This window comes from Corynebacterium sp., assembly GCF_030530965.1.
In the GTDB taxonomy this organism is placed as follows: Bacteria; Actinomycetota; Actinomycetes; order Mycobacteriales; family Mycobacteriaceae; genus Corynebacterium.
Genome location: NZ_JAUMTY010000003.1, coordinates 1 through 57,671, shown reverse-complemented (window position 1 = coordinate 57,671; position 57,671 = coordinate 1). Strand labels below are relative to the sequence as shown.

At 58.1% G+C, this 57,671-nt stretch carries 47 protein-coding genes (1 of these 47 running past the window's edge); 36 read left to right on the top strand and 11 right to left on the bottom strand.

The genetic code is table 11. The features are described from left to right. The 7 genes from Q3981_RS01430 to nucS form a co-directional block, all read left to right on the top strand. Positions 1 to 115 carry the 3' portion of a F0F1 ATP synthase subunit delta gene (locus Q3981_RS01430; RefSeq protein ID WP_303123144.1) on the top strand. It extends 701 nt beyond the left edge of the window, so 115 of the gene's 816 nt are visible here — the last part of the coding sequence; the start codon falls outside the window, past its left edge; the stop codon is at positions 113 to 115. Positions 116 to 211: 96 nt separating this feature from the next. Beyond that, positions 212 to 1,855 (top strand): F0F1 ATP synthase subunit alpha, encoded by a 1,644-nt coding sequence (gene atpA / locus Q3981_RS01425; protein ID WP_221923810.1) that lies wholly within the window; start codon positions 212 to 214, stop codon positions 1,853 to 1,855. A 47-nt stretch (positions 1,856 to 1,902) separates the two neighbouring features. Then, a complete protein-coding gene (locus Q3981_RS01420) occupies positions 1,903 to 2,886 on the top strand; it encodes a F0F1 ATP synthase subunit gamma (protein ID WP_012731907.1) in 984 nt (327 codons plus the stop codon). 3 nt (positions 2,887 to 2,889) lie between these two features. Beyond that, complete coding sequence (atpD, locus tag Q3981_RS01415; RefSeq protein WP_012731906.1) at positions 2,890 to 4,326, top strand: F0F1 ATP synthase subunit beta; 1,437 nt, start codon at positions 2,890 to 2,892, stop codon at positions 4,324 to 4,326. A 12-nt stretch (positions 4,327 to 4,338) separates the two neighbouring features. Beyond that, positions 4,339 to 4,716, top strand: coding sequence for a F0F1 ATP synthase subunit epsilon (locus Q3981_RS01410; RefSeq protein WP_012731905.1), 378 nt, complete (start codon positions 4,339 to 4,341; stop codon positions 4,714 to 4,716). 140 nt (positions 4,717 to 4,856) lie between these two features. Next, complete coding sequence (locus tag Q3981_RS10430) at positions 4,857 to 5,330, top strand: DUF2550 family protein (RefSeq protein WP_368410017.1); 474 nt, start codon at positions 4,857 to 4,859, stop codon at positions 5,328 to 5,330. A gap of 112 nt (positions 5,331 to 5,442) precedes the next feature. Beyond that, on the top strand, positions 5,443 to 6,204 hold the full coding sequence (gene nucS, locus Q3981_RS01405; protein WP_303123140.1) for an endonuclease NucS: 762 nt from the start codon (positions 5,443 to 5,445) through the stop codon (positions 6,202 to 6,204). Positions 6,205 to 6,327: 123 nt separating this feature from the next. Here nucS and mce read toward each other — a convergent pair whose 3' ends face one another. Then, positions 6,328 to 6,786, bottom strand: coding sequence for a methylmalonyl-CoA epimerase (gene mce / locus Q3981_RS01400; RefSeq protein WP_204087185.1), 459 nt, complete (start codon positions 6,784 to 6,786; stop codon positions 6,328 to 6,330). Between the two features lie 105 nt (positions 6,787 to 6,891). Between mce and Q3981_RS01395 the strand changes: the two genes are divergently transcribed. Both Q3981_RS01395 and Q3981_RS01390 read left to right on the top strand, forming a co-directional pair. After that, positions 6,892 to 7,206 (top strand): thiamine-binding protein, encoded by a 315-nt coding sequence (locus tag Q3981_RS01395; RefSeq protein WP_303123138.1) that lies wholly within the window; start codon positions 6,892 to 6,894, stop codon positions 7,204 to 7,206. Positions 7,207 to 7,319: 113 nt separating this feature from the next. Next, positions 7,320 to 8,327: a tetratricopeptide repeat protein gene (locus tag Q3981_RS01390; protein ID WP_303123136.1), complete on the top strand. Its 1,008-nt coding sequence runs from the start codon at positions 7,320 to 7,322 to the stop codon at positions 8,325 to 8,327. A 51-nt stretch (positions 8,328 to 8,378) separates the two neighbouring features. On the opposite strand, the gene glgB is transcribed toward Q3981_RS01390, so the two are convergent. Continuing rightward, entirely contained in the window at positions 8,379 to 10,553 is a 2,175-nt protein-coding gene (gene glgB / locus Q3981_RS01385) for a 1,4-alpha-glucan branching protein GlgB (RefSeq protein WP_303123134.1), read from the bottom strand. A gap of 54 nt (positions 10,554 to 10,607) precedes the next feature. Continuing rightward, a complete protein-coding gene (locus Q3981_RS01380) occupies positions 10,608 to 12,656 on the bottom strand; it encodes an alpha-1,4-glucan--maltose-1-phosphate maltosyltransferase (protein ID WP_303123132.1) in 2,049 nt (682 codons plus the stop codon). A gap of 277 nt (positions 12,657 to 12,933) precedes the next feature. Here Q3981_RS01380 and Q3981_RS01375 point away from each other — a divergent pair, with 277 nt between their 5' ends. From Q3981_RS01375 to Q3981_RS01340, 8 genes are all read left to right on the top strand, one after another. After that, positions 12,934 to 13,746, top strand: coding sequence for an ABC transporter ATP-binding protein (locus tag Q3981_RS01375; protein ID WP_303123218.1), 813 nt, complete (start codon positions 12,934 to 12,936; stop codon positions 13,744 to 13,746). A gap of 126 nt (positions 13,747 to 13,872) precedes the next feature. Continuing rightward, positions 13,873 to 14,697 carry an NUDIX hydrolase gene (locus tag Q3981_RS01370; protein ID WP_012731896.1) on the top strand — a complete coding sequence of 275 codons (825 nt, stop codon included), beginning with the start codon at positions 13,873 to 13,875 and terminating at the stop codon, positions 14,695 to 14,697. A gap of 2 nt (positions 14,698 to 14,699) precedes the next feature. Then, positions 14,700 to 16,283: a hypothetical protein gene (locus Q3981_RS01365; RefSeq protein ID WP_303123127.1), complete on the top strand. Its 1,584-nt coding sequence runs from the start codon at positions 14,700 to 14,702 to the stop codon at positions 16,281 to 16,283. Positions 16,284 to 16,544: 261 nt separating this feature from the next. After that, complete coding sequence (locus Q3981_RS01360) at positions 16,545 to 17,333, top strand: electron transfer flavoprotein subunit beta/FixA family protein (RefSeq protein ID WP_303123125.1); 789 nt, start codon at positions 16,545 to 16,547, stop codon at positions 17,331 to 17,333. A gap of 90 nt (positions 17,334 to 17,423) precedes the next feature. After that, entirely contained in the window at positions 17,424 to 18,374 is a 951-nt protein-coding gene (locus Q3981_RS01355) for an electron transfer flavoprotein subunit alpha/FixB family protein (protein WP_303123123.1), read from the top strand. Between the two features lie 90 nt (positions 18,375 to 18,464). After that, the gene (locus tag Q3981_RS01350; RefSeq protein ID WP_303123216.1) at positions 18,465 to 19,622 is read left to right on the top strand and encodes a cysteine desulfurase family protein; all 1,158 of its coding nucleotides are present in this window, start codon (positions 18,465 to 18,467) and stop codon (positions 19,620 to 19,622) included. Between the two features lie 106 nt (positions 19,623 to 19,728). Further along, positions 19,729 to 20,847 carry a tRNA 2-thiouridine(34) synthase MnmA gene (mnmA, locus tag Q3981_RS01345; protein ID WP_046202511.1) on the top strand — a complete coding sequence of 373 codons (1,119 nt, stop codon included), beginning with the start codon at positions 19,729 to 19,731 and terminating at the stop codon, positions 20,845 to 20,847. 10 nt (positions 20,848 to 20,857) lie between these two features. Beyond that, positions 20,858 to 22,051, top strand: a complete 1,194-nt coding sequence (locus Q3981_RS01340; protein ID WP_303123120.1) for a hypothetical protein — start codon at positions 20,858 to 20,860, stop codon at positions 22,049 to 22,051. 44 nt (positions 22,052 to 22,095) lie between these two features. Here Q3981_RS01340 and Q3981_RS01335 read toward each other — a convergent pair whose 3' ends face one another. Beyond that, a complete protein-coding gene (locus Q3981_RS01335) occupies positions 22,096 to 22,881 on the bottom strand; it encodes a TetR/AcrR family transcriptional regulator (protein ID WP_303123118.1) in 786 nt (261 codons plus the stop codon). A 90-nt stretch (positions 22,882 to 22,971) separates the two neighbouring features. Beyond that, on the bottom strand, positions 22,972 to 23,682 hold the full coding sequence (locus Q3981_RS01330) for a 3'-5' exonuclease (protein WP_303123116.1): 711 nt from the start codon (positions 23,680 to 23,682) through the stop codon (positions 22,972 to 22,974). Between the two features lie 158 nt (positions 23,683 to 23,840). Between Q3981_RS01330 and ligA the strand changes: the two genes are divergently transcribed. Together ligA and ilvA are read left to right on the top strand one after the other, a co-directional pair. Further along, positions 23,841 to 25,928, top strand: coding sequence for an NAD-dependent DNA ligase LigA (gene ligA / locus Q3981_RS01325; RefSeq protein ID WP_303123114.1), 2,088 nt, complete (start codon positions 23,841 to 23,843; stop codon positions 25,926 to 25,928). Positions 25,929 to 26,017: 89 nt separating this feature from the next. Continuing rightward, the gene (ilvA, locus tag Q3981_RS01320; RefSeq protein WP_303123112.1) at positions 26,018 to 27,574 is read left to right on the top strand and encodes a threonine ammonia-lyase, biosynthetic; all 1,557 of its coding nucleotides are present in this window, start codon (positions 26,018 to 26,020) and stop codon (positions 27,572 to 27,574) included. 4 nt (positions 27,575 to 27,578) lie between these two features. Here ilvA and Q3981_RS01315 read toward each other — a convergent pair whose 3' ends face one another. Further along, positions 27,579 to 28,241: an amino acid-binding ACT domain protein gene (locus Q3981_RS01315; protein WP_303123214.1), complete on the bottom strand. Its 663-nt coding sequence runs from the start codon at positions 28,239 to 28,241 to the stop codon at positions 27,579 to 27,581. A 240-nt stretch (positions 28,242 to 28,481) separates the two neighbouring features. On the opposite strand from Q3981_RS01315, the gene gatC reads away from it, so the two are divergent. From gatC to Q3981_RS01290, 5 genes are all read left to right on the top strand, one after another. Continuing rightward, positions 28,482 to 28,775, top strand: coding sequence for an Asp-tRNA(Asn)/Glu-tRNA(Gln) amidotransferase subunit GatC (gatC, locus tag Q3981_RS01310; RefSeq protein ID WP_046202506.1), 294 nt, complete (start codon positions 28,482 to 28,484; stop codon positions 28,773 to 28,775). A 3-nt stretch (positions 28,776 to 28,778) separates the two neighbouring features. Further along, positions 28,779 to 30,290, top strand: coding sequence for an Asp-tRNA(Asn)/Glu-tRNA(Gln) amidotransferase subunit GatA (gatA, locus tag Q3981_RS01305; RefSeq protein ID WP_303123107.1), 1,512 nt, complete (start codon positions 28,779 to 28,781; stop codon positions 30,288 to 30,290). A 10-nt stretch (positions 30,291 to 30,300) separates the two neighbouring features. Continuing rightward, positions 30,301 to 30,942: an NUDIX hydrolase gene (locus Q3981_RS01300; RefSeq protein ID WP_303123105.1), complete on the top strand. Its 642-nt coding sequence runs from the start codon at positions 30,301 to 30,303 to the stop codon at positions 30,940 to 30,942. 408 nt (positions 30,943 to 31,350) lie between these two features. Beyond that, a complete protein-coding gene (locus Q3981_RS01295; protein ID WP_303123212.1) occupies positions 31,351 to 32,733 on the top strand; it encodes an MFS transporter in 1,383 nt (460 codons plus the stop codon). Between the two features lie 51 nt (positions 32,734 to 32,784). Next, entirely contained in the window at positions 32,785 to 33,816 is a 1,032-nt protein-coding gene (locus tag Q3981_RS01290; RefSeq protein ID WP_204087167.1) for a 6-phosphofructokinase, read from the top strand. Between the two features lie 33 nt (positions 33,817 to 33,849). On the opposite strand, the gene Q3981_RS01285 is transcribed toward Q3981_RS01290, so the two are convergent. Further along, the gene (locus Q3981_RS01285) at positions 33,850 to 35,835 is read right to left on the bottom strand and encodes a gamma-glutamyltransferase family protein (protein WP_303123102.1); all 1,986 of its coding nucleotides are present in this window, start codon (positions 35,833 to 35,835) and stop codon (positions 33,850 to 33,852) included. 175 nt (positions 35,836 to 36,010) lie between these two features. On the opposite strand from Q3981_RS01285, the gene Q3981_RS01280 reads away from it, so the two are divergent. From Q3981_RS01280 to Q3981_RS01260, 5 genes are all read left to right on the top strand, one after another. Further along, positions 36,011 to 37,228 carry a hypothetical protein gene (locus tag Q3981_RS01280; RefSeq protein ID WP_303123100.1) on the top strand — a complete coding sequence of 406 codons (1,218 nt, stop codon included), beginning with the start codon at positions 36,011 to 36,013 and terminating at the stop codon, positions 37,226 to 37,228. Between the two features lie 60 nt (positions 37,229 to 37,288). After that, positions 37,289 to 38,848, top strand: coding sequence for an Asp-tRNA(Asn)/Glu-tRNA(Gln) amidotransferase subunit GatB (gene gatB, locus Q3981_RS01275; protein WP_303123098.1), 1,560 nt, complete (start codon positions 37,289 to 37,291; stop codon positions 38,846 to 38,848). Between the two features lie 84 nt (positions 38,849 to 38,932). Beyond that, entirely contained in the window at positions 38,933 to 40,273 is a 1,341-nt protein-coding gene (locus tag Q3981_RS01270; RefSeq protein ID WP_303123096.1) for a hypothetical protein, read from the top strand. A 56-nt stretch (positions 40,274 to 40,329) separates the two neighbouring features. Then, positions 40,330 to 41,727, top strand: coding sequence for a hypothetical protein (locus Q3981_RS01265; protein WP_303123094.1), 1,398 nt, complete (start codon positions 40,330 to 40,332; stop codon positions 41,725 to 41,727). 110 nt (positions 41,728 to 41,837) lie between these two features. After that, positions 41,838 to 43,478 (top strand): DoxX family protein, encoded by a 1,641-nt coding sequence (locus Q3981_RS01260; protein ID WP_303123092.1) that lies wholly within the window; start codon positions 41,838 to 41,840, stop codon positions 43,476 to 43,478. 94 nt (positions 43,479 to 43,572) lie between these two features. Here the strand turns inward: Q3981_RS01260 and ilvD are convergent, their stop codons facing one another. The 3 genes from ilvD to Q3981_RS01245 are packed head-to-tail and all read right to left on the bottom strand — an operon-like array spanning position 43,573 to position 48,286. Next, complete coding sequence (gene ilvD, locus Q3981_RS01255) at positions 43,573 to 45,423, bottom strand: dihydroxy-acid dehydratase (RefSeq protein WP_303123090.1); 1,851 nt, start codon at positions 45,421 to 45,423, stop codon at positions 43,573 to 43,575. A gap of 50 nt (positions 45,424 to 45,473) precedes the next feature. Continuing rightward, positions 45,474 to 46,262: a PH domain-containing protein gene (locus tag Q3981_RS01250; protein ID WP_303123088.1), complete on the bottom strand. Its 789-nt coding sequence runs from the start codon at positions 46,260 to 46,262 to the stop codon at positions 45,474 to 45,476. After that, positions 46,259 to 48,286, bottom strand: coding sequence for a mechanosensitive ion channel family protein (locus tag Q3981_RS01245; RefSeq protein ID WP_303123086.1), 2,028 nt, complete (start codon positions 48,284 to 48,286; stop codon positions 46,259 to 46,261). Before Q3981_RS01245 ends, Q3981_RS01250 begins: the two co-directional genes overlap by 4 nt. Before the next feature lie 483 nt (positions 48,287 to 48,769). Here Q3981_RS01245 and Q3981_RS01240 point away from each other — a divergent pair, with 483 nt between their 5' ends. The 7 genes from Q3981_RS01240 (at position 48,770) to Q3981_RS01210 (ending at position 57,328) form a co-directional block, all read left to right on the top strand. After that, positions 48,770 to 50,725 (top strand): acetolactate synthase large subunit, encoded by a 1,956-nt coding sequence (locus Q3981_RS01240; RefSeq protein WP_303123081.1) that lies wholly within the window; start codon positions 48,770 to 48,772, stop codon positions 50,723 to 50,725. Between the two features lie 4 nt (positions 50,726 to 50,729). Further along, complete coding sequence (gene ilvN, locus Q3981_RS01235) at positions 50,730 to 51,227, top strand: acetolactate synthase small subunit (protein ID WP_204581517.1); 498 nt, start codon at positions 50,730 to 50,732, stop codon at positions 51,225 to 51,227. 54 nt (positions 51,228 to 51,281) lie between these two features. Continuing rightward, complete coding sequence (ilvC, locus tag Q3981_RS01230) at positions 51,282 to 52,295, top strand: ketol-acid reductoisomerase (RefSeq protein ID WP_303123077.1); 1,014 nt, start codon at positions 51,282 to 51,284, stop codon at positions 52,293 to 52,295. A gap of 180 nt (positions 52,296 to 52,475) precedes the next feature. Further along, positions 52,476 to 54,074 carry a phosphoglycerate dehydrogenase gene (gene serA / locus Q3981_RS01225; RefSeq protein ID WP_303123075.1) on the top strand — a complete coding sequence of 533 codons (1,599 nt, stop codon included), beginning with the start codon at positions 52,476 to 52,478 and terminating at the stop codon, positions 54,072 to 54,074. Positions 54,075 to 54,333: 259 nt separating this feature from the next. Then, a complete protein-coding gene (locus tag Q3981_RS01220) occupies positions 54,334 to 55,443 on the top strand; it encodes a GTP-binding protein (RefSeq protein WP_303123210.1) in 1,110 nt (369 codons plus the stop codon). Between the two features lie 41 nt (positions 55,444 to 55,484). After that, positions 55,485 to 56,513, top strand: coding sequence for a 3-isopropylmalate dehydrogenase (locus Q3981_RS01215; RefSeq protein ID WP_303123073.1), 1,029 nt, complete (start codon positions 55,485 to 55,487; stop codon positions 56,511 to 56,513). Between the two features lie 20 nt (positions 56,514 to 56,533). Next, a complete protein-coding gene (locus tag Q3981_RS01210) occupies positions 56,534 to 57,328 on the top strand; it encodes a GNAT family N-acetyltransferase (protein WP_303123071.1) in 795 nt (264 codons plus the stop codon). Positions 57,329 to 57,346: 18 nt separating this feature from the next. Here the strand turns inward: Q3981_RS01210 and Q3981_RS01205 are convergent. Beyond that, positions 57,347 to 57,671 (bottom strand): MFS transporter (locus tag Q3981_RS01205; protein WP_303123069.1); only part of this gene is annotated, 325 nt, incomplete at its 5' end.

Genomic DNA, 57,671 nt, shown 5'->3' with positions numbered 1-57,671 from the left:
CCACGGAGAGGTCGATCCCAGCATCCTCGGTGGAATGGTCATCCGGGTCGGAGATGAGCGTATCGATGGCAGCACATCGGGCAAACTCGAGAAACTACGGCGAGCTTTTGCCTGACGCCCACGGCGGACGGAATGCCGGTCGTGACCACGACCAGAAATACGACGTAATAAACAAGTAATGCTGGAAGAGACTACCGAGAGCAGGAAGAACATGGCGGAGCTGACGATCTCCTCCGACGAGATCCGTAGCGCGATTGCGAACTACACCTCGAGCTACTCCGCGGAGGCCTCCCGTGAGGAGGTCGGCGTGGTCATTAGTGCGGCTGACGGTATCGCCCAGGTTTCGGGTATGCCATCAGTCATGGCTAATGAGTTGCTCGAGTTCCCAGGTGGCGTCATCGGCGTCGCCCAAAACCTTGACACCGATAAAGTCGGTGTCGTGGTCTTGGGAAGCTACGAGACCTTGCGGGAAGGCGACGAAGTAAAAAGGACCGGAGAGGTCCTATCCATTCCGGTTGGGGACAAATTCCTCGGCCGCGTTATTAACCCCCTGGGCCAGCCAATCGACGGCCTGGGATCCATCGAGGCAGAAGAAGATCGCGTCCTGGAACTGCAGGCGCCCTCAGTGTTGATGCGTCAACCAGTCGAGGAACCACTCCAGACCGGTATTAAAGCTATCGACGCGATGACCCCGATCGGGCGAGGCCAGCGACAGCTCATCATTGGCGACCGTAAAACCGGTAAGACGGCTGTTTGCCTCGATACCATCATTAACCAGAAAGCCAACTGGGAATCCGGGGACCCGGAAAAGCAGGTCCGCTGCATTTATGTCGCCATCGGTCAGAAGGGCTCCACAATCGCTGGTGTCCGTAAGACCTTAGAGGACAACGGCGCCCTGGACTACACCACCATTGTCGCTGCTCCCGCATCAGATTCGGCTGGTTTTAAGTGGCTCGCACCCTTCGCTGGTGCCGCACTGGGACAGCACTGGATGTACAAGGGCAAGCACGTGCTGGTCATCTACGATGACCTCACCAAGCAGGCTGAGGCCTACCGTGCGATCTCCTTGCTGCTGCGTCGTCCGCCGGGACGCGAAGCGTACCCAGGTGACGTTTTCTACCTCCACTCCCGCTTGTTGGAGCGTGCAGCTAAGCTCTCCGACGACTTGGGTGGCGGCTCTATGACGGCCCTGCCGATCATCGAGACCAAAGCGAACGACGTGTCCGCCTTCATTCCGACCAACGTCATTTCTATTACCGACGGTCAGGTCTTCTTGGAGTCAGACCTCTTCAACCAGGGTGTTCGCCCCGCTATTAACGTCGGTGTGTCGGTCTCCCGTGTCGGTGGTGCCGCCCAGACGAAGGGTATGAAGAAGGTTTCGGGTTCGCTGCGTATTGACCTCGCCGCATACCGCGACTTGGAAGCATTCGCTGCATTCGCCTCGGACCTCGACGATTCTTCCAAGGCACAGCTGGAGCGCGGATCTCGCCTTGTTGAGCTGCTGAAGCAGCCGGAGAACCACCCGCAAGCTGTGGAAGACCAGATGGTGTCGATCTACCTTGCTGGTAACGGCGACTTTGACTCCGTTCCCGTCGAAGATATTCGTCGGTTCGAATCTGAACTCCTCGAGCACCTCCATTCGAAGCATGCTGGTGTCTTCGAGCAAGTCGAGGGTGGATCCCCACTCAATGACGAATCCAAGGCAGAGCTTTCCTCCGCTGTGGATGAGTTCAAGCAGAACTTCCAGGCGTCCGACGGCAAACCTGTTATCAACGAGCCCGATGTAGACCCAATGGAGCAATCCGAGTTGGGTAAAGAACAAATCACTGTGTCGCGTAAGTCCTCGGGCAAGTAAGGGCGGTGCGCGCAATGGATAAGAACGAAGGGAGGCGATGAGTGTAAATGGCTACGTTACGTGAACTACGAGACCGGATTAAGTCCGTCAACTCGACTAAGAAGATCACGAAGGCCCAGGAGCTGATCGCCACTTCGAAGATCACGAAAGCGCAGGCCAGGGTAGCTGCCTCGCAACCGTACGCGGAGGAAATTACCAAGGTCGTCCATCGCTTGTCATCGGCAAGTTCACTGGACCACCCCATGCTCCGCGAACGCGAAGGCGGAAACCGTGCCGCTATCTTGGTGGTCTCCAGCGACCGAGGAATGTGTGGCGGGTACAACCACAACGTTTTCAAGAAAGTTGCTGAACTACGCGCTTTGTTGGAAAAACAGGGCTATGAGGTTGTCCTCTATGTCTTCGGCAACAAGGGGCTGACCTACTACCGCTTCCGCGGTGAGGCCCTTGAAGGCGCATGGACCGGATACTCCCAGGACCCCGAGTACGAAGGCACGCACCAGATGCGTCGGCACCTTATCGACGCATTCGTTGCTAGCTCATCGGGCAAAGCAGAGTGGCGCCCCGGGCTCACCGCGCCTGAGGGCGAGAGTGTGCAAGGCTTCGACCAGCTCCATGTCGTGTACACGAAGTTCGAGTCGATGCTGTCTCAGAAGGCCGTCGCACGGCAGATGCTTCCGATGGAAGCCGTCATCGACTATGAGGAAGTAGAGACTGGCGAAGACATGCTGTCTGACCCAGACGATTCCGAAATTAGTGCCAACTACGAATTTGAGCCCGACGCGACCACGTTGCTGTCGGAGCTCCTCCCGCACTACGTGTCACGTGCTTTGTATGCCTTGCTGCTGGAGTCAGCTGCGTCAGAATCCGCAGCACGCCGTACAGCTATGAGTTCGGCGACGGATAACGCAACTGAGCTTGCCACCACGTTGTCTCGTACAGCTAACCAAGCTCGTCAGGCACAAATTACCCAGGAAATTACAGAGATCGTCGGTGGCGCGGGAGCGCTCGACGACAGCGGAGAAAGTGACTAACCAATGACTACAGCTCTTAGTGAGCAGCAGACGGGCCTCAGCGGCCGTGTCGCACGCGTCATCGGCCCGGTTGTCGACGTGGAATTCCCTCGCGGAGAACTACCGGCGCTATTCAACGCGCTGACCGTCGACGTTGATCTAGAGGCCGTCGCCAAGACAATTACCCTCGAGGTTGCCCAGCACCTCGGTGACAACATCGTCCGTGCCGTATCGATGGCACCGACCGATGGTTTGATCCGCGGTGCCGAAGTGAAAGACACCGGCAAACCGATTTCTGTTCCCGTCGGGGACACCGTCAAGGGGCACGTTTTCAACGCCCTCGGTGACTGCCTTGACGAGCCAGGGCTCGGCCGTGACGGCGAGCAATGGTCCATCCACCGTAAGCCACCGGCTTTCGATCAACTCGAAGGTAAGACCGAAATCCTCGAGACCGGTATTAAGGTCATCGACCTTCTCACCCCGTATGTGAAGGGTGGAAAGATTGGTCTGTTCGGTGGTGCTGGTGTGGGCAAGACCGTGCTCATCCAGGAAATGATCACCCGTATTGCCCGCGAGTTCTCCGGTACGTCAGTATTCGCCGGCGTCGGTGAGCGTACCCGTGAAGGCACGGACCTCTTCCTCGAAATGGAAGAGATGGGCGTGCTCCAAGATACGGCCCTCGTGTTCGGCCAGATGGACGAGCCGCCGGGAGTTCGTATGCGTGTGGCTCTCTCGGGGCTGACGATGGCGGAGTACTTCCGTGACGTTCAGCACCAAGACGTGCTGCTCTTCATCGATAACATCTTCCGTTTCAGCCAGGCAGGTTCCGAGGTTTCCACGCTGCTGGGCCGTATGCCTTCTGCTGTGGGTTACCAGCCAACATTGGCTGACGAGATGGGTGAGCTCCAGGAGCGCATTACGTCGACCAAGGGCCGTTCGATTACCTCTCTGCAGGCTGTCTACGTCCCCGCCGACGACTACACCGACCCGGCTCCTGCGACCGTGTTCGCCCACTTGGATGCGACCACGGAGCTTGACCGTTCCATCGCGTCAAAGGGTATTTACCCCGCTGTGAACCCGCTGACCTCCACGTCTCGTATCCTCGAGCCTGGAATCGTCGGCGAGGAGCACTACCAAGTTGCGCAGCGAGTCATCAATATCCTTCAGAAGAACAAGGAACTGCAGGATATTATCGCCATTCTTGGTATGGACGAGCTGTCTGAAGAAGACAAGATCACCGTCCAGCGTGCACGTCGTATCGAGCGCTTCCTCGGCCAGAACTTCTTCGTTGCTGAAAAGTTCACCGGCCTGCCAGGCTCCTACGTCCCGCTGAAGGACACCATCGACGCCTTCCGCCGTATTTGCGATGGCGAATATGACGCATACCCCGAGCGCTGCTTCAACGGCCTCGGCGGTCTGGACGACGTCGAAGCCGAATACAAGAAGCTGCAAGAGAAGTAAGGTAGGGACACCATGGCTGAAATTGCCACTGAGTTAGTCTCCGTTGAGCGAGCGCTATGGTCCGGTGCTGCGACGTCTGTCACCGCACAGACCACAGAAGGTGAAATCGGCATACTTCCCGGACACGAACCCATCCTTGGGCAGCTTGTAGAAAACGGTGTGGTCATCATCCGTACCACCGACGGCGAAAAGAAAGTCGCTGCAGTACAGGGCGGGTTCCTGTCCGTCGGCAAGCACAAAGTATCTATTCTGGCGGACCACGCCACGTGGTCATCAGAAGTGGATGTTTCCAGCGCAGAGCAGAGCTACAAAGGCTCCGACACGGATTCACATGACCGTGCTCAAGCTCAATCCGAGCTGCGAGCAGTCCAGCGTGCGAAAGAAAAGTAGGTCGACTATATAGCTCTCACCTACGCCCCCGTAGTTTCTAAGGCCAATTCTTAGGAACACGGGGGTTTCGTCGTTTATACTCAGCTCAAGGAACGACGTGCATGACGAGCCGTCGCCGGACGTAATGGGAGAGGTGGCCCATGGTTCTCTTCACCGTGACAATGGCGTGTATGGCCATCCTCGTATGGGGAATGGGAGTCGCCATATGGCGATTTTCGTGGATCCGGCCCCGTGGCATACCAGTCTGTACCGCCGTTTATCGTGACGGACGACGACATCGCTGGCACCACGGGGTCATCATTTTGGGGGAAGACGCCGCAAAGCTTTACTTGCTACGGTCTCTTAAACCGGGGGCAGACTTATCGTGTGAAAGGCACAACATAGAAATTGTTGGCCGACGAGACGTCAAAACGGGGGTATTACGGCTATTAGCTGATCCGCGGATAGTCGAACTTCAAGCGGGGGATGTACGAGTGGATGTAGCCGGGGGACACGCTATGGATATGGCATTGGTGGCGTGGTTGGAGTCCGCCCCGAGCACCAGGATTCAGCGGCTCAGTAAACACCCTCGACGGGTTAAAGAACGGGGCCACAGGTTTCATCGCCACAGTTAACGACGGTGGCCATTGAGCGTGGCTTGATCGCCTACATCGCTAGACGCAGCGCCTTGCTCGACGCTGTGACGTAATAGGTTCTGAGATAACGCGATTTGGTACTCTCTCGCTCATGCGCCTTGTCATCGCTACGTGTTCCGTCGATTATGTTGGTCGTTTAACCGCCCACTTGCCCAAAGCGACTCGTCTACTCATGGTTAAAGCTGACGGATCAGTGTCAGTCCACGCCGATGACCGGGCCTATAAACCGCTCAATTGGATGACTCCGCCGTGTACGCTCACGGTCCACCCGATTGCCATCGACGACTCCGACGCCGGCCTTACCGACGGTAGCTCCGTCGGCAATTCTGAAGGACCGGAGACCGACGGCTCGGATCAAACCACGCATGAGGAAGAGCTTTGGGTCGTCGAGAATAAAAAGGGGGAACAGCTCCGCATTACGGTGCATGACAAGATTTCTGACACCACGTATGACCTGGGCGAGGATCCAGGTCTCACGAAGGATGGTGTGGAAGCGCATCTTCAGGAGCTGTTAGCGCAGCATCCGGAAGCGTTGGGGGAGGGGTTTACGCTCGTTCGGCGCGAATATCCGACGCCTATTGGGCCCGTTGATATTTTGACCAGGGACGCGAGCGGGAAGACCGTGGCCGTTGAGGTGAAACGCCGCGGTGGTATCGATGGCGTTGAGCAACTCACACGGTACGTCGAATTGCTGAACAGGGATGAAATCTTAGCCCCGGTAAAGGGACTTTTCGCGGCTCAGGAGATCAAACCGCAGGCGCGGACGCTCGCGGAGGATCGTGGGTTCACGTGCGTGACCGTCGACTACGACGAGCTGCGTGGTACCCCGTCGCAGGAGCTTCGTCTTTTTTAGCACGCCAAGGCGGTGCTGCCCGCTCATCCAGTGAAAACGGGGCCCCAACAAAGGTCCCGCCATCACCGTCGAACCCAACAAAAATGGGGCCCACCAACGTGGACCCCACAGCGACAGGAAAACTTACTTTCCGGGCTGAGTCAGTTCGAGAAGGACTCCGCCTGCATCCTTTGGGTGGACGAAGTTGATGCGAGCACCAGCGGTTCCGTTCTTCGGCTCGTCATAAAGAAGCCGTGTACCTTGCTTACGCAGGTGGTCACAGAGAGCATCGATATCGGTCGTGCGCAGACACATCTGCTGCAAACCCGGGCCCTTTTTGTCGAGGAACTTAGCGATCGTCGACTTCTCGTTCAGCGGAGCCAGAACCTGAATCATTCCCTGCAGCTCCGTGAGGGTCTTCGGGCCAACCATGGCCTCCTGAACACCCTGTTCTTCATTTGTTTCGACGTGGTGGCAGATCCACCCCATGTTCGTGCGGTACCACTCCAGCGTGGCATCCAAGTCAGCTGTGGCGATACCTACGTGATCCAGGCAGTTGACTAGTTCGTGCGGTACTTCGGTGCTGTACTCGTTGTTACTCATGCTTCTATGCTATGCCCCTCGCGGCCAATATTGCTTCTTCGCAGGCGTATTCAGGGGTGTGATTTTGTACGACATTGTCCGTCAGGCTGGACTAGCATCGGGGCCATGATTGTTGCGTTTTCTGTTGCTCCGACTACTTCTACTGACGACGATGGTGGTGTCGCGGATGCGGTTGCTGAGGCAATCCGAGTTGTTCGGGAGTCTGGTCTTCCAAACGAGACAAACGCCATGTTCACTCTGATCGAAGGTGAATGGGACGAGGTTTTCGACGTCGTGAAGCGGGCAACGGAAGCTGTCAGCTCGGTGAGTCCGCGAACGTCCTTAGTGGTGAAGGCCGATATTCGCCCGGGCTATGACCACCAGCTCACCGAGAAGGTGGACGCGGTGAACCGTCGTCTCGAGTCGTCATCTGAGAAGTGAACGGCGGACGGGCGGAGCGTCGAACCATGTAGTAGCGTCCGACGGGATCGCCAAGAATATAGTGACGACACAGAACAATTAGACATTCTTACTGAGAGGGGTACAAGACAGTAATGACATCTCCGGGAAAAGGCCCTGAGCGGTTTATAGCTGGTGCAGTTGATTTAGGCGAAGTTAAAGCACGGGCCGAAGCTCGGGCGGAGGCGGAAAAGCAACGTCAGCGCCAAGCGCGCGGGACCGCCAGTACGGCGGGTTCAAGCGCGGGGAATAATGCACCTGGCGGTGCCGGCGTTCCTCGTGACGGCTCTAGTAGTGGCACAGCCCAGATGGCCGTCGATGTTACCGAGGCCAATTTTGAAAATGACGTCCTCAAGCGGTCTATGCAGGTCCCGGTTATTGTCGCGATTAGTTCGACGCGGTCGCCAGATTCTCAAGACATCGTCCAGAATCTTGAGTCCATGGCACGGCAGGCGAATTACAAGTGGATCTTTGCCAATGTGAGTGCAGATACAGTTCCCCAGATTGCTCAGGCCTTTGGTGTTCGCGCTATTCCGACAGTCATAGCATTGGGAAATGGCCGCCCGATTTCGGTTCTCGAAGGGCAACAGCCGAAAGAACAATTACAAGAGTGGATCGACCAAATTCTGCAGGCAGTCGGTGACCAATTGCCCGGTATTCCCGACGCCGAGAAAGGGTCGACGACCACTGAGGACGAACAACCCCCATCGGATCCTCGGTTTGATGCTGCTGAAGAGGCTCTCAATAACGGCGACTTCGATGCTGCGCTTGCCGCCTACGACAAGATTATCGACGCCGAGCCGCACAACACTGAGGCCAAGGCTGCGCGCGCGAACGTGTCCCTCCTCAAACGAGTGTCAGAGACGCAGGCATCCGACGACCCGACGTCAGAACCGGAGAAGACCTTCGCCCAGGCCGACCAGTACATGATCTCGTCGAAGGAAGAGGACGCCTTTCGCGTGCTTCTAGACCTCTTGCGGGTATCGGCAGGAGATCAAAAGACTCAGGTTAAGGATCGTTTGATCGAACTGTTCACGCTGTGCGATCCCGCCGACCCGCGCGTAGCCACAGCCAGGCGGGAAATGGCGAGCGCCCTGTTCTAAAGCGCCGGCCAGGCTGGCCATCCCGCCAGCCGGGCTACACCGTCCCCGTCGCTACCCGTCGAAGCGGAAGAACAGGGCGCTCATGGCGGGCACGAAGATAGTCGCTGAGGCAGGGTAGCCGTCGTATTCACCACTATTCGCCGTGATCTGCCCCAAGTTGCCGCCACCGGCGCCTTCATAATCGGACGAGTCGGTGTTGAGAATCTCCGTCCACCGTCCAGCATTGGTGAGACCCAATTGGTACTGGGGATATGTGGTTCCCGAGAAATTGAATACGCACGCGACTCGCTGTCCATTCGATCCGTACCGCATGAAGCTCAGCACGCCGCGTTGGGCGTCGCTAGCGTTAATCCACGAAAAACCGCTGGGTTCGTTGTCTTGTGTGTAGAGCGCAGGGGTAGTCGAGTAAAGGCCATTAAGGTCCTTGACCAGGCGCGATATGGCGGCGTGGTATTCGCCTTCCCAGCCTTCTTGCTGCCCCCACGGCAGAGACTCGTCGTGGTTCCACTCGGTGGTTTGCCCAAAGTCTTGCCCTTGGAACAAGAGTTGCTTACCGGGGTGCGCCCACATGAACGCAAGATAGGTACGCAGCCCTGCTGCCTTATTCCACGTATCGCCCGGCATCCGCGACCATAGCGTCCCCTTCCCATAAACCACTTCATCATGGCTAATGGGGAGAATGAACTTTTCAGACCACGCGTAGACCAGCGAAAACGTGATATCCCCATGGTGCCAGGGGCGGTAAATGGGGTCGTTGGAGATGTATTCGAGGGTGTCGTGCATCCACCCCATGTTCCACTTAAACGTGAATCCCAGGCCGCCGTCGTACGTGGGGGCCGTCACCCCTGGCCACGAGGTAGATTCCTCCGCCACGGTCATTGTCCCTGGATAGGCCCTCTCGACGGTAGCGTTCATCTCCTGCAGGAATTGAACGGCATCAAGGTTCTCGCGCCCACCGTACTGGTTGGGGAGCCATTCGCCCTCTTTACGGCTGTAATCCAGGTACAAAATCGAAGCGACGGCGTCGACACGCAGTCCGTCGATGTGGAACTGATCCACCCAGTACAACGCGTTGGCTACGAGGAAGTTGCGTACTTCCGCTCGTCCGAAGTCGAAGACGTAGGTGCCCCAGTCCTTTTGTTCCCCTCGTCGCCAATCGGGGTGCTCGTAGCAGGCGCGGCCGTCGAAGCGGGCGAGTGCCCACTCGTCCTTGGGGAAGTGCCCGGGGACCCAGTCCATGATGACGCCGATACCCGCTTCGTGGAAGGCATCGACAAGGGCGCGGAACTCGTCGGGAGTGCCGAAACGCGAAGTGGGGGCGTAATACGAGGTGACTTGGTACCCCCACGACCCCGAGAACGGATATTCGGTGACCGGCATGAATTCCACATGCGTGTATCCCATATCCGAAACATAGGACACCAATTCATCCGCGAGCTCTGTGTAGGAAAGACCCTTATGCCAGGACTCCAGGTGCACTTCGTAAATAGAAATGGGTGAGTCCTGGAGATTCTTCCGCGTTTTCTCAGCCATCCACTCGTCATCGGACCATGCGTAATCACTATCGGCCACGATCGACGCCGTAGCCGGCGGCACCTCAGCCCGGCGCGCCATAGGATCGGCCTTATCGATTCGATTCCCATCAGGCGTGGTCACGCAGAATTTGTAGTACGCCCCGGCGGAGACGTTGGGGACGAAAACTTCCCAAATTCCCGACGACCCCAGCGAGCGCATGGGGAACTGGTTCTTATTCCACGCGCAGAACGATCCGGTCACGGTGACGCCTTGAGCATTCGGCGCCCACACAGCGAACGATGTGCCGTCGACGCTCCCCATCTCGGTGTCGTAATGGCGGACATGAGCACCCAGCACTTCCCACAGGCGCTCGTGTCGTCCCTCGCCGATGAGGTGGATATCCATTTCCCCGAGTGTGGGTAGCCACGTGTACCCGTTAGCAATCGTTACGGTCTCACCATCGGGATAGGTGATGTGCAGCCGGTGGTCAGTCACTCCACCGTGGATGGACGCGGAAAAGAAGCCATCACCGTCGTTAACCGCGTCGACAGTCTCGGACGGGGTCTCCACGGTGACTGATTCCGCGCCGGGCCGAAACGCCGTGATCGTCGTCGTTCCGTCGTCGTGTGGGTGAGCCCCAAGAACGGAGTGCGGGTTGTAATGGGTACCTGCAAGTATTCGTGCGCGGTCATTCGGGTCGATAGTTGGCATGGTCTCTCCTCAGGAGGTGGGCGGCGTGTACGGGTACCGTCGTTTTTGCAGGTCTTAGCAGGTGTAGCGATACTCGTGGTGAGGAGCAAAGCCGCTGCGGTCGCGATAGTCAGTGGGGATTTCGGGCAATTTAACGATGTGACACACGTTGAAGGTCGGATCGAGGCGAACATAATTGTCCTCACCCCACGTCCACGTTTGGTCAGTAATAAGGTCGTGAACCTCAACAGTCGAGGGCAGCCCAAGCGACTCTAGGTCAAGGTGAATTGTGGTCTCTTGGACGTTCTCAGAATCTAGATTGACGACGATGGCCAGCGCATTTCCAGTGAGCGGATCAACCTTGGTGTACGCCATGATCTTGTCGTTATCTGACGGCACGAGCCTGAGTGTCCGGAGCTGTTGAAGAGCGGGCTGCTCCCGGCGGATCGTGTTGAGCACCGTCACGAACGGTTCCAGTGATTCACCGCGGAGGCGAGCTCCCTCAAAATCACGCGGCCTGAGCTGGTACTTTTCGCTATCGAGGTATTCTTCGCTGCCCTCTTTGACTGCGACGTGTTCGTAGATCTCGAAACCGGAGTACATGCCCCACGATGGGCTCAGAGTGGTGGCGAGAGCCGCACGGATCGCGAACATCGCCTTTCCGCCGTGCTGAAGGCTTGCATGGAGAATGTCGGGTGTATTTACGAATAGATTTGGCCGGCAGGCATCGGCCGCATCCCGAATTTCCTCAGCAAACGCTTCCAGTTCTTTTTTCGACGTCTGCCATGTGAAATAGGTGTACGACTGCGAAAAACCAGCTTTTGCCAGGCCATAGAGGATGGGCCGACGGGTAAACGCTTCCGCGAGGAACACGATGTCGGGGTAGGTCTGGTGGATCGTGGAAATCAGCCGCGCCCAAAACGCGGTGGGCTTGGTGTGGGGGTTATCCACACGGAAGATGTGGACTCCGCGTTTGATCCAGAACACCAGGACGCGGTGAATTTCGGCGAATAATCCTTCGGGATCGTTATCGAAATTCAAGGGGTAGATGTCTTGGTACTTCTTCGGCGGGTTTTCCGCGTAGGCAATGGTGCCGTCGGGAAGAACGGTAAACCATTCGGGGTGAGGCGCAGCCCACGGGTGGTCAGGGGCGCACTGCAACGCAAAATCGAGCGCTACCTCGAGGTTGAGTTCACGAGCCCGGGCAACAAACGCGTCAAAATCGTCGAGAGTGCCAAGGTCGGGGTGGACCGCGTCATGGCCACCCTCAGATGATCCGATTGCCCAGGGGGAGCCGACGTCATCCGGCGTGGGGTCAAGGGTGTTATTTTTCCCCTTGCGGTTGATATGCCCGATGGGGTGGATCGGCGGGAGATACACGACGTCAAAGTTCATTCTCGCGATCCGGTCGAGAGACTCGGCGGCGGTCGCGAACGTTCCGTGCACCGGTTCGCCATTTTCCACGCCTCCGGTGGAGCGCGGGAAGAACTCGTACCAGGATCCGACGAGCGCGCGCCGACGTTCCACGTACACCTCGTAGGTGCGGCCGCGCGTCAACAGTTCGCGGAGAGGTGTCCGTCGGAAAATGCTTGTTGTCTCTGCCGAGAGTGCCGGGGCAATGCGCGCACGAATATCGCGATCGGACCGCAACGACGCGGCCACAGACAACAGGTGGGGCCGGTCGGTGACGGAGGCAACGTTGTTGGCGGTGTTCTCCATAATCCGCGCGCCAATTTCCAGGTCATTCGCGACCTCCTCGGCGCTTTGACCAGCTTCAACCTTGGCCTCGATGGCGTGCCGCCACGTGCGGTAGGGGTCCGACCACGCATCGATACGGAAAGTCCACGTCCCCGGGCAGTCGGGCACGAATATGGCGTTGACCAGGTCGGGATCGCCATGCGCCGGCACCATGGGGATGCGCTGAACGGCGGAGGGCCCAGACGCGGAGGTAGGCCCCTTCACGATGGCTGTGGCAGAGACCGCGTCGTGCCCCTCGCGCCACACAACGGCGCTGAGGGGGATGACCTCTCCGACCACTGCCTTGGCGGGTACTTCGCCACTGGATACGCGGGGGCGGACGTCGTCAATGCCGAGTCGTCCAACGGTTCCGAGCCGTCCGGTCACAGGTATCTCCTTTTTGTCGTGCTCCGCACTCGTTCTCTCCAACAGAGTAGAGGACAACCCAGATATCGCGCAGCACAGAACCCCTTTTTGGGCTGATCATTTCCGGCGGCAGTCCGTCGAAAGTGACGACGCTTTGTGCAAAGTGACGGAACGTGTCGTGGGTTAGCCCTAAGATGGTGATGTGACTCGACACGACACTTCTTCCCACACGCACGGTTCCGATGATTCTCAGCCTCACGCGACGGTTCGCTCTCGTGAGGAGCTTGATGCACTTCCGATTGACCCCGACGCTCTTATTTCCCTTGACGACGTGAGCGTCGTTCGGAATGGTTCGATGCTGTTGCAGCCCATGAACTGGGTGGTGAAGCCCGGGCAGCGTTGGGTCATTATCGGCCCGAATGGTGCTGGTAAGACGACGCTGATGAAGGTTGCGGGTGCGGAAACGTATCCGACGACGGGCCGCAGCGTGATCATGGGCGAGGTCTTAGGCAAGACCGATGTGCGGGATGTGCGCACGATGATCGGTATGTCGTCGTCCGCATTGGCCCAGCGTATTCCCGGTCGAGAGCGTGTTCTCGACTTAGTGATCTCCGCTGGATACAACATTCTCGGTCGGTGGCGTGAGCAGTACGACGACGTCGATAAGGAACAAGCAACGCTCATCCTCGAGGATCTCGGCGCGATGCATCTAGCCGACCGAACATGGTCGACCCTTTCGGAGGGAGAGCGCAAACGGGTTTTAATCGCGCGCTCGTTAATGACTGATCCGGAACTACTTCTTCTCGACGAGCCCGGCGCTGGTCTTGACCTCGGCGGGCGTGAGGACCTTGTTGAGCGACTGTCCACACTGGCGAATAACCCTGATGCCCCCGTGATCGTTATGGTTACTCACCACGTGGAAGAAATCCCTCAGGGATTCACCCACGCAATGCTCCTTGACGAGGGCAAACAGGTTGTCGCCGGACCTATCGACGAGGTCCTCACCGGAGAGAATTTAACGAAGACGTTCCATCAGCCGATTACGTTAGATACCGTCGATGGCCGTTTCTTTGCTCACCGAGTGAAATCCTCGCGGCGTCATCGTCGATAATTCCGGTAGTGTTTGAGCTAATCTACGATGCTCACTGAGAACGATGCTCGCAGAAGATGCTCACGGACGAACCTGTGAGATAGCAGTGTGGTGTACAAGTTGTCTGCTTGGCAGAAAGGGAGGGTCATGTTTCTGACACCGACAGGTGAGAGACGTGCCTCTACCGTTCTGTTGCTGCGGGACACGGTGTGGGGGATGGAGGTTTACGTTCAAGAACGCGCCTCCACCATGGTCCACTACCCGGAAATGACCGTTTTCCCTGGAGGCGGCGTTGACCAGCGCGATCTTCCCGGGGATGTTGACGGTGATGGTGTGGATTCACCGGAGCTTCGGTGGGTTGGCCACGATACATCCTGGTGGGCACGTCATTTGAAAGTTCCGCGAGACGATGCCCGTGCGTTGGTCTGTGCCGCTGTGCGAGAAACATTTGAAGAATCGGGAACCCTCCTGGCCGGCCTGCACGACGGCAATGTTGTCGGCGATACCGACCCCTACATTCCTTTCCGCTCGCGCCTAGAAAGCCACGAGTTGGCGTTCTCTAATTTCCTGGACGACACCGGTCTGTATCTCCGCGCTGACCTGCTCCGCCCCTGGGCAAACTGGGTGAGCCCTCCCGGAGACACGGCACGCTATGACACCCACTTCTTTGTGGCCGCGCAGCCGGAAGGACAGAATACGCACGATGATGCGATAGAGGCCGCGTCGAGTGGGTGGTTTAGGCCGTCAACATTGCTCGATGGCTGGCGTTACCGCAAAATCCGTCTCCTCCCGCCGACGTGGGTGCAGCTGCGCATGCTGGATACATTCCGAACGGTTGATGAAGTGCTGGGGTACGCCTCGGATCTGACCGTTGAACCTGTGACCGGCGCGGTTCGGGATCGTCCCTTTATGGATGAATATTTCACTGTGGAACGCTCCTTTGACACGTACTACGCCCGCGGGTGGGCCTAACGGTGTTATCGCGAGACGACGTTGCGTGGATAACCAGCCATCCGGACGCGTGCGCCGAGGCTGAACCGCTGGAGTTTTCGAAGGCCACCGAGTTTGCCGACGGGGCTCTGTTGCGTTCGAAATATGGGCAATATGGTCGCGCGTTGGCTGAGTTAATGGTTGCTCGACGGTCGGCGCGGGGTCCTCGACCGGTGGACGCCAAAGTATCTGAGGATGTTGTTGACGAGTGGCTTGTCGACGCGGAGTCGGTTCAGCAGGCAACCGCCCTGGTGATTGCCCAGTACAGGGCGAGGCGGCTGGCATTGGCGCCATCGTTGCAGGCAGGCGGGCTGGTGCATGATGTCACATGTTCCATTGGTAGTGAGCTTGCTGCTCTTGCTGGTGAGGGGTTGACTGCGATCGGGTCTGATATCGATCCCGGCAGGGTAGCGATGGCCCGGCACAATATGTCGGTTCTTGAGAAGGCGGTGTGTGAGACAGCGGCGCGAGAGGATGCAGGCTCGGGAATAAGTGGCGAAGCCCAGGCGCGGTTCATTCGCCCGCTAATTGTCCGCGCTGATGCTTTGTGCCCAGTGTCGTTTCCGGCGGTTGTTATTGCCGATCCCGCACGACGTGCTCAAGGCCGACGAATTTCTCAGCCTCAGGATTTAATCCCGCCGCTACCCGGGTTGATCGATATATGGCGTGGTCTGCGGCCTGGGGAGCAAGCGGGGCCTCACGCCGATCGTTCGCCGGAACTCGTCGTGAAGTGCGCACCTGGGATCGATTACTCCAGTTGGGATGGGGAAGTAGAGATTATCTCCGTCGCCGGTGCGGTGAAAGAGGCATGTTTGTGGACGCCCGAAATTGCGGCGTCAACGTCGGGTATTCGTGCGCTACTTACGGGCAATGGCAAGACGGACGATCAAAACAGCACCGATCACGACAGCCCGGATCAGCAGCGACGGATTACGCGCCGGGCAACCCTGATTCGTGCAGATGGATCCGTCGATATGTTTACTGATACGGATCCAGAAGTCCCGCAAACGGCAGATTCTTCGGCGCCGTCATCGGATGTAGACGACGACACCGGAAGCCGAAAGAAGAGCCTGGCCGACCGGTACATCGTCGATCCGGATGGAGCGATTGTTCGGGCGGGATTGGTGCGCCAAGCCGCGTACCGGTGGGGGATGCGTCAGATCGATCCCCATATTGCCTTCTTAACTGGCGATACACCGCCAGCAGGTGTTTTAGCGTGTGAGGTGCTGGATGCTGTGCCACTGTCCAAACTGACGTCGACGATGGCGAAGCGTGCTCCTGAGCAGATCGAAATTCTCGTCCGTGGTGTGGCAGCGAACCCCGATCATGTTCGGGCAAAAATCATGTCTGCCGCGCGGAAACATTCGGGGAAGAAGGCGCGTAATCAGCGCAACAACCGCAACAAAGAAGCCTCTGCTTACGGGGTGGCTCGAGGAAAGGCGAACGCGGACTCACCGTCGGATGGGTCGTCGGACGGCAGTTACACGATCGTGATCACGCAGGTGGGGGATAGACAGGGAAAGAATTCGTCGGTTGCGTTCATTTGTGGTCCGCGAGAAGTCCATTAATAAAGTCCATTGACAACAACGCCAGTAATCCCGGTGAGACCGCGGGAAGCAGATCGGATCGCGGGAATGATGTCGGCGCTGTGGCCCACACAAACGGGGGCATTGGTCACGGGTCTAGAGAGTTTGAACACACTTTTGTGTGCTAGGCCACAAAAGTGCGTTAAAGTGGTCTTCAAAACGAGCGAGATATTGATGTGAGGTACGCCGGCGACGGCTGCAGCCTCCGGTTTTTCGCCCCGACACCATGAGAAAGGTGAATGAATGTCGAACATTGTCGTGTTAGTTAAGCAAGTACCGGACACCTACTCCGAGCGGCAGCTCACCGAGGACGATTACACCGTTGACCGCGAGAGCACCGATCAGGTTCTCGACGAGATCAATGAAAACGCCGTGGAAGCAGCCCTTCAGCTCAAGGAAGCAGGAGGGGATTACACAGTCACCGCGTTGACCGTCGGCCCCGAAAGTGCCAAGGAAGCACTGCGGAAGGCACTGTCGCTCGGCTGCGACGAAGCTATCCACGTGTGTGATGATGCCCTCGCTGGCTCCGATGTCCTGGGAACTGCATGGACACTGTCGCAGGCCCTCAACTTGGTTGACGACATCGAACTCATTATCTGCGGCAACGAGTCCACCGACGGCAATATGGGAACTGTGCCCGGGTTGATCTCGGAATACCGCCAGATCCCCGCGGTGACTGGTCTGCGTTCATTCTCCGTCGAAAATGGCACGGTCACCGGCGAAAGCGCTCGTGAAGAGGGCGTCTACAGCCTGGAGGCTCCGACACCGGCCATTATCTCCGTAACTGAGAAGGCCAATGAGCCCCGTTTCGCTGCTTTCAAGGGAATCATGGCAGCCAAGAAGAAGAAGATTCAGCAGGTCGGTCTCGAAGATATTGGAGTCGACGCTGCCAACGTCGGATTGGAGAATGCTGCGACGTCCGTGACCGGATACGCACCCAAGCCGGAAAAGTCCGCTGGTGAAATCATTACCGACGAAGGCGATGGCGGAACGAAGTTCGTGGAATTCTTGGCCAACGAAAAGCTCATCTAAACGTGGCATCGAGACCATAACTCACCATCGTTGTTTGTCTACTAACAGGAATATCCGGTCAGTAATGGCCGGTAACGAAAGGACTTTCCCATGACTGATGTACTAGTTCTCGTTGAACATGCTGATGGAGCCTTGTCCAACAACACCAATGAACTGATTACCGCTGGTCGCGTGTTTGGTTCCGTGGGCGCGGTTGTTGTTGGTGCTGAGGGCACAGCAGAAGCCTTGAAGGACGACTTAGCCGCTGCGGGTGCGGAAACCATTTACGCAGCAGAAAACGATTACGCTGCTAACTACTTGGTCACGCCTTCTGTCGACGCCTTGTCCGCCCTGGCAGCTGGCCTCGAAGTGCCCGTCATCATTTCCTCCTCCGCGACGGGCAAAGAGATCGGTGGGCGCGTCGGTGCTCGCGTAGCATCCGGTGTTCTCTGCGACGTGACCGAGATTAATGCCGACCACACCGCAGCCAGCTCTATCTTCGGTGGCGATTACACCGTCGAGCTCTCCGTTGGAGGATCCTCTCCGATCTTCCTCCTCCGTCCCGGTTCGGTGGATCCCGAGCCCCAGGCGGCCGCAGGAAATATTGAGCCCGTCGAGATGCCTGAGCCCGGCCCGGTTGCCGTGAAGGTCACGTCCTTCTCCCCGGCAGAGGCTGGCGACCGCCCCGAGCTCACCGAAGCGAAGATCGTGGTCTCTGGTGGTCGCGGCGTCGGATCCGCCGACGGGTTCGCCGACGTTATCGAGCCCCTGGCCGATGCTCTCGGCGCTGCAGTGGGCGCCTCCCGTGCCGCCGTCGACTCTGACTACTACCCAGGCAAGTTCCAGGTGGGACAAACGGGTAAGACAGTGTCGCCAGACCTCTACGTTGCGCTCGGAATTTCGGGCGCTATCCAGCACAAGGCAGGTATGCAGACATCCAAGACCATTGTTGCGGTCAACAAGGATGAGGAAGCAGCCATTTTTGAGATCGCCGACTTCGGTATCGTCGGTGACCTGTTCGATGTAGCTCCCCAGGCTACCGAGGCTATTAAAAGCCGCTAGATGAATCAGCACCGCTCGGCGCGTGAGCACTAGATGAAGGCTTGAACGAGCTGTATTACCCTTCGAAGGGTGACTACAGCTCGTTTTTTTATGGATCATGCCGCAACAAGTCCTCTCCGACAGGTTGCCAAAGACGCCATCATGGACTCGTGGGATCTGTTGAACCCCGGGGGCCAGTACGCGTCAGGGCGTGATGCACGCAAAGCTGTGGAAGAAGCCCGCGAAACCATCGCGCGTTTGCTCGGTGCCGAGCCGATCGAGGTCATTTTCACGGCATCCGGAACAGAGGCCGATAACCTTGCTGTGCAGGGGCTTTATGCCGAACGTGCCCATGAAAGTTCATCGCCCCACCGTGTCATCGTCGGATCGGTGGAACACCCCGCCGTGTTAGAACCGGCCAAAGCGCTGGGCACAGATCCTTCATCCCCGGGGCCAGAAGCTGATGTTATCGAGGTGCCCGTCGATTCCAGCGGCCATTACCGCACCGATTTTCTTGCCGACGTTCTTGCCGACGGCCCAGCTGCGCTCATGGCTCTCCAGTGGGCGAATAATGAAACCGGCGCGCTGCAACCGGTTGATGAGATTGCATCGCTGGCCGCAGAGCACAACGTCCCGTGGCATGCTGATGCCGTGCAGGGCGTTGGCCACGTTCCCGTGGATTTCCATTCGTCGGGGGCGACGACGATTGCGGCGTCGGCACACAAGTTTGGTGGCCCGCGATCAACCGGCCTGTTGTTGTGCGGGCGCGCGACGAATCTGCATAAGATTCTGCGTGGTGGCGGGCAGGAAAGGTCCATTCGCCCAGGAACACTGAATGTTGCCGGTGCGGTGGGGACCGCTGCCGCCTTGACCGAGGCCTGTCAGGAGATGGATGCCGAACGCGCTCGGCTTTCCGGCCTTCGGGACCGCTTACTGTCCTTTATTAGCCGAGAGATTCCGGATTCGTTAATTCATACCGCGGAGCCAGCACTGCCGGGACACGTTCACGTGAGTTTTCCGGGCGCGGAAGGCGATAGCCTCATTATGTTGTTGGATCAAGCGGGTTTCGACGCGTCGACGGGATCGGCATGTGCGGCTGGCGTGAATCGGGTGAGCCACGTGGTCATGGCGATTGGAGTGGAACCCGTCGCCGCCCGCGGAACGCTGCGGTTTACCTTGGGTCGGGCGACGTCGGAGAATGACGTCGCCACTCTGGAAGCGGTCCTCCCGAAGATCGTCGAACAGGCGCGTGCTGCCGGGATGGCATAAATCGGCGGAGGCCGTAAGCCGCGGGATGGCATAAGCAGGGTTGTCCTGGTGAGCACAACTACCTAAAGTGTGTGGCTTAGTTTCGTATTCAACAGATGGGATTGTCATGCGTGTAATGGCAGCAATGAGCGGCGGTGTTGATTCATCCGTTGCCGCTGCGCGATTGGTCGCCGAGGGGCATGAGGTCATCGGCGTTCATTTAGCACTAGCCTCGACGCCGACGACGTTGCGCGTCGGTTCGCGCGGGTGCTGTTCGCTGGAAGACTCCGGCGATGCTCGCCGCGTCGCCGACGCGTTGGGAATCCCTTTCTACGTCTGGGACTTCTCCGATCGATTCCGTGAGGACGTCGTCGATCCTTTTATTAATTCGTACGAGATGGGGGAGACCCCCAACCCTTGCCTGCGGTGTAATGAGAAGATCAAATTCCAGGCGCTGCTCGACCGTGGTATCGCGCTGGGGTTTGATGCCGTGGCGACGGGCCATTATGCGCGGTTGAAGGATGGCGAACTCCGCCGGGCCATCGACGATAAGAAAGACCAGTCGTATGTCCTGGGTGTTTTGAACGATGAGCAGCTGGCCCATTGTTTATTCCCTCTGGGAGACACCCGCAAGCCTGATATCCGCAAAGAGGCGGAGGCTGCTGGACTCGTGACGGCCTCGAAGCCCGATAGCCATGACATTTGCTTCATCCCGGATGGGAATACGAAGGCCTTCTTGGGCAACCACATCGGCGTCCGGTCGGGTGACTTGAAAGACCAGGATGGCAACGTGATCGGCCATCACGATGGCATCTACGGTTTCACCATTGGGCAGCGTAAGGGCCTCGGTCTACCTGGTCCAGCGCCCGACGGTAAACCCAGGTATGTCACCGATATTGATGCTGACACCGGAACTGTCACCGTCGGCACGCGCGACGATCTTCGCGTCGGGCGGTTGTATGCCGACCGTCTCATCCGCCTCGATGAGCATGAAGGATCGACGCAGGAGTGCCAGGTCCAGGTTCGTGCCCATGGCGGTGTTGTCGACGCCACGGTAACTATTGACGACGGCGTGGCAACGATTGATCTCCATTCACCTCTGACTGGTGTTGCGCGCGGTCAAGCCGCGGTGATTTACCGTCCCGACCCTGATGGCGACATTGTGTTGGGTTCGGGGACGATTTGTGACACGGTGTCGGTCTCTAAGCTGCAACCAACCACCGCGGGCGCGTCCTCGAACAGCTAATATGCTGGCCATGAACCAGAAATCGGCCGGCGCGACGTGGGCGTCGGGGTGGGGAGCCCTGGAGACTCATGATCCGCGCGAAGCGGCTCGCATTATTGCGGGGGAGGCTGCGTTGCCGTTCATCCCGCAGTTGATTAACCGTGGTGTGGGGTCGTCCTTGTCGGGATCGACGTTGTCATTGCTCTCGTCCTCCTATATTCAGGGACCACGATCGTGGCAAATGTCGGGCCCGACGGTGGCATCACGCCGCCGCAACGATGAGATCCATCGCGATATCGATGTGTACGAGGAAGCGTGGGAAGGTGGTTCTGCGCTCTCTAGCCAGGAGATGAAGGTCCAGGTCATGGGCCCGTGGTCACTGGCGGTCGCGACGGAATTATCGGACGGTCACCGTATTGTGTCGGATAGATCGGCGGTTCGCGGTTTTCACGACGAGTGGAGTGGCGGCGTCGCCGAGTACCTTTCGGAGATTCACCGCCGGTTTGGCAAGCGTATTGTCCTGCATATTGAGGAGCCCTACGTGGGCACGCTCGTCCGGGGACGTATCGCCGGAACCACCGATTGGGACATTATTCCTCCCGTCCACAACGATGTTCTGAGTACTGAGTGGGACAGGACTATCGAGGGCGTGTTCGACGAGCTAGGAGGGGTTACTACCGACGACGCCTCTCAGGGTGTTGTTGCTGATGTTGTGATGTCTTGCGGGGCATCGCTACCGGATGATCTCGAGATGCCAGCGTGGGCAATGCCGCTGATCGGGTTGGATGAACTGGAACGCGCTGCGGCGGACGGGTCGTCGACGCACCACATGCTCGACCGAGTGGGTGAGCTTATCGACGCTGATGGTCGGACATTGGTGATCGGCGTGGCGGGCGACAACAGTGCTGCCGATGATGCTGCTGGTGTCGGTCCCGGGGCTACTGCCGACGGTGCTGGTGCTCGTGCCGGTGTTGACACTGGTGACCACGATCGCGACCAGGTCATCGTGACAACCGCGTACGCTAGTGAGGATCCCGCCCGTGATCGTGCGGTGCGCATTGCCCGCGTGTGGAAGGCGATGGGGATTACCCCGACTCTCATGGGGGAGCGGGTGAGCATTGTCGAAGGGCATGGCCGACGTGGGCGGGAGCAGTCCACTGCGGAATCGCTGCGTTTAGCTGACGATGTGAGGGATATGCTCCGCCGCGATAGCGGAGATCTATAGTCGCGGCAGGATCAACCCTGCTAGCAGCCCCGCCGACCCCGCATTTACTTGGATTGAGTTGGGCGCTGCACAGAACTCTGTGCGGCAGTGATCACAGCCTGAATAGCGGTGACGTACCAATCTTCCACTTCGGTGTTATCCAGCGGTTCAACAGCACGAGTGTTCTCGGTTTCCACCGCGGTGTGGTGCTGCATCACGGGGACAGAATCGTGCCCGGACTCGGCATTATCCTCACCAGAGGAACCTGAGGTGACTTCGCGACCGTGAGGCCCCTTGGCCCCACCATGGCCATTCATGGAACCGCCCATCGCGGTGACACCAGCATTAATAAGCGACTGGATACTCGAGATCAGCTCCGGCTTCAATTCCGCCGGAATGTCGGGCAGTTTATCCACCTCACGCGCCAGAGCCTGGGTCAATTTGGCGTGCAGACGTCCAATTCGTGCTCGTGCGTCGTCGTCAAGATGAACCCGGGAAAGAGCGGATCGCCACGAGTGCCGGGACTCGCGGGCTTCGCGGAAGCTGGCGCGGGCATAGGCCTCGATAGCGTCGAGCGGCCCTGGCGCATCGTCCATTTGGTCGGTGATGACCTGGGCGCGTCGGGGGAAATCCCGAACGACGACGGCCTCGATCATGTCGTCGACATTGTTGTGATACCGGTAGAGGCTTGACCTGCCCATACCGAGGCGCTTGGCGACAGTCCCGACAGTGAGCGGGGCTGCGTTCTGGTCGGTTTGGGATTCTTCGAGGATTTCTTCGACGGCATCGAGAATTTTCTCGGACGTTTGACGCCGGTGTTCAATCACTGACTTCGCTGAAATCCTTGGCATGAGGCTATCCTAACCTTTAATTGTGGTGAGTGAAAGTAGCGGGGAAGAAAAACCCCATCATTGTGTAGCAGCCCTACTGTTGCATGTGGGTCACGTGCGTGAACCATCCCGCATGGGCCACGCGGTGGAGAAATCCGTCATCTCCCGACCTTGTGATGCGAAATAGTCACGCAGATGTATTTGGTAGTCGAAATAAGAAACGGCCTGAAACTCCATCAACTCATCGGACGTTTTCTTGACCAAATCAGGCCACATCCGCGCCATTTTCCACGCCACCCGAGCCGCCGCGAGGGCATCTGCGCTGGCATTGTGGGCATTATCCAACTGAATTCCATAACGCTTCACCAAGGTCCCCAACTTACGCGGACCCGTCCGTTGTGGCTCCAACGCCCGGTCCATCACGAGGGGATCGAACACTAATCCACTGCAGACAAATGACGGCTCCAGGTGCCGCAAAATCGTGAGGTCATAGGCCGCATTGAAGACGATGAGCGTCTGCCCGCGCTCCCATCCGTCGTAAATCGCACGAATCGTCTTGTGCAAGACATCGTCATGAGGTTCACCATGTTCCCTCGCGTACTCCGTCGAAATCCCATGAATTTTCGACGCCGACTCGGGAATCTCAATGCCAGGGTCGGCGAGTAGCTCGGTGGAATTGGCCGATCCACCATGGATGGACACAAGTGCCGACGTCACAATTCTCGCCTGTAGAGGGTTGGTGCCCGTGGTCTCCAGATCGAAGCTGAGCATAGAGGCGGGATCAAAGTGACTCGGCGCGGACGATGGAAGCGGCATAGGCATAGATTAGACGACGGGTCGGACACGGGGATAGGTGTTCGGTCCGCGCCGGCATTGCCCGTGGTAGGACCTGTGGTAGCACCTGCGACGTTGTCCACGGCGTGCGCTGGCGGTGGCAGCTGTGATGTGGGCCGGCGGTGAAATCCCTCTATGCTGGGCGTGTGAATAATTCCGGGAATTCCACTGACGTGAGCACCGATCTTCAAGCGTATTGGAACCAACTTGCTGCTGATGTTCGGCACCACCGTGACTTGTACTACAACAGTGAGCCCGTGATCTCGGATGCCGAATTCGATCACCTTTTCAAGATCCTCCAAGACCTGGAAGCGGACCATCCGGAGCTGGCCAAGAATGGTTCACCGACGGCTGAAGTGGGCGCTCCCGTTCCAACCCCTGCCAAGACCAGTGCAGGCGAAGTAACTTTCGCCCCGGTCCGCCACATCGAGCGCTTGTACAGCCTGGACAATGTTTTTTCGAAATCAGAGTTGCTGGAGTGGCTGCATAGAACCCCCGCGCCGACGTACTTAACAGAGTTAAAGATCGACGGTTTATCCATCGATCTGGTGTATCGCGATGGTGAACTCGTCTCCGCCGCCACTCGAGGCGACGGCGTCACCGGCGAAGACATCACTCCGAACGCCCGGACGATCTCCGATATCCCTCAAACAATTTCCCCGACGGACGAGTATCCCGTACCAGCGTTGCTGGAAGTGCGCGGCGAGGTATTTATCGGCGTCGAAGAGTTCGCCGTGATTAACGCCGACCGCGTGGAGCAAGGCCGGAAGCCCTTTGCCAACCCGCGCAATGCCGCCGCGGGATCCTTGCGTCAAAAGAACCCGGCGGAAACCGCTAAGCGGAATTTGTCGATGATCTGCCACGGGATCGGCGCGCGCGAAGGCTGGGAGCCTGCAACTCAACATGATGCGTACACTGCTTTGGCCGCGTGGGGTTTCCGGGTATCTCCGTACACCAAGCGCGTGACCTCGGCCGATGAGGTCATTGCCCAAATGGAGTACTGGGGCGAGCACCGTCACGACGCGACCCACGAAATGGACGGTCTAGTCGTCAAAGTTGATGACCTCGCTGAGCAGGAGGATTTGGGGGAGACCTCGCGCGCTCCCCGTTGGGCTATTGCCTACAAATATCCGCCCGAAGAGGTCGTGACGACGCTGCGCGATATTCGCATCGGCATCGGCCGGACTGGTCGCGCGACGACGTACGCCGTGCTGGATCCCGTCCTGGTGGCCGGGTCAACGGTTGCTCGGGCGACGCTGCACAACCCATCGGAAGTTCACGACAAAGGTGTGCTGATCGGTGATAGGGTCACCATCCGCAAGGCCGGTGAGGTCATCCCTGAAGTCCTGGGCCCGGTGGCGGATGCGCGTGACGGGTCCGAAAAACCATTCGTGTTCTCTACTGTCTGCCCTGAGTGCGGCACACCGTTGGTGCAGGCCAAGGCGGATGACGCTGATTGGAGATGCCCTAATACACAAGGGTGCCCCGGTCAGTTGCTCGCCCGTATGACGTATTTGGCCGGCCGGTCCGCCTTCGATATCGATGCCTTGGGCGTGTCGGGTATCCAGGATCTGATCAGGTCGGGAGCGTTGACTAACGAGTCCGAACTCTTTGATCTCGATGAATCCCATCTTCTGATGACCTCGGTGTTTACTACCAAGGCTGGGAAGGTCAATGCGACGGGGAAGGCGTTGCTGAAAAACCTCGAGGAGGCGAAATCCACCGAGCTATGGCGGGTTATCGTGGCGCTCTCCATTCGTCACGTGGGCCCTACAGCTGCCCGCGCGCTGGCCACCAAGTATGGCTCTCTCGACGCCATTCGTAACGCGTCCGAGGAAGAATTGGCGCGGATCGATGGAGTGGGCAGCATCATCGCGGCGTCGTTGCGCTCATGGTTTGCCGTCGATTGGCATATAAAAATTGTCGACGCCTGGGCCGCGGCCGGTGTCCGCATGGAGGAAGACCAGCAGCAGGCGCAACCTCAGACTTTGGAGAACACGACCGTCGTCGTCACAGGTACTTTGGAGGACTTCACGCGCGACTCGGCGAAGGAAGCGATCATCTCTCGGGGAGGTCGGGCAGCGGGGTCCGTGTCCAAGAAGACGGATTATGTCGTGGTCGGGGCTAATGCTGGATCGAAGGAGACGAAGGCACGGGACCTCGGGTTGCGTATTCTCGACGAGGACGAATTTAAAGAGCTTTTAGAAACAGGCCATGTGAGTGACCCGGCTTAAGCAGCGGCTTTCCCTTTAGCCGACTTTTCGGTCATGATGCTAACGACGACATAGACGACATGAGATAGACGACACTCAGGAGTAACACAATGTCCCCCGCCCAGAACCCCCACCCTTCCAATTCTGATTATTTGAGCCTGGTTGTCCGAGCTCCTGTGTATGACGCCGCGGAGAGGACCCTGCTGGAGCCGATGCCGCGGATGTCGCAGCGGTTGGGCAATGACGTCTATGTCAAGCGCGAGGACACCCAGCCGGTCCATAGTTTCAAGGTCCGCGGCGCCTACGCCCGCATGGCGGCCCTCACCGACGACGAGAAACGCCGTGGCGTGGTCACTGCCTCGGCAGGTAACCATGCGCAGGGTATCGCCTTGTCCGGCAGCATCATGGATGTCTCGGCACTCATCGTTATGCCGACGATGACCCCGCAGATTAAGGTCGATGCGGTCCGGAACTTCGGCGGCGAGGTCCTCCTCTTCGGCGACAACTTCGACGAGGCCAAGGAACGCGCCTCTGAAATTGCCCAATCCGAGGGCCGGGTTTTCGTCCCTCCGTTCGACGACCCGCATGTCATCGCTGGTCAGGGGACCATCGGGTTGGAAATCTTCCAGCAAGCGTCGACAGTTGACCGTGTTTTCGTTCCCGTCGGTGGCGGTGGTCTAGCTGCTGGCGTGGCCGTCGTGTTGAAGCAGCTGAACCCGCGCATCAGCGTTATCGGTGTGGAGCCTGAGGGCTCGGCCTGCTTGACCGCGGCTATGAAGGCCGGCGAGCCCGTCACATTAGACCGCGTGTCCTTGTATGCGGAAGGTGTGGCAGTCGCCCGCATCGGTGACGAGACCTTCCGCGTGTGCCGGGATAATCTCGACGAGGTCATCACGGTCAATTCCGACGAAATCAGTGCTGCCGTCAAAGATATTTTCGACGACACTCGCGCGGTGGCTGAGCCATCGGGGGCCGTTGCTCTCGCGGGGTTAAAGAAATACGTGACGACCCATGGAGTGCATGGTGAGAGGCTGGCCCACGTGCTCTCTGGTGCGAACCTGAATTTCCATGGCCTCCGGTACATTTCCGAACGTGCTGAGCTGGGTGAACATGGCGAAGCGCTTCTGGGTGTGACTATTCCGGAGCGTAAAGGTGCGTTCCTCGAGTTCTGTCAGGTTCTCGGCGGGCGGTCGGTGACGGAATTCAACTACCGCGTGGATGACCATGATCGTGCCCGCATCTTCGTGGGTGTTCAGCTCCACGAGGGAGATCAAGAGCGCGATGACATCATCGCGGACTTGCAGGAGCGCTCCTATGACGTCGTCGATTTATCCAGCGACGATGCCGCGAAGGAACATGTCCGCTACATGATCGGCGGGCGCGCCCCAAGGCATTTCAACGAGCGCGTGTTCTCCATCCAGTTCCCGGAGCACCCCGGTGCCTTGCTCCACTTCCTGAAGGTTCTGGGCACGCACTGGAATATCAGCCTTTTCCACTACCGGAGCCACGGTATGGATTACGGCCGCGTGCTCTGCGGATTCGATGACACGGAGAACCCGGCGGGCGATGGGTCGGACGATGATTTCGACCATCACATGCAAGAGCTGGGGTACCAGTTCAAGGAGGTCACGGACTCTGTGGCCTACACGTACTTCCTCAAGTCGTAGGCCACTAGTCCATCATTGCGTTCAGGATGGTGCCGAGCTTGCCGAGATGCTCAACCTCACCGGCAAGGAAATCCGGCCCGCCCGGGCGGCCGATGACAAGAACGTCGTCCTTGTCGCTAATCGGTGCGGCAGCAAGCGCGGAATCCATAACCGTCCAGCTTTCGGGCAGCCAATCGTCATCCTCGCGGTCGAGGCACCGGGCCGTCGTCACCGGGGTGGACTGAAGGATGCGCCCATCATCCTCGGGGGCGGCCATGGATGCAGCAACGCGATGCACATCGGTCCGCCCGCTCAGCACAATGGCCCAGCCCGCCGACATCGTCGTCGGAAGTCCGTCGACAAGAAGCTGGAGAGCCTTGCTTCGGGATGGTGCTTGGGCGATCGAGGCCAACATGGCGACCTGACCGGAACGGTTCACCGACCCGGAGAATGGGCGGATGGAATCGACCTCGACGCCGTCGACCTGCTGAGCTGCGGTAATGAGGGTGTCGGGCAGGGACGTGGGCGGGAGATCGATGACAATATCGTCCACAACGGCACCGTCGGAAAAATTGTGGCTGACGATATCGACGCTGCGGATATCTCCGCCGACCTCACCGATGGATGCGGCAAGACGGCCTAAGCTGCCGGGAGCATCAGGCAGGAAGACGCGGAGGAGGAACGACATAGAAAACCCTTTATTCGACGGTGCGGTGTGATCATTGCCTGTGATCAACTAGACAGTGTAGGCGTTCTCTGTGACACGCGTGGGAACCGGGTGACAGAAATAGACAGATTGGTGCATTCCTTGCCGTCGTGCCCCGGTTCGCGTGGCCAGCGTCGGCGGCCGTCCCCCTAAGGCCACATGAATCCCGGAACCGGCTAAGCTAGGGGAGTCATCATTGTCACACCAGGTGAAGGAACCACTGTGTCTTCTATTTCCCGCGACGAGGTCGCGCACCTTGCGCGCTTGTCTCGGCTCTCTCTCACCGACGACGAGCTGAATGAATTCGCTGACCAGATCGACGGCATTATCGAGCACGTCCAGAAAGTATCGAATGTTGATACCGAGGGCGTTGAGCCGATGAGCCATCCCTCTGATCTTGCCGGTGTTATGCGCGAGGATGAAGTTCATCCGACGTTGACGGCTGAGCAGGCCTTGGATCAGGCCCCGGCTAGCCAGCGTGACCGTTTCGAAGTACCGCGGATTCTGGGGGAGTAAACCATGGAGACCACATATCGCGTTGCGAACTTCAATGCTGACGATTTAACGACGTACACCGCGGCGGATCTGGCGGAAAAAATCCATTCCGGCGACGTGTCCTCGGTGGAAGCGACCCAGGCGCACCTGGATCGTATTTCACAGATCGACGGCGATATCCACGCTTTCCTGCATGTTTCTGCCGACGAAGCTCTTGCGGCGGCCAAGAAAGTTGATGACAGTATCGCTCGCGGCGAGAAGCCGTCATCACCCCTCGCCGGTGTTCCTTTAGCCTTAAAAGACGTCTTTACGACGACGGACGCGCCGACGACGTGTGCGTCGAAAATCCTTGAAGGGTACATGAGCCCGTATGACGCGACGGTGACGAAGCGTCTGCGTGAGGCCGGTATCCCTATCGTCGGAAAGACCAACATGGACGAGTTTGCCATGGGGTCGTCCACGGAAAACTCCGCGTATGGGCCGACGCACAATCCGTGGGATCTTGCCCGGACCCCAGGTGGCTCCGGCGGTGGCTCGGCCGCAGCGTTGGCGTCGGGAATGGCACCCCTCGCGATCGGTACCGACACCGGTGGATCTATCCGCCAGCCAGCGGCGCTGACCAACACCGTCGGGGTGAAGCCGACCTACGGCACAGTGTCGCGGTATGGCCTCGTTGCGTGTGCGTCGTCGCTTGATCAGGGTGGCCCGACCGGCCGCACAGTGCTGGATACCGCCCTGTTGCACGAGGTCATCGCTGGATACGATCCGCACGATTCAACCTCGGTCAACCGCCCCGTTGCGCCGGTGGTTCAGGCCGCTCGCGAGGGCGCGAAGGGGGATCTGTCCGGCTTGAAGGTCGGCGTCGTGAAGCAATTGGCTGGCGATGGCTACCAGGACGGCGTCCTCGAGTCCTATAACGAAGCCGTGGCCACGCTCTCTCGCCTGGGTGCGGAGGTCGTAGATGTGGATTGTCCTCACTTCGATGACGCCTTGAGCGCGTACTACCTCATTCTTCCGTGTGAGGTGAGCTCGAACCTCGCCCGGTTCGACGGCATGCGCTACGGTCTGCGTGTCGGTGATGATGGCCATCACTCGGCCAACGACGTGATGGAGCTGTCCCGTGAAGAGGGCTTCGGCTCCGAGGTCAAGCGACGCATCATCCTGGGAACGTATGCGCTCTCTGTCGGATACTATGACGCCTACTACCTGCAGGCTCAGCGTGTCCGTGCGCTGATTGCTCGCGATTTTGCCAAGGCGTACGAGAAGGTCGATGTGCTGGTCTCTCCGACGACGCCGACGACGGCGTTCAAGTTGGGCACCAAGGTCGATGACCCCATTTCGATGTACCGATTCGACCTGTGCACGCTGCCGCTGAACCTTGCGGGCCTGTGCGGTATGTCTGTTCCGTCGGGGCTGGCCTCCGATACGAATCTTCCCGTTGGCCTGCAGATTATGGCCCCAGCACACCAGGATGATCGGCTGTATCGCGTCGGTGCTGCATATGAGGCTGCTCGCTCGGGAGAGTCACAAGAGTAGGTTAGGGCCTATGGACCACAGTGGAGACGGTTGGGCAATTCAAGCAAACGGTGCGCGCTTCTGGGGAGTCGAAGGAGCAGCGGGATTGTTGCTCCGAGCGCCGGGGCCTGATGGTCTTCCCATGGTCCTCATGCAATATCGTGCCGAGTGGACATCAATGCCTCTCACCTGGGGTGTACCGGGCGGGGCACGTGATGCGGATGAAACAGTCGAAGAAGCCGCGTTACGTGAAGCCATTGAAGAAGCCGGTCTCAATCCCGACGATGTCACCGTCGTACAAAAACAAGTGACGACGCGGGTCCCCGTGGATTATGCGGTGCGGAGGGCGCCAGCTGAAGAATGGCCGCGTTTGCCCTGGTACACCTCACTGACGGGGAAGCGTTGGGTAGGGCTCATGGACCCCAGTGTGCGCGAGTGGACATATACGACCGTGTCCGCCTTTGCCTCTCATCCACTTGAGGTGCACAAGAATAATGAATCCATTGAACTGGTGTGGGTGCCGGAATCTGAGATCGAAAGCTTGGATTTAATGGCTCCGTTCCGGAGTTCGTTGCCGATGACGTCGAGTGTCGTCCAGCATGGCGATGTTTCTCAGCCGACGATGCGTGCTAATGAGTCTGGCGAGGGAGCGCTCTGGGTGGTGCCTCGATAGCTTGATGTACGACCCCAAGATCCGTGGTCACCATCTGATCGCGGACCCGAATTAAGGTTTCGCGATGATCTTTATGTGCGCGTAACCTGTCTGGATGGACTAGGTGAAGTCAATGCTGGAGGCACGGCTTTCACCTTAAATAGTTCGCTTTTCGAGTAGTTTCGGGTAGTTCCGTGAAGGCTCAGCGGACACATGCGCTGACTTTCACGGGATAGCAACCCCGAAATTCCGTCAGCGTTCACTCTTTTCTTTTGTAGCGATGAGTAGATAAATAGTGGTGAATAATTAAGAGGTAAGGAAGCTTTTTTGACTGGTAACCTCAACGGATCGTCGCACCAAGAGACGACGACCAACACAGCAACGAATAATCCCTCAGCCACCTCCGCTCAGGCGGGACAACCCCAAGGGATGATCCCAGAAAAAGACGCGTGGCGCGCGCTAGTGGCGCTCTGCATCGGCTTTTTTATGATCCTTCTGGATCAGACCATTGTGGCAGTGGCAACCCCTGATTTTCAGAGTGCGCTGAATGCCGACTATAGCCAAGTGCTGTGGGTCACGTCGGTGTACCTCCTGACCTATGCAGTCCCACTGCTGGTCACAGGCCGACTGGGGGATCAGATCGGGCCGAAGAACGTCTATGTCGCCGGCATGGTCGTCTTCACTCTCTCGTCCCTGGGCTGTGGTTTAGCACCCGATATTCATTGGCTGATCGCCGCGCGTGCTGTTCAGGGGCTGGGTGCTGCTCTGTTGACCCCTCAAACCATGAGCGTGATTAACCGAATCTTCGCTCGTGAGCGTCGCGGTGCCGCCATGGGACTGTGGGGTGCCACCGCCGGAATGGCAGGTTTGGCCGGCCCGGTTCTCGGTGGGTTACTCACCACGTGGATCGGCTGGGAATGGATTTTCTTCGTTAACGTCCCGATCGGTGTGGTCTCAGTCATCATGGTGCTCAAGTGGGTGCCACAATTGCCGACGAGAAACCACGGCTACGACTGGGGCGGCATCGTGACCTCTGTCATCGCGGTGTTCTTGCTGGTCTTCGCGCTCCAAGAGGGTGGCAACGCAAACTGGGCACCGTGGATCTGGATCATGATCGCAGCGTCCGTCGTCGTCTTCGGTATTTTCATCATGATCGAAAAGTGGGGCGCTCAGCGCGGCGTCGAAGTGCTCGTCCCGCTGTCGCTCTTTAAGGACAAGAATTTCTCGGTGGGGAATATTTCGATCACGACGATGGGCTTCGCTGTGGCAGGTCCGATGGTCCCGATCATGATTTACTTCCAGCAGTTCCACCACATGTCGGCCTTGAAGGCCGGCCTGATGATGGTGCCGATGGCTCTGATATCAGGTTTGCTATCCCCGTTCGTCGGCCGTCTGTCAGATACGGTGCCACCGCGTCGGCTATCGCTGACCGGATTTACCTTCATGACGCTGTCCATGCTCTGCTACTTCCTCGTGATGAAGCCGGACACGTCCGTGTGGTGGATGTTTGTGCCCATCGCTCTGCAGGGGTTGGGCAACGCGTTCGTGTGGGCGCCCAATTCGACGACCACCATGCGCGACCTCCCGATGGAAAAAACAGGCGCGGGTTCAGGTGTGTACAACACCACGCGCCAAGTTGGTTCAGTGATCGGTTCCGCGACCGTTGCAGCGACGCTCGACGTGTTCATGCAGCATACCGACCCAGTGTCGTCATTGGGTTGGACGATGATTTTCCCGGCAGCGGTGTTGTTGATCGGTTTGGTCGTCGTTACGCAATTCCAAGGAACAACAGCTGCAACGCGCGGAAAGTAGTAGGTGGTCCCGGATAGGCAACGCGCCGGCGATCCGGCTAGGGTAGTCACTATGCGTATTGCGACTCTTACCTCCGGTGGTGATTGCCCGGGACTGAACGCGGTGATTCGTGGAATTGTCCGCACCGCGAGTTCTGAATATGGCTCCACCGTGGTCGGCTATGAAGATGGCTGGGTGGGGCTCCTCGAGGATCGCCGAATTCAGCTCTACGACGATGAGGAGATTGACCGGGTTCTCCTCCGGGGCGGAACTATCTTGGGCACGGGCCGTTTACACCCTGACAAATTCCGCGAAGGAATTGAACAGATTAAGGAAAACTTAGAGAACGCGGGGGTCGACGCGTTGATCCCCATCGGCGGCGAGGGAACGCTGAAAGGTGCTCTCTGGCTCCACGAAAACGGAATCCCGGTGGTCGGCGTCCCTAAGACCATCGATAACGACGTTAACGCGACGGACTACACCTTCGGTTTCGACACCGCGGTGTCCGTCGCCACTGATGCGATTGACCGTTTGCACACCACCGCGGAGTCGCACAATCGTGTGATGGTCGTGGAGGTCATGGGCCGGCATGTGGGCTGGATTGCGCTCCACGCAGGTATGGCCGGCGGTGCTCACTACACCGTGATCCCCGAGGTTCCGTTTGATATCGACGCGATCTGTAAAGCCATGGAGCGTCGTTTCCAGATGGGGGAGAAGTACGGAATCGTCGTCGTTGCCGAGGGTGCCCGTCCGAAAGAAGGCACCATGGAGCTGAAGGCTGGCGGGATTGACCAGTTCGGTCACGAGGTTTTCACCGGCGTTGGCCAGCAAGTTGCCGACGCTATCCATGAGCGCCTGGGCCACGATGTCCGTACCACGGTGTTGGGGCATATTCAGCGCGGTGGTACGCCGACGGCTTATGACCGCGTCCTGGCCACGCGCTACGGTGTTCACGCTTGCCGCGCAGCTCACGAAGGTAAGTACGGAACCGTCGCTTCCCTCCAGGGAGAGAACATCGGGCTGGTCAGCCTCCAGGATGCCGTGGGCACGCTGAAGGTTGTTCCGATCGAGCGGTACGAGGCCGCGGCCGCCCTGTTCGGATAATCATCTTCCGGTAGCTACCCGCCCACGCGGGCATTACCCGCCCATGACGGCTCCTTCCCGACGCGGATCCGCTCCGCCGAGGAGGTGCCCGTCGCGAGTGCGGACAATGGCGGATAGTCCACTTGATTGTTCGTCGAGGTTGACGGTGTGCCCTCGACGCGTGAGACCGTCGACCAGTTCCTGAGCCTCTGGCGTAGCTTGTCCATCATGGCCGATGTCTGGATGTTCACCACCAATGCCGGTTTCCGGTTTATTTCGGGCGCCGAAGTTCGGCAGAGCGACGGCTTGCTGCGGGTCAAGTCCCCAGTCGAGGATGCCGATCAGTGTTTTGATGACAAATTGCGGGATGACCGCTCCACCGGGAGACCCGACGACGGCATAGAGATCTCCCCGCTCGCCGGTCTTCGTCATGGTGTACACGATCGTGGGGGACATCGACGACCGTGGCCGTTTCCCGCCCTCAACTCGGTTTGCTTTGAGCTGACCGTCGTCGTCGCGAGGTGTGGCCTCAAAATCGGTGAGCTGGTTGTTCAACATGAACCCATCGACCATGTGGAATGAGCCGAATGCCGATTCCACACTTGTTGTCATGCTGGCAGCGTTCCCATAAGAATCGACGACGGAAATGTGGCTGGTTCCGTGTTCGGGCTGATCCTCACCGCGGGCGTGGTCCGTATCGAAGGTTCCGGCTTTCGCTGTTCCCATGGATTTTTCTGGATTGATCTGCGAATACCGCTGCGCCAGGTACTCCGGGTTGAGTAATTTCGTGTAATCGCCATCGGGGAGGTTCTCAAAAGCGGTATCGGCAAGGTAGGCGTCGCGGTCCGCGTAGGCGAGGCGCTCCGCTTCAGAAATGATATGGACCGCCTCAGGGGAGGGCACGCCACCATTGTTGTCGACCTTGAGTGGCTTCATCGCGGACAGATCCGCGTGAGAAAGAATCCCCAGCGTAGATGCTACTGTGACGCCGCCCGAGGTGGATGGCGGTGCGCCACAGACAATATGGGTGCGGTAGGGGCCGCACAGCGCTTGTTTAACAGTGGGGTTATATTTCGCGAGATCAGCCGTCGTTAAGGACGATGGTGTTGTTCCGCCGTGTTCGCTGCGTGCTCGGGCGACGATGTCGTCGGCTATTTTCCCTGTATATAGCGCTTGTGGGCCATTGACCTTGAGGGATGTGAGTGTTTTGGCATAGGCCGGGTTGGTGAGACGCGTCCCGGTTTTCTTTCCGGTTCCATCCGGGTTGAGGTAATAGGCCGCGGCTTCCGGATCGCGGGCGAGGTCGGCAGCATTGTCCTCAATCGTTGTCGCGAGGCGTGGGCTGATGTCGAAACCATTTTCAGACAGGGTGATGGCAGGTTGGACAAGGTCGCCCCACTGCGTTTTCCCGTGTTGCGCGTGGAGGGTGCCTAAGGCGGCCATGATCCCCGGTACGCCGATTGACCTGCCGGAACGTCGCGCGTCGGGCTCGGGTGCGCGGGTGTCGGTGGCGGATATCTGCGACAGATAGGTGTCGGATGCGTTATCGGGTGCGGTTTCACGGCCATCGATGGCGGTGACAGAGTCGCTCGCCGCGTCATGGTACAGGATGTAGCCACCTCCGCCGATCCCTGACGATTGAGGCTCTACCAGCCCTAACACGAGTTGCGCTGTGACCAACGCATCAGCAGCGGTTCCACCGGCGGCCAACACATCGCGGGCGGCAGCCGTCGAGACAGGGTTCGCGGTGGACACGGAGTACGAGTCCGTCTGTACCGCCGTCATGTCCGGGCGGTAGTCGGTATTTGATTCGGGAGCGACGGAAATATCCCGGTTGGGCGCTGGCGGCTCAGCGTGCGCTGTGCGCGTGGCCGGCGCGTATCCACTGGCAATAAGCAGGACGAGCGTGCTCATCATCGACGCCCATAGTCGTCTGCGGCGAGGTAATTGTTGTGGTCTCGTCGCAACCAGTGTCGCAACCGGTGTCGTCGACGAGTTTTGCTGGCTTTTCGACGTTTGTCGGCGGGGGAGCGGATTCATTCTTTTACCCTATGGAGCCGCTGTGACAGCCATCATATTTTTTCATTAATTGTGTGTTACAAATGCGAGCGATCATGTTAAATGGCGGTTTTTGTCCCCGCGGTCGAGTAACCTTTGCCGGTGGTAGTCGAGCCGTCCCGGCTCTCTGGTGATTTTGTTCCAAGGAGAACCCCTCATGTTCAGAAATACGCTTTCGATCGCTTTAGCTTTTGTGGGGCTGATCGTTGGCGCGGGAACAGCCTCTGGGCAGGAGGGGCTGCAGTTTTTCGTCGCCTTTGGGCGCTGGGGCTTGTGGGGCGTTGTCCTCGCGGCGATCTTGATGAGCATTGCCGGCACCTCTGTCTTTATCCTCGGTAGCTATTACCGAGCTCAAGAGCACAAACGAGTCATTGACAGTTCCGCGACCAAGTTCCTGGCCATCTTCTTGGACATCGGCATCCTGGTCACCCTGTTTTCGCTCGGGTTCGTGATGTTCGCGGGTGCGGGCTCTAACCTCAACCAGCAATTTGGCCTACCGACGTGGGTCGGCGCGACAATTCTTCTGGCCCTCGTCCTGTCATCAGGGATGCTGGATATCTCTAAAGTCTCGGCCATTATCGGAGCGATTACGCCGTTCATCATTGTTTGCATCACGATTGTCGGGCTGGTGACATTAATCGGAATTCACCCCGACTACAGCCACTTAGATGCGTCCGCGGCCACCATTAATACGAATCTGCCCAACTGGTGGATTTCGGCGCTCAACTACGTGGGCTTCAACCTTATTTGTGGTGTGTCCATGGCCATCGTGATCGGGGGTTCCTATTTTTACCCGCGCCAGGCCGGAATTGGTGGCGGCCTCGGAGGCCTGATCTTCGGGTTCCTGCTGATCGTCATCGCATTCTCGCTGTACGTGAAGGTCGACGATGTTAAAGATGCGGACCTTCCGATGCTTGCTCTCGCATCGAATTTCAACGGCCCGTTCGGTTGGGTCATGTCGATTGTCATTTACGGCATGATCTTCAATACAGCACTGGGCGTTTTCTACGCTCTGGCCCGTCGGTTGACTGCGAACCATGAGGAACGCTTCCGCCCGACGCTCGTTGTGACAGCCCTGGTGGCCTTCGTGATCAGCTTCTTCGGGTTCAAAACGCTGGTGTCGAATGTCTATCCAATCTTGGGATATGTCGGTGTCGTCCTCATGATTGTGTTGGTTTATTCGTGGAGGAAATCGCGGATCCAGATTCAGGAAGAGGGGGATCGACGTCGGAAGCTGCATGAATTAGCTGAGCGGAAGTTGGACCCCACCAAGCGGTTCACCTCTAAACAGAAGCGCCAGCTCCGGCACCTCATCGGCGAGTCGAATATTGACGACGATGTGTTGCGCGACATCCTCGACCGCAACGACGTGTAGGCGTTCGGCTCTGTTGTCCCTTTACAAGTTGTTGAACACTCTGGCGCTACACTGTTGGTTATGACTTCTCCCGCTCAGTCGATTCAGGATTATTCCGACGATGTTATGGACTATGACGACGTCGTCGCGCAGTTTGATCCCGTTATGGGAATGGAAATTCACGTTGAGCTCGCGACGAAATCGAAGATGTTTTCGTCGTCCTCGGTTGAGTTCGGTGACGCCCCTAATTCCCACGCCGACCCGTGCTGTTTAGGTTTGCCGGGTGCTTTGCCCGTGGTGAACAAGAAGGGCGTCGAATGGGCAATCAAAATTGGTTTAGCCCTCAATTGCTCTATCGCCGAGCGGTCGCGGTTTGCGCGAAAAAATTACTTCTACCCGGATCAGCCGAAGAATTACCAGATCAGCCAGTACGACGAGCCCATCGCATACGACGGCTATTTGGATGTTCAGCTCGACGATGGCTCGACGTTCCGCGTGGAGATTGAGCGCGCCCACATGGAGGAAGACACCTGTAAATTGACCCACATCGGTGGGCAGGGTGGCCGTATCGCTGGTGCAACAAAATCCCTTGTCGACGCTAACCGCGCTGGTGTGCCACTGATCGAGATCGTGACCAAGCCCATCGTGGGTGCGGGCGAGCGCGCACCGGAGGTTGCTCGTGCGTATGTCACAGCCGTGCGCGATCTGATGAAGGCCCTCAAGGTCTCGGACGCCCGCATGGACCAGGGCTCGATGCGTGTTGACTCGAACCTGTCTCTGCGGCCGATCGGTACGGAAGAATTCGGCACCCGTACGGAGACAAAGAACATCAATTCGCTGCGTTCGGTGGAACAGGCTGTGCGGTTTGAGATGCAGCGTCAGGCTCAGTGCCTGAAGCACGGCGTCGAGATCGTTCAGGAGACACGGCACTACCAGGAGACCGACGGCACGACGTCGAAGGGCCGTCCGAAGGAAACGATGGCGGATTACCGCTACTTCAACGATCCCGACTTGCCGCCCGTCGTCGCTCCATCTGAATGGGTGGAAGAAATTCGTGCGACGCTGCCCGAGCTTCCGTGGGTACGTCGTGCCCGGATTCAGAAGGAATGGAAGCTTTCCGACGAGGAGCTCCGCGATCTCGTGAACGCGGGCGCCTTGGATCTCGTGGCTGACACGGTGGAAGCCGGCGCTACGCCAACTGAGGCTCGCTCGTGGTGGGTGTCCTATCTTGCGCAAAAGGCGAATGAGCAGGAAGTCGAGCTGGATGCGCTGACCATTAGCCCTCGTCAGGTTGCTCGCGTGGCGAAGCTCGTCGCCGATGGGAAGCTGACCAATAAGCTGGCCCGTTCCGCCATCGATGGCGTCCTTGCCGGCGAAGGTAAGGAGAACGTTGACGATCCCGAGAGCGCGGACGTCGTCGACAATGTTGTTAAGGATCGTGGGCTTGAAGTGGTTCGCGACGACGGTGCCCTTGAGAAGGCTGTCGACGAGGCTCTGGCGGCTAACCCGGACATTGTCGAGAAGATCAAGGGCGGCAAGACCAAAGCAGCGGGCGCTATCGTCGGTGCCGTGATGAAGGCTACGCGGGGCAAGGCTGATCCGGCTCGTGTTCAGCAGCTTATCGTGGAGAAATGCAGTTAAGGCGTTGCGCTAACTATTAGTTGCGGTGCCTCGGCCGGTATGATTCCTCAATAGAAAGCTAATCAACCCTTTCTTGAGGATTCGATGTTCAAAAGAACAATTGCTGTTGCTATGTCGGTTGTCGGCCTTATCGTCGGCGCCGGCTTTTCATCTGGTCAGGAAGTACTCCAGTATTTCGTGGCCTTCGGAAAAATGGGGATCTGGGGGGCCGTTATCGTAGCGGTCTTGATGTCCGCTGCCGGAATGATCGTGTTGCAGCTGGGAAGCTACTTCCAAGCTGATGAACACGCTGGTGTCCTACGGACCATCGGTACGAAAACGGTCTCGTGGATCCTGGATATCGGCATTGTCTTCACACTGTTTTCCGTGGGCTTCGTCATGCTGGCCGGGGGTGGATCCAACCTCAACCAGCAGTTCGGAATTCCATCGTGGGTGGGGTCGGCGATTCTGCTGGTTCTCGTGTTGGCCGCAGGCATGCTTGATGCCGATCGCGTCAGCACAGTGATCGGAGCGATCACGCCGTTCATCGTGGTCGCCCTTGTTGGTGCGGCAATATGGGCATATACGCACACCGACGGAAGCTTGTCGAACCTTGAACCGCTCACCCAGAACGTCGATACCAATCTTCCGAATTGGTGGATCAGCGCCCTGAACTACGCGGGCTTGGTTCTTATGGTCAACGTGGCGATGGCCATCGTTATTGGTGGCTCTCATCTCTACCCGCGCGAAGCCGGCCTCGGTGGGCTCGTGGGAGGCATCACGTTTGGTGTGCTGCTCATCATCAGCACCCTGTCGCTCTTTCTGAAGATCAAGACCGTTCAGGGGTCTGACCTGCCCATGCTGACGCTGGTCGACGACATTCACCCAGCCTTAGGTGTGGTCATGTCCCTGATCATTTATGGGATGATCTTTAACACCTGCCTGGGCCTGTTCTATTCCTTGGGTCGTCGCCTGACTGCACATCACCCGGAGAAATTCCGGATCGTGTTTACGGTCGTCACCGTGATTGGCTTCGCCGTCAGCTTCTTCGGATTCAAAACGTTGCTGTCCAGCGTGTACCCGATCATGGGATACGTCGGGTTCGTGCTCATCGCGTTGCTGTTCATTGCGTGGTTCCGGGGACGGACTGCGATGCACGACGAAGGCGGCCGTCGCCAAGAAGCGCGTGAACTTGCCGAGCGCAAGCTCGATCCGAATGTGCGGTTTACGTCGAAGCAGGCTCGTCGGCTCCGGCACCTGATCGGGGACTCGAACCTGGAAGATGACGAACTCCGGAAACTTATCCGCGACGACGTGACGAGTGATACTAAGTCCGATGAGGCTCCTGAACCCGAAGAGATCGATGAGCCGGATACAGATGCTAAAGACAGCGCCGGGGGAGAGACTGGTTCAAGTTCCACGGTGTCAAGCACCCCGGTGAAGTAATGACATCGGGAATATCAATCGATCGTTAAATTCGGAATAGATAGAAAGTTAGATCAGTGGTTAAACGCACAATAAGTATTGCGTTGTCCTTTGTTGGATTAATTGTTGGTGCGGGTTTCGCGTCGGGCCAGGAGATCCAACAATATTTCGTGTCCTATGGAACGTGGGGAATTCTGGGTGCGATTCTTGCCGCGGTCATTATGGCGGCAACGGGGTACACAGTGCTCCAACTGGGCAGCTATTACATGGCTGATGAGCACAATGAAGTATTGTCCGGCTCGTTGCCTACGTGGGTATCGAAGTTTCTCGATCTCGCCATTATTGCCACCCTGTTTTGTATTGGTTTCGTAATGTTCGCGGGTGCGGGGGAGAACCTTAAACAGCAGCTGGGCTGGCCAGTGTGGGTCGGTTCGGTCATCATGCTGGTGCTCGTGTTAGCGGCTGGCATGTTGGACGTTGATAAAGTTTCTGCCGTCATCGGTGGTATTACACCGTTTATTATCGTTTTCGTTGTGGCAGCGTCGATCTATTCCTTCGTTGATCGCAGCGATTCGTGGGGGCACCTCAGTGAGGTAGCCTCATCAATCCCCAATAGTTTCCCGAACTTTGCATTGTCGAGTCTGAACTATGTGGGCCTGTCATTAATTCTCTCGGTGTCCATGGCCATTGTTATCGGCGGTTCGCACCTGTACCCGCGTGAGGCGGGCTGGGGAGGCTTCTTCGGTGGCCTCACCTTCGGTATTTTGCTCACCATTTCCGCAGTTGCTTTGTTGTGCTCCACGGCAACTGTTAAAGATGACGCATTACCGATGCTTTCGCTGGTGAATAACATCAACGGCGGCTTGGGCTGGGTCATGGCTGTGGTTATTTACGGCATGATCTTCAATACCGCCATTGGAATGTTTTATTCATTGGGACGACGGCTATCCGCCAAGCGCCCCGAGAAATTCCGCATTATTTTCATCGGCGTCACATTGGCGGGCTTTGTTTTGAGCTTCCTGGGATTCAAGTCCCTAATTGCAACGGTATATCCGGCCTTAGGTTACCTGGGCGTTTTCCTGATTATTGTGTTGTTGATTGCCTGGTTCCGCGGACATTCCCGCATCGAGGACGAGGCCGAACGTCGTGATCGAATTAGCGAATTAGTTGAGCGACGTGACAATCCGAAGAAGCGCTTTACCTCGAAGCAGCGTCGGCAATTACGTCACCTTGTCAGGGCGTCAAATATTGAAAATGCGGAGCTGAGGGAAGCGGTCAGGAAAGAGCTCGATGAGGAGTCAGATGATGACTCACACGACGCCTCTTCCGATGAGAAACCGTCGGATGATGGATCATCTGCACAGGGCGATTCATCCGCCTCTGAGGCTGAAACGCATGGTGCGACCTCCGGCAGTGAATCGACTGATAACTCTGATGGACGGTCGGGAAGTGTGCCGGCGTCGAGGTCGGATTAGGTGACAACGGGGACCCTCGTGAGTCCCATTATCCCTGGTCGCGAGGATATTAGTCGACACACCACGTAAATTATCTGCGTTGTGTCCCTGTTCACCTTTAAAGTGGGGTTATGTTCGGAAGAAAGTCCCGCAATAAATCTAGCGACCCTACAGCTGATACCTCTATTCCCGACCGCGAATCCCGCGACGCGATCGATGCGCCCACATCGGATACGTCCACATCGACGGGGAATAACGCCGATGCCGTGCGAGGGAGCGCGTCGGCAGAAGGGGGGTCCCGCGAGGTGAAAGAAAAGTCCGCACCGTCATTGTCTTATGGTGTGATAGACCATCGTGGGCTGGATCCCTGGGATGAGAAGTCACGCGAGGCCTCCGCTGCAAGAGACTCGCGCGATTTAGACGATCTTCAAGCAATGGATGATTTAGACGACATTCCGACGGTCGCCGGATCACGGCCAGTCACGCCCGCCAGTTCGGCTAGCTCTGCTACCTCTGCAGCGTCGGAGGATCGTGCGGGCAAGGATGATCCTAGGGACGATCGCGTAAGTGATCGCGAGGCTGATGAATCTGGGCGCGACGCGCCCCATGACACACCCCACGACGTCGCTAGTGGTGACACACAAACTGAAGCGCGATCTGATGAAGATTTTGCAGCTGACGAACTCACCGTGGTTGAGCAGCGCCCGCAGGGTCGGCGTGACATTTATTCCTTGACGGGGCGGGCTGCACCACAGGTGATTACACCTCGTGAGCAGCCTCAGGAACCGGAAAACCACGACCCGTTGTTTGACCAGCCTGAGGACATTCCAGGGGCGCGGTCGTCGTCGGACGAGGATGCCGTTTTCGCTAACGCTCCGGTGTCGGATTTAGACATGGCCACCATGGACGAGGAAGAGCCTGCCTCGGCGAGCCGGACCTCGGCGAATAGGCGTGTGTCTTCGGAATCTGCGCAGCGCTACGGAACTCACGACACATACGTCGATCGACCTGATGAGCAGATCAACGAGACACGTGTCGATATGCCGACGTCAGGCGCTTATGATCGTGATCACCTCGATAGGGTCCACTATGCCGACGATCGCCAGAATGACAGGGCGGCTGCCGGCGTGATGGCGAGTGACGGTGCAGCTGGTGAATACAGGGATGGTGCTGTCCCACTGGGGGAGGACGACCGTCCCATTGATAACACTGGTGACGTCGATGTCGATGACGAGATCTATGAGGATGAGGACCCGCGTCGCGGAACCACCGATTTCGGGCTTTTTCTCATTCGCCTGGCTCTGGGCGCGATGCTGCTGTTCTACGGTGTCCGAACTCTCTTCGAGCTAGGAGGCAGCTCTGGCGTCGATGGTCTGCATAACGACTTCTACTTCATGAAGGGCAATGAGCTTCTCGCCTGGGCCGTGCCGATCATCGAGACTGCCGCCGGAGCGTTCCTCGTGTTGGGTGTGCTTGCTCCGCTCGGTGCCTGCATGGCGGTTGCGGTATCGAGCTTTATGGCGATGTACTCGATCGACCTTCAGCCGGGCGCATTCTCACCGTTCAACTTGGCTCCGCACGTACAGGTGTGGCTGTTGCTCACCGCGCTATCCATAGGCGTAGCTTTCAGCGGTCCCGGAAGGTGGGGAGTGGATGCCACTCGCGGTTGGGCCCGACGCCCGCTAGGTAGCGGCTGGTTCAGCACGATCATCGGGTTGCTCGCGGGAGCAGCGGTGTGGGTCGTCGTCGCCCAGTCAAACCCATTCAACTAATCCATAAAGTCGGCCCCTCACGCGTTCAACCCTGATGGTTGAGCTCGGAGGGGCCGTGCAGGTTCTGCACAAGGGGCGAACCCGAAACCTGTCACTACCGACGGTCGTTGACTTTCCGAACAGCACCAGTATCAGCGCTGGTAGCCATCGATGCGTACGCCTGGAGCGCCTTGCTCACACGACGCTGACGGTTCAGCGGGCGCCACGGGTGCTCAGAGGCGTTCATCTTTTCCCGACGCTCCGCCAACACATCCTCGGGCACGTCAAGGGTGAGCTGGCGCTTGTGGACGTCGATCGTAACGGTGTCGCCGTCGTGAATAAGACCAATCAGCCCACCATGTGCTGCCTCGGGCGAAATGTGCCCCACAGAAATTCCCGATGAACCGCCAGAGAAGCGACCATCCGTGATCAGCGCGCATTGGGTTCCCAGGCCAGCGCCCTTCAAGAACGCCGTGGGGTGCAGCATTTCTTGCATCCCCGGGCCACCGGCGGGGCCTTCGTACCGAATGACGACGACCTCGCCCGGCTTGATCTGCTTGTTCAGAATGGCATTGACGGCATCTTCTTGGGATTCCAACACGTGGGCAGGCCCAGAGAAGTGCCACAGCGACTCATCAATTCCGGCAGCCTTAATGACGGCTCCGTCCTCAGCGAGGTTCCCGCGCAGAATAACCAGCCCGCCATCAGCGGTGTACGCGTGGTCAACGTCGCGGATGCACCCGTTTTCGGAGTCGGTGTCGAGCTCGTCCCACTTATTATCCGTCGAGAAGGGGACGGTGGTTCGCACGCCACCAGGGGCAGCGTGGAACAAATCCAACGCAATCTGTGTCGGGTTATCTGTACGGATATCCCAGGTCGCGAGCCAGTCCGACAGAGACTGCGCATGCACCGCGTGAACATCGTCGTGAAGTAGTCCCCCTCGGTTGAGTTCACCGAGGATCGCGGGGATTCCGCCTGCACGGTGGACGTCCTCCATGTGGTAGTTCGAGTTCGGCGCAACCTTAGAGAGACAAGGAACTTCCCTGGACAGACGGTCGATATCCGCGAGATCAAAATCAATGTCGCCTTCTTGCGCCGCAGCAAGAATGTGCAGAACAGTGTTCGTCGATCCACCCATGGCCATATCGAGGGTCATGGCGTTATCAAAAGCATGCTTATTCGCGACCTTGCGCGGGAGGACACTATCGTCATCGTGGTTGTAATAACGCTGGCACATGTCCACGATCGTCCGGCCCGCGTTCTCAAAGAGCGCGCGCCGGGCTGCATGCGTAGCCAACGTCGAGCCGTTTCCAGGGAGTGACAGCCCGAGCGCCTCCGTCAGGCTGTTCATCGAGTTCGCGGTAAACATTCCCGAACACGAGCCACAGGTCGGGCACGCCGAATTCTCGACGATAGAGAGCCCTCGGTCGTCGACACTATCGTTTGCCGACGCAGAAATCGCTGTAATGAGGTCCGTCGGAGTATGCGCAACCCCATCGACGACGACGGCTTTTCCGGCCTCCATGGGGCCACCGGACACGAAGATGGCGGGAATGTTGAGCCGCATGGCCGCATTGAGCATTCCGGGCGTGATCTTGTCGCAGTTGGAAATGCAGACGATCGCGTCCGCGGCGTGCGCATTGACCATATATTCCACGGAATCGGAGATGATTTCGCGGGAGGGGAGTGAGTAGAGCATTCCACCATGGCCCATGGCGATTCCATCGTCGACGGCAATGGTGTTGAATTCTCGCGGAACGCCGCCGGCTTCACGGATGGCGCCAGCGACAATGTCCCCGACGTCCTTGAGGTGCACGTGGCCGGGAACGAACTGCGTGTAGGAGTTCGCGATGGCGATGATGGGTTTATTAAAGTCGCCATCTTTTAAGCCGGCGGCTCGCCATAGTGCGCGAGCTCCAGCGGCGTTGCGGCCTTGGGTAGTGACCGACGATCGTAGGGGGATCATGGGGGTTGGCTCCTCAACAGTGTGATGTCTGGAATGGTCGGCAGCCGCTGCTAATCCTGGTCAGGTTTTTCCGGTGTGTCTGACTGGTCGCGGTGGCTTGTGTCCGAGGTTTCGTCGGATGTGGAGTGCTGGGCGGCGCGTCGTCGTTGCATCTCGGCGGCGATGAGTTTGGCATTGTGCTCCCTCGTCGCCTCCTCGCGGGTCTTGACGACGGCGTACCCGTCGCGATTGACGGTGGTCAACTCGTCATCATCGCGGTTTCGCCCCGGCGTAACAGGGTCAGGGATGAGTCCGCCGGAGGCTTTGGCAAGCTTCGGAAGGTTATTAAACGTCACTCCAGGTAATGCGATGGTGTTGCGCTTTTGCCTGGAGCGGCTGGTGCGTTCGCGCTCCGCAGGCTGATCAGTCGCCCCTTGATCCGGCCCATTCGGCACGGCATAGGCTCGTCCGCCACGGCTGAACTGAATACCGGAGAAGTCATCCCAGGATAGTGTTCGGCTGGAGCGGAAAAGATACCGCGCGGTAATACCCGTCGGTGAGATCTCAGTACGGGCACGGAGAACCCACACGGCGAAGAGGATAGGGAAGATCAGCACCCAGAAAAGGTAGGCGGGTTTATAGCCCACGAAAATGAGGAAGATCAGGAACATGACGATCGCCCCGATGAGGTTCATTCTGTCGGGACGGATGGTCGTCGTTGTCCTGATCTTTTCCTTTTGTGTGCGGGGTGAGGATGCCGCAGGGCGAGATGCCTGTCGGCCCGCACCCTGACCTGGTCGTGCGTGGTGTGGGCGTGGGTGAGAGCCTGGGGTGTGCTCGCCGGACGGAGTCGAACTCATGGGGCCATTGTAGATGCTGTGTTGTTGTCGCCTTGACCGTGGCTCAGATTCATCTGGCCGGAGTTGTCATTCCCACTGTTGGAGTTGCCGGACCCTGAGCCCTGGTTGCTGCTATCAGTGTCCTGTTGGTTGGCTCCTCCGTTATCGGAGTTGTCCCCGTTGGAATTGGATCCCGCATTCCCGTTATTGCCGGAATTTTGGTTTCCATTCGTGGAATTCTGTTGATTCCGGTTGTTCTCCGTATTCGTGGCGGTCGTCGTGGGCTGCGTGCGATTCGGGGTTGTCGTTGGAGTGTTGCTGCCGTTCTCGCTGTTGCTATCTCGCTCCGTGGTCGGATTCTCAGAATGAGTATTTGACTCCGGCGTCGTGGGAGCCGAGCTCTCCGACTTGTCGTCAGACTCCTTCTTGTCGGAACGCGATTGGAACGACGAGGGGGCTAGTATTCCGGAGCCGCGGTCGCCACCGTCATAGGTGAGCCCTTGGAGGATCACCAAGATGATGAGAACCAGCACGATGGCACTGGTTGATGCGCGGCACCGTCCCCCGATCGAGAAGAGCCGTTGGATCCGTCGCTCATAGGAAATCCTTCTGAACAGCCCATTTTGCTGTGCATCTTCCGCTTCTTTTTCTAGCGACGTGCGTGTGTCTTCTGCCTTCTTCGACGTTGTTGCGTCTGAAGAATCGGCGCTGCTGGTACCCCGGTCGGTCGGGTTAACCCCATGATCGGACGTCTGGGCAGCACGTTCGGCAGCTGCCGTGTCGTCCTCAGCTGAAAAGACTCGAGTTTCCGCCGTTGAGCCTGATGCCGAGGGGAAGACGACGGTTTCCGAATCGCTGGCAGTGCCATTGCCATTGCCACCGGCATTAGGTCCGACACCAGAGGCGGTCTCTGACGACGCAGGCCCTTGCACATCCGACGCCGTCGGCCGGCCTTCGAATTCGTCTTCTTCGTGTTGCAGCGTCGCAGCCCACCGACGTGTTGTATCCAACGCCTGGGTGTTGTCACCGCTGGTCGCCTTGTCTGTGCCGGAAGCTTTTGACGCGTGTGCACCGTCACCATTGCGTCCACCGTGGTGCCCGTCACCACGTCCATCACCATGCGCATCGTGCGACTCTCCCGAAGACCGAGTGAGTCCCGGCAAGCTCTCAATAGTTGACCGGGAATACGATGCCCACATTTCATCCATGACGGCTGACCGAAGAGCACGCTCAACAGTCCATTGCTGTCCTGGCTCGACGCGGATAAGGACGCGGTACTGGATGCTCCACGGAACGCCCGCCGATGTCGGTGGAATCAGATCCAGCGCGGGCAGGATGCTCACGGCATCGGCGTCGTCGCTGACGAGGCGCGCGATCTCAGGTTTAGCCAAAGTGCGGTTCACGCAGCCGTCGAAGAGCGCGTTCAGGTCCTCAGTATTGTCACCTGCGGTAAGCGGAACGGGGATGTCGATCTGAGCCTTCGCCCACCCAGAGGAGGCATTAACGGCCACCAGCGGTACCGAGTTAGGCACAACCGCCTCTTGGCCGTTGATCGTCCGCACCGTCGTTGACCGCAGGGTAATAGCCGTCACTGTTCCCTCGACCGGGGCGTCCTTATTTTGAAGGATGACCCAGTCACCGACGCCATACTGCCGCTCGGTAATGATGAAGAATCCAGCGAGGAAGTCAGCGATGATTTTCTGCGCACCAAACGCAACGGCGGCAGAAACAACGGTTGCGGGAACGGCCGCGCCCGTCGTCGAAAATCCGAAATCTTTAAGAATCCGGATGGCGACAAAGAAGAAGGCGATGGCCTCAGCGATGTAGACCAGTGCACCGAGGATGGCCAGCCGGCCTTTGTAACCTTCGGTGTCGGCGATCTCTCCGCGCCGTTCTTCGTGCTCGTTCATCTTGATCGTCGCCCATCGGACCACGAGTCGGCCGATGCGCGGTATGAGTATGGCGATACAGATCAAGATGGCAAGGGATAGGCCGGTGTTGGCCACCCACTCCCACATGGAAGTCAAATAGAACTTGAACGGCATAGACCTAAACTTAGTCACGAGATTGTGCGGTTGGCCACGATGTGAATGATCTTTTCACAGATCTCCGTGAATATTCTCAGTGAACTATCAGCACGGGGATGGTAGAGGAGTAGACGTTCGGTCTCGTGTGGCTCGCCGTCCTCCCGTTTTCGGGCGCGTTCCTTACCATTCGGGGGTGATAGTGCGCCATTATCGGGCAATTCCGGTGATTTCTCGCGGTCCTAGTTGGTCTGACGTGTCTGTGCCTTTATAGTTCTAAATATGACGAGCGCAACGATGACCACCATCATTCTTGTAGTACCGAGAGGGCGTTAGCTTTCCTGGTTACTCGTCACCGCCCTTTCGCACCACGCGAGAAGGGCTTTTTTCATATCCGATGCTTTATCGGAACTCGCGACGATGGCAACAACACGCTCACCCGTCGGGAATAACGTTCCGCTGAGGCTGATACCCCTGATCACACAGTGAGGAGAGCACAAAACCGTGAACGCCCCCTCTCAACCGCCCACTCCGGCGACGGTTGCGGCTTCAACTGTGGCAACGCAGTCGGGAGCACCCAACAAACCCACTCAGAAACCCCGAAAAGAGAAGCTCACCGGCGCAGAGCTTATTGTCCGTACCCTCGAGGTATTGGGTACCCGGACTGTTTTCGGTCTTCCGGGTGGCGCTGTTCTTCCCCTCTACGAGGCCCTTTACGAATCGACCACTCTCAATCACATTCTGGTGCGCCACGAGCAGGGTGCTGGCCACGCTGCAACCGGTTATGCCCAAGCAACCGGCGAAGTTGGCGTGTGCATTGCGACATCGGGACCCGGCGCGACAAACCTTGTGACGCCACTGGCCGATGCCAACATTGACTCTGTTCCGGTCGTCGCGATTACTGGGCAGGTGGGGCTGCACTTATTGGGAACCGACGCTTTCCAGGAAGCTGATATTTGCGGGGTGACCCTTCCCGTCACGAAGCACAACTTCATGGTGACCAAAGTTGAGGACATCCCGCGTCTGATTGCGGAAGCATTCCACTTGGCATCCACTGGTCGGCCTGGTCCGGTGCTTGTCGACGTGCCGAAGGACATTCAGAATCAAGTCGCTGAGTTTGAGTGGCCTGTTGAGCTGGAGCTTCCTGGTTATCGGCCGACGACGTCGCCGCACTCTCGGAAGATCAAGCAGGCGGTGGACCTCATTGCGCAATCCCGTCGCCCGGTGCTCTACGTCGGCGGTGGGGTGATCAAAGCTAACGCCAGCGCGGAGCTTGCGGAGTTCGTCGAGAAGACAGGTATTCCCGTGGTGACGACGTTGATGGCGTTGGGGTCGTTCCCCGATTCCCACCCGCTTCATATGGGCATGCCGGGGATGCATGGCAGTGTCTCGGCCGTCGCTTCATTGCAGAAAGCTGACGTTGTTATAGCGATCGGAACGCGTTTCGACGATCGCGTCACTGGTGATGTTGAGTCTTTCGCTCCGGAGGCGAAGTTTATCCACGCGGATATTGACCCTGCGGAGATCGGGAAGATTCGCGAGGTTGAGGTCCCCATCGTCGGGGATGCGCGGGAAGTTCTTCAGTCTCTGACCGATATGTACGAGAAGAAGAACCTGAAGCAGCCTGAATGCAGCCGTTGGGTTGATTATCTTCATTCTTTGCAGGAGACCTATGCCTTGGGGTGGGAGAATCCCGACGATGGCAAGTTAGCTCCTCAGGCCGTCATTAAGGCTATTTCCGACGAAGTTGGCCCCGACGCGATTTACTGCGCTGGTGTGGGGCAGCACCAGATGTGGGCGGCGCAGTTCGTCGATTATGAACAGCCGCGGACATGGTTGAACTCGGGTGGCCTGGGGACGATGGGTTATGCCGTCCCCGCGGCGATGGGTGCTCAGGCCGGTTCGCCGGGGAAGGAAGTCTGGGCTATCGATGGTGATGGTTGCTTCCAGATGACCAACCAGGAGCTGGTGACCTGCGCGGTCAATGATCTTCCGATCAAAGTTGCGGTGATCAATAACGGCAACTTGGGCATGGTTCGTCAGTGGCAGAATTTGTTCTACCAGAGCCATTATTCGCACACAGGCCTTCACCCGAAGGGCGAGTATCTGCCTGATTTTGTGTCGTTGGCAGAGTCGATGGGGTGCGCGAGCTTCCGGGTTACTCGGGAAGATGAGATCGTGCCGACGATCAAGAAAGCGCGCGAGATCAATGACCGGCCGGTGGTGATTGACTTCATCGTTGGTGAGGATGCGCAAGTGTGGCCGATGGTTGCGTCGGGACACTCGAATGATGAGATCCAGTACGCCCTCAACCTGCGGCCATTGTTCGACTCAGATCAGATGATTGATGAAGATTCAGTCACTGATGTGAGCGACGTTATTGAAGAGGATCAGGCTCGGGTGGCAGCGGAAGGAACCACCGCAGCAACCGATGACCAGCGCGGCGGGGGAGAGGAGTAGGGGCATGCAACATACGTTGAGTCTCTTAGTGGAAGATCAGCCAGGCATTGTTGCTCGGCTGTCCGGAATGTTCGCCCGGCGATCATTCAACATCATTTCGATGACGACAGGAACGACTGATCTGGAGGGAGTCAATCGGATCACCATCGTCGTCGAAACAGATGAAGTGTCCATCGAGCAGATCACGAAGCAGCTCAATAAACTGGTTCCGGTGCTGAAGGTGATTCGGCAGAAGGACGATCAAATGGTGTCTCGTGCGCTGCTCATGGTCAAGGTTGCGGCGAATAATGAGAACCGGGCACAGGTCGTCGACGCTGCCAATCTGTTCCGTGCTCGTGTGGTCGATGTGGCGCCTGAATCGGTGGTCATTGAGGCGACGGGTCAGCCGGGGAAGTTGGTTGCCTTGTTGGATGTCCTTCGCCCCTTTGGTATCCGCGAACAAGTGTATTCGGGGGTGGTTGCTTTAAGTCGTGGTGCGAATCCCATGATGCCCAAACGATAATCTCACCCTATGATATGATCTTCTCGACAAATGGAACTCTTGAAAGGAGTTACAGTGGCAATCAAAACTTATTACGACGATGACGCAGATCTGAGCATTATCCAAGGCCGCAAAGTAGCGGTGATTGGCTACGGTTCACAGGGCCACGCGCACGCTAAGTGCCTGCGCGACTCTGGCGTCGAGGTTCGTATCGGCCTGCGCGAGGGCTCCAAGTCCGCGGAAAAGGCCAAAGAAGCTGGCTTCGAAGTGCTGTCTAACGCTGAGGCCGCTGAGTGGGCAGATCTGATCATGATCCTGGCCCCCGATACGTCGCAGATCGCGATCTTCGAGAAGGAGATCGAACCTCATCTGAAAGATGGCGACGCTATTTTCTTCGCCCACGGCTTGAACATTCACTTCAAGAAGATCGTCGCTCCTAAGGGAGTCACGGTGGGCATGGTTGCGCCGAAGGGCCCCGGCCACCTGGTTCGTCGCCAGTTTACGGAGGGCAAGGGCGTTCCGTCGTTGATTGCCGTGGAAAATGACCCGACCGGCGAGGGCACGGCGCTGGCACTGTCCTACGCAGCTGCTATCGGCGCTGGACGTGCAGGGGTCATCGAGACCACCTTCCGCGAAGAGACCGAAACCGACCTCTTCGGTGAGCAGGCAGTCCTCTGTGGTGGCTTGGAAAAGCTGATGATGACGGGCTTCGAGGTTCTCGTCGAAGCTGGTTACGCACCGGAGATGGCGTTCTTCGAGGTCTGCCACGAGATGAAGCTGATCGTGGACCTCATCTTCGAGGGCGGCCTGTCGAACATGAACTACTCGATCTCCGAAACCGCTGAGTTCGGTGGCTATGTTTCCGGACCAAAGATCATTGATGACCACGTCAAGGAGTCGATGAAGAAGGTTCTCTCCGAGATTCAGGACGGTACCTTCGTCGATGCCATGTTCAAGGATGTCGACGCTGGCCAGCCTGGTCTGAAGGGTCTGCGCGAGGAATACGCGAACCACCCGCTGGAGAAGGCAGGTAAAGACATGCGCTCCATGATGAGCTGGATCGCTAACCCGCTGGACGAAACCGCTTAAAATATCCCCAAAAAGGGATATTATTCAGCATAGTCCTCTTATTCCGCCATAATGTGCTGGTAGGAGGGCTATGCTTTTTGTATATCTGCGCCTGATCATCCGGGCCATATACGTGCTCACCCCCAACCCACACGACGGAGTGCACTTGACCGTGCGCTGTTTTACTAGGAGGACCAAATCGTGAATCACAACTGCTTACCTGTGGTTCTTATCGCTGACAAGCTTGCTCAATCAACAATCGAGGCGCTGGGAGATGGCGTTGAGGTCCGATGGGTAGACGGGCCGAACCGTGCCGAGCTCCTGGCCGCCGTCCCCGAAGCAGACGCGCTCCTAGTACGTTCCGCCACCACGGTGGATGAAGAAGTTCTCGACGCTGCCAAAGAGTTGAAAATCATCGGCCGCGCGGGCGTCGGACTGGACAATGTTGATATTGAAGGCGCGACACAGCGTGGTGTGATGGTGGTCAACGCGCCCACGTCGAATATCCACTCAGCCTGCGAACATGCGATCACCTTGCTGCTCGCGGCCGCTCGCCAGATCCCCCAGGCCGATCAATCGCTGCGGCAAGGCGAGTGGAAACGGTCGTCCTTCAAAGGTGTCGAGGTCTATGGCAAGACCGTGGGCATCGTCGGCTTTGGCCACATCGGGCAGCTCTTTGCTCAACGGCTTGCGGCCTTCGACGTGGAGCGCATTGTTGCTTATGACCCCTACGCTAACCCCGCGCGCGCCGCACAATTGGGGGTTGAGCTCATTGACCTCGAGGAACTGATGGCGGTGTCCGATTTCGTCACCATCCACCTCCCTAAGACCAAGGAGACAGCGGGCATGTTCAATGACGCTCTCCTCGAGAAGGCGAAGAAAGGGCAGATTATCGTTAACGCTGCTCGCGGTGGTCTTATCGACGAAGAAGCGCTGGCTCGCGCGATCGATTCCGGCCACATTCGTGGCGCGGGCGTGGACGTGTACGCCACGGAACCGTGCACGGATTCTCCGCTGTTCGACCGGCCCGAAGTTGTGGTGACACCTCACCTAGGCGCGTCGACCGTGGAGGCGCAGGATCGCGCCGGGACCGATGTAGCAAAATCCGTCTTGCTTGCCCTCGCGGGAGAGTTTGTTCCCGACGCGGTGAACGTCTCCGGTGGTGCTATCGGCGAAGAGGTCTCCCTGTGGTTGAACCTGACGCGCAAGCTGGCCGTGTTGGCGTCGGCAATCCAGCATGGTGCGACGACGTCGGTGGAAGTGATCGCGCGCGGCGAGCTGTCCTCCGAAAATGTTGACGCCTTGGGGCTTGCAGCGCTGCGAGGCGTCTTCGCGGGCACGGTGGATGAAAAGGTGACCTTTGTTAATGCCCCGGCCATTGCTGAGGATCGCGGTGTTCAACTTTCCGTGACGACGGCTGCCGAATCGGTGTTGCACCGCTCGGTTGTTGAGGTTCGGCTGGTGACGAATACGGGCGACACTGTGTCGGTCGTGGGTGCCCTGACCGGCTTGGATGGTGTGGAAAAGATTGTGCGCATCAACGACCGAGGGTTGGATCTGCGCGCGGAAGGTCGAAACGTGTTCCTGCACTACAAGGACCGCCCAGGTGCCTTGGGTGCCGTCGGATCCCAGTTGGGTGAGCGTGGAATCAACGTCGAGGCCGCGGCATTGTCGCAGGACAAGGCCGGAACTGGTGCCACGCTGGTTCTTAGGGTGGATAAGGCGGTTCCTGACGATGTGATGGAGTCGATGAAGGCGTCGTTGGATGCGCAGTATGCCATTGCGCTTGATTTTGACTAGGTAGGCGCATTTGCCTGAGGCGGGCGAAAGACCGCCACTATTGACATTGTGTATCATTAACGCTTTGGAGGATGTGTAGTTAGTCAAGCGCGCCGGGAACTGGCTGACTAGCTTTGGCTGACTGCCGTCCTTCATCTCAAGTGGTGCGTTATGTCCAGCTTTGTGCTGCGACTAACGCGGAGAGACGTTAAGGGGATGCACAGTGTTTGAAGAGCGCCATATGGACGGTGTGGTGAAAGAAAACGTCCGAAATACCGACATGGCTGATTTTCGGCCGACGCCGGTGACGGTTTTGTCGGGGTTCCTCGGTTCGGGGAAAACGACGCTCCTCAATCACCTGTTGGCTAACCGCGCGGGCCGCAAGATCGCGGTGATTGTCAACGACTTTTCGGAAGTGAATATTGACGCAGCGCTCATCGCAGGTGAGGGGCACCTTGAGCGCGGAAGTGACCGCATGGTCGAGCTCTCCAATGGCTGCATTTGTTGCACGCTGCGGGAGGACCTCATTGAATCGGTGGCGTCGCTCGCGGCGAGCCAAAAGTTCGACCACATCGTTATCGAATCAACGGGCATCTCAGAGCCGATGCCTGTCGCCGCCACGTTTGAGTGGGAGTTTTCCGACGGGGTCCACCTTGGTGGCATCGCTCCGATCGACACGATGGTGACCCTGGTTGATGCGACGACGTTCCTGCCGCAAATGCACAAACGGGGACGGCTCTCTGACCGGGGTTTAGAGGCCGCTCCCGACGACGACCGCACGGTTGCGGAGCTGCTCGTTGACCAAGTCGAGTTTGCCGACATGATCTTCGTGACGAAATGCGACCTGGTTCGTGATGAACTCGCCCAGGCAACTGAAGATGCAGTTCACGCCATGAACCCACGTGCCCGCATACGTCGTGTGGTCAATGGCGAGATTCCGATGGAAGCCGTGCTCGATGCGCATCTTTATGACGTTGAGGAGTCGGCTGCAGCTCCCGGGTACCTTGATGAGCTCGCGAATCCACATACTCCGGAAACTGAGGAGTATGGGATTTCCTCAGTGGTGTTTCGATCTCAACGGCCCTTTGACCAGCGCCGTCTCATTGCAGCCGTGAAATCAATGCGCGGTTTGGTTCGGTCAAAAGGGCATTGTTGGATTGCGGACCGCCCAGAGCTCATTCAGATGTGGTCCCAGGCCGGCCCGAACTTAACGATCTCACCTGCAGCGTTGTGGTCGCAGGCATCGGAGGCTCCCTCGTCGGAAATTGTCCTTATTGGGGTGAACTTTGATGGTGCCGACGCTCTGGCTCGGCTCCAGGCAGCAACACTAAATGACGACGAATCCCGCGCGCTGCTTAAACGTATGGCTGGAGCGTCGGCGATCGGTTAGACTCACAAGAAACCCGTGATGTGAGAAAGGTATCTCAGGATATGAAACTGGCGGTTATCCCTGGCGACGGGATCGGCACAGAAGTAACGGCGGAAGCGCTCAAAGTGATGCGAGCTGCGTTGGCGGGGAGTGGCGAGTCCATTGAGACCACGGAATACGACCTCGGCGCCCGCCGGTACCTTCGCAATGGGGAGCTTCTCACGGACGACGATCTCGCCTCCTTGCGTGAGCACGACGCGATTCTGCTCGGGGCCGTCGGCGATCCGCGAACCGTCCCATCGGGAGTGCTGGAGCGCGGGCTTCTGCTTAAGATGCGGTTCGCCCTCGACCACCATGTCAATCTGCGCCCGTCGGTGCTGTATCCAGGGGTAACCTCGCCTCTGTCCGATCCGGGGAAGGTCGACTTTATCGTTGTTCGCGAGGGCACCGAGGGGTTGTACGCCGGGAACGGCGGTTCAATCCGGGTGGATACGCCCCACGAGGTTGCCAACGAAACCAGTGTGAACACACGGTACGGAGTTGAGCGCGTTGTCCGCTACGCCTTCGACCGTGCGCAAGAGCGACGCAAGAAGTTAACGCTGGTGCACAAAACCAATGTCCTTGTGTATGCCGGTGGGCTGTGGCAGCGCACCGTTGACCAGGTCGCCAAGGAATATCCCGACGTTGAGGTGGATTATTGCCACATCGACGCGGCGACAATTTATATGGTCACTGACCCGTCGCGCTTTGATGTCATCGTGACGGATAACCTTTTTGGCGACATCATCACGGACCTGGCGGGAGCGGTCACCGGCGGTATCGGGTTGGCTGCATCGGGCAATATCGACGCGACCGGCACGAATCCGTCCATGTTCGAGCCCGTTCACGGCTCTGCTCCTGATATTGCCGGTAAGGGAATCGCGGATCCGACGGCCGCGATTTTGTCGGGTGCGCTGCTATTCCGCCACTTGGGTAAGACCGACGAAGCCGATGCCATTGAGGCTGCAGTCCGCAACGATGTTGCGTCCAGGGATGGCAGCATCCGCACCGAGGAAGTGGGAACCCGGATTGCGAACACTCTCGACAATTAGCTGTGGGGTAGGGGACCGCCGTGTTACCACCTGAGATGTGGCCGCCGTCCGGCCTGCAAATAAAGGCGGGTGAGCTGGAGCTCCGGCCTATGGATGAGCAGGCAATTTCTGATGCCGTTCGCGCGGTGTCACGAGTGGATGACGTTTTCGTAGATCCCGCTAGTCCCGAAGTTTTTCCATGGATCGGTGCGCCGAAGTATTCCAACGCTGCGTTCCACCTGAGCACAATGGCAAGCCTTGGGACTGGGGATCCCTCTTCGTCCGAGTGGACTTTGTCCTTGGTTATCCGGCATCGCGGCGAGTTTGTTGGTGTGATCGATCTCCGTCGGCGTCGAATTCCTGGCTCTGCCTCCTCAGGCGGGGATGAGCTGCGCGGACTCCTGCGTGACCTTGGCCTCAAGGCCGGTGATAGCTACGTCGAGACCGGGTCGTATATCTTGAGGCCTTTTCAAGGGCACGGCTATGGAACTCAGGCCCGACGAGCCGCACTCACCGTGGCATTTACGTATTGCGGTTTCGGCATCGCGGTATCTGAAAGCTGGCCGACGAATGCTGCATCTCAAGCGGTATCGCTGTCGTGCGGTTACACATTCCTTGGCGAGAGTCGCGACGGCATCAATGGCGCCTCCGCCGCCGCCGAAGAGAATAATGCCGGCGGGAGTGACGTCGGCAATAACAACGTCGACAATGAAAATGAAAAGGTGCGAATGTATTGCACCCCGGACATGTTCAACTGTGGGCCTACTTCGGTGCAGGTCGATGGGTGGACACCGGAATTGGCCACGATGCTAGGGGTACCGACGCAACGTGGCTAGGGAACTAGACGTCCTCGATCACAGATGGTCTTCGATGTCAGCGTTGCGTCCCGTTGTGCGCACTCCGAAAACTCCGATGTCGATAATCATGATCACCATGGCGACGGCGACGACAGTGAACACTGTTCCGGGGCCAGCGCTATGAAGAATGGGCAGCAAGATGAACGGCATGACGCCCGCCGAGATTTTCGATAGCGAGTAGGCGAAACCAGCAGCCGTGCCCCGAATGCGCGTCGGGAAGTTTTCTGCCAGATAGGTGTGGTACACACCGGAGAACATGTTGCTTGACGCTGTAAATAATCCGCCGGCGATCATGACAATGGCGGGTGTGGGGGAGAACCCG

Coding starts and splice junctions, on each gene's coding strand:
- Q3981_RS01260 (WP_303123092.1), top strand. CDS start 41,838: ATGTTCGGAAGAAAGTCCCGCAATAAATCTAGCGACCCTACAGCTGAT.
- Q3981_RS01300 (WP_303123105.1), top strand. CDS start 30,301: ATGGACCACAGTGGAGACGGTTGGGCAATTCAAGCAAACGGTGCGCGC.
- Q3981_RS01395 (WP_303123138.1), top strand. CDS start 6,892: ATGATTGTTGCGTTTTCTGTTGCTCCGACTACTTCTACTGACGACGAT.
- mnmA (WP_046202511.1), top strand. CDS start 19,729: ATGCGTGTAATGGCAGCAATGAGCGGCGGTGTTGATTCATCCGTTGCC.
- Q3981_RS01330 (WP_303123116.1), bottom strand. CDS start 23,682: ATGCCTATGCCGCTTCCATCGTCCGCGCCGAGTCACTTTGATCCCGCC.
- Q3981_RS01295 (WP_303123212.1), top strand. CDS start 31,351: ATGATCCCAGAAAAAGACGCGTGGCGCGCGCTAGTGGCGCTCTGCATC.
- Q3981_RS01370 (WP_012731896.1), top strand. CDS start 13,873: ATGTTTCTGACACCGACAGGTGAGAGACGTGCCTCTACCGTTCTGTTG.
- ilvA (WP_303123112.1), top strand. CDS start 26,018: ATGTCCCCCGCCCAGAACCCCCACCCTTCCAATTCTGATTATTTGAGC.
- glgB (WP_303123134.1), bottom strand. CDS start 10,553: ATGCCAACTATCGACCCGAATGACCGCGCACGAATACTTGCAGGTACC.
- Q3981_RS01360 (WP_303123125.1), top strand. CDS start 16,545: ATGTCGAACATTGTCGTGTTAGTTAAGCAAGTACCGGACACCTACTCC.
- Q3981_RS01220 (WP_303123210.1), top strand. CDS start 54,334: ATGGCTGATTTTCGGCCGACGCCGGTGACGGTTTTGTCGGGGTTCCTC.
- Q3981_RS01350 (WP_303123216.1), top strand. CDS start 18,465: ATGGATCATGCCGCAACAAGTCCTCTCCGACAGGTTGCCAAAGACGCC.
- Q3981_RS01340 (WP_303123120.1), top strand. CDS start 20,858: ATGAACCAGAAATCGGCCGGCGCGACGTGGGCGTCGGGGTGGGGAGCC.
- nucS (WP_303123140.1), top strand. CDS start 5,443: ATGCGCCTTGTCATCGCTACGTGTTCCGTCGATTATGTTGGTCGTTTA.
- Q3981_RS01390 (WP_303123136.1), top strand. CDS start 7,320: ATGACATCTCCGGGAAAAGGCCCTGAGCGGTTTATAGCTGGTGCAGTT.
- mce (WP_204087185.1), bottom strand. CDS start 6,786: ATGAGTAACAACGAGTACAGCACCGAAGTACCGCACGAACTAGTCAAC.
- Q3981_RS10430 (WP_368410017.1), top strand. CDS start 4,857: ATGGTTCTCTTCACCGTGACAATGGCGTGTATGGCCATCCTCGTATGG.
- Q3981_RS01315 (WP_303123214.1), bottom strand. CDS start 28,241: ATGTCGTTCCTCCTCCGCGTCTTCCTGCCTGATGCTCCCGGCAGCTTA.
- Q3981_RS01285 (WP_303123102.1), bottom strand. CDS start 35,835: ATGAATCCGCTCCCCCGCCGACAAACGTCGAAAAGCCAGCAAAACTCG.
- Q3981_RS01245 (WP_303123086.1), bottom strand. CDS start 48,286: ATGCCGTTCAAGTTCTATTTGACTTCCATGTGGGAGTGGGTGGCCAAC.
- Q3981_RS01250 (WP_303123088.1), bottom strand. CDS start 46,262: ATGAGTTCGACTCCGTCCGGCGAGCACACCCCAGGCTCTCACCCACGC.
- atpD (WP_012731906.1), top strand. CDS start 2,890: ATGACTACAGCTCTTAGTGAGCAGCAGACGGGCCTCAGCGGCCGTGTC.
- Q3981_RS01290 (WP_204087167.1), top strand. CDS start 32,785: ATGCGTATTGCGACTCTTACCTCCGGTGGTGATTGCCCGGGACTGAAC.
- gatA (WP_303123107.1), top strand. CDS start 28,779: ATGGAGACCACATATCGCGTTGCGAACTTCAATGCTGACGATTTAACG.
- Q3981_RS01420 (WP_012731907.1), top strand. CDS start 1,903: ATGGCTACGTTACGTGAACTACGAGACCGGATTAAGTCCGTCAACTCG.
- Q3981_RS01270 (WP_303123096.1), top strand. CDS start 38,933: ATGTTCAAAAGAACAATTGCTGTTGCTATGTCGGTTGTCGGCCTTATC.
- ilvD (WP_303123090.1), bottom strand. CDS start 45,423: ATGATCCCCCTACGATCGTCGGTCACTACCCAAGGCCGCAACGCCGCT.
- atpA (WP_221923810.1), top strand. CDS start 212: ATGGCGGAGCTGACGATCTCCTCCGACGAGATCCGTAGCGCGATTGCG.
- gatB (WP_303123098.1), top strand. CDS start 37,289: ATGACTTCTCCCGCTCAGTCGATTCAGGATTATTCCGACGATGTTATG.
- Q3981_RS01215 (WP_303123073.1), top strand. CDS start 55,485: ATGAAACTGGCGGTTATCCCTGGCGACGGGATCGGCACAGAAGTAACG.
- Q3981_RS01335 (WP_303123118.1), bottom strand. CDS start 22,881: ATGCCAAGGATTTCAGCGAAGTCAGTGATTGAACACCGGCGTCAAACG.
- Q3981_RS01355 (WP_303123123.1), top strand. CDS start 17,424: ATGACTGATGTACTAGTTCTCGTTGAACATGCTGATGGAGCCTTGTCC.
- ilvN (WP_204581517.1), top strand. CDS start 50,730: ATGCAACATACGTTGAGTCTCTTAGTGGAAGATCAGCCAGGCATTGTT.
- Q3981_RS01280 (WP_303123100.1), top strand. CDS start 36,011: ATGTTCAGAAATACGCTTTCGATCGCTTTAGCTTTTGTGGGGCTGATC.
- Q3981_RS01410 (WP_012731905.1), top strand. CDS start 4,339: ATGGCTGAAATTGCCACTGAGTTAGTCTCCGTTGAGCGAGCGCTATGG.